Source organism: Novosphingobium sp. YAF33, from assembly GCF_052113265.1.
Taxonomy (GTDB): domain Bacteria; phylum Pseudomonadota; class Alphaproteobacteria; order Sphingomonadales; family Sphingomonadaceae; genus Novosphingobium.
The window spans coordinates 115344-169921 of record NZ_JBFRCW010000003.1 but is presented as its reverse complement, the minus strand read 5'-3'; the positions used below and the strand labels follow the sequence as shown (position 1 = coordinate 169921).

The following is a 54578-nucleotide window of genomic DNA, read 5'->3' as shown; positions in this document are numbered from 1 at the left end:
GCCAAAGTGGAAAGCGCGCAGTTGCCGGGCAACGCGCGCTCCACTTATGTCGGGCTGGCCAGTTGGGTCGATCTGGTGAGCCTGCCCGACAAGAGCGGCGGCTCGGACACCACTCATTGGCCGGCGAAGCTGATCTTGCACGATGCCCAGGAACGGGTCGCCTTCATGTCGGAAGGCGTGGTCACCTGCCACCGCTGATGGGAGCTTGGCCTCTGCCCGGCTTCGCCAGAGTGCCGCGGAAAGGCGCGTCGTTGCCGTCGCCGTCGGCTGCCGGGGGCAGCTTCAGGAGGTCGCGCAGGAGCGGCGCGATGTCGACATTGTCGAACGGGGCCAACTTGCCCTTCGGCCTGAAGGCCGGTCCGGCGGCGATGAAGAGCGCGGCCATCTCGGGCGCGGCATTGTCATAGCCATGGGTTCCGCCGGTCGACGCCTTCTCCGGCGGCTTGGCTGCGATCTGCCAGCCGATTTCCGCCAGGCAGAAATACGGCGCGATGCGGGGGTTGCTGCCGTAATGGAAGCGCGCCGGGATGTCCTGCTTGCGCCAGCATGACATGTGTTCGTGCGGCTTCAGCAGCGCGGCGGCCAGCTTCCGTTCGTTGCCTACGGTCGGTGTGATGCCCGCAAAGGGGCCGGTATCGCCCAGCGTGTAGAGCGAAGGGTCGGCAATCGCATCGAGGGCGATGGTCCGTTCGCTGGAAATGGCAGCCATGCCGTGATCGGCCACGACGATCAGGTTGGCGGGCTGCCCAAGCTCCCGAAGCCCCGCAAGAAGGAGGCCGATATCGCCGTCGACATCGGCGATGGCCGCGTCGGTCTGGCTGTCGCCGGGTCCGTAGCGATGGCCTGCCGTATCGACCTGGTCGAAGTAGAGGGTCACCAGCTTCGGGCGTTTCACTGCCGGACGGCGCAACCAGTCGATCACGGCATCGACGCGCTGGACCGGCGATACCGCGCCGTTGAATTGCTGCCAGTCGCTCGGCCGGGTTCCGCCGCTGATCGTCTTGTGCGGCTCGGTCACCAAAGTGCCGCCCCAGGCGACGTTCGATCCCGGCCAGAACATCGTTGCGGTTCGGATGCCGGACTTCTCGGCCGTCACCCAGATCGGTTCCGCCTCATCCCACCAGTAAGGTTCGTCGCTCGACATCGTGAACTTCTCGCCGGGATGAGCGGGATCCTCGAAGCCGTTGGCGATGATGCCGTTGCGGTCGGGCACTTTTCCCGTGGCGATGGCCCAGTGATTGGGGAAGGTCTTGCTCGGGAACGAGGGGCGCATGGCCGCGCTGATGCCGCTGGCCGCCAGCGCCGAGAGATGCGGTGTTATCCCGCGGTCGAGATAATCGGCCCTGAAACCGTCGATCGAGACGAGAATCACCACCGGCTCACGGACTTCCGCGGCGGGTTTGTCGGCAGGCCAAGTGCTGGCAGGTCGGGTGAGGGCAGGATCGGCGAGAACGGGGCCGGCCAGCAGGGCCAGCGCACCGAACAGGAGAACGAGTCTTTTCATGACGGCGCCACTAGCGCCGGGACCATGACAGGTCGATGTCGGCTCACGCCATCCCAGCCAGCATCCACAACGCCATGGCCACCATGAACAGGTTCTCCGTGAGCGAGACAAAGCCCAGCGGCACGGCACCCGAGCCGCCGACGCAGGCGCACTTCAATGCACGCTTCTGAATATAGACCGCGTAGAATACCGATGCGGCGCCGATGCCGCCGATCACGAGGCCGATCGGGATCGAGAGCCAGGGCAGGGCATGCGCCGTCATCAGTGCGCCTGCGGTCCATTCCAGCACGGGATAGCCGTAAGCGTAAGGCACTAAGCGCTTGGCCAACAGGTCATAACCCAGGAACATCGTCGAAAACTGCTCGACATCCTGAAGCTTGAGCATCGCCAGCAGCATCATCGTCATCGAAACGAACCATTCGGCGCCGCGCATGGTGAAAGGCGTGCCGAACGAAGCCCAACTCGCCGCCAGGGCGAGGCCGAGGCCGGTGGCGAAAACGGCCAGCACGGGGCGGTAGCTCTTTGCTTTCGGGTCGTGAACCTTCAGGCCGAAATGGGCGCGCAAATCGGTATAGCCGCCGATCCGGGCGCCCCCGATGAAGGTCTGCGGCGTGGTGGCAACACCGTGCCGCGCCTTGAAGGCATCGACCTGCTCGCGCGTGGTCAGCCAGTGATCCTCGACCTCATAGCCGAGCTTTTCCAGCAGGTATTTCGATTTGAGACCCCAGGGACAAGTGTGCTTGTCCATGACCATGCGGAAGAGCGCGGCGCTCTTGTCTGACTGGCGGGATGCGGGGCTTTCGAGGGTCTGGTCTTGCGTCATGCCGAGGCTTATACCTTCCGTACCATGGTACGGAGTCAAGCATGGCATTGACGATTTCGGAGCTGGCCCGTTCGAGCGGCGTCGGCGTGGAGACGGTTCGTTTCTACCAGCGCAAGGGCCTGCTCTTCGACCCGCGCCCGGCTGCGACCGGAGGCGCCAGGGGGCAGCGACATTATGGTGAGCCAGATGTGAAGCGCCTGCGCTTCATTCGCTCGGCCAAGGCGGCCGGCTTCATTCTCGACGAGATCGCCGAGCTGATCAGCCTCGACCATACCGGAGACCGGCCGCGCGCGCGGAAAATGGCGGAAATGCGATTGGCGGAACTGGATCGGGAGATCGCGCAACTGGAAGCCGCGCGGCAGTCGTTGCGGCGATTGGCCCGCGAATGCGCCGGCTCGGACGATGGCCCTTGCCCCATCCTCGAAGCGTTCGAGGAACCGGCGTCTTCCCGGACCTGAACCGGGAGTGAAGGAACTGCCGGCGGTCCCGGATCGAGCCGGTGACCGCCGGTATCTCCGGATCAGACGTTGAACTTGAAGTGCATGACGTCGCCGTCGTGCACCACGTATTCCTTGCCTTCCTGACGCAGCTTGCCGCCTTCCTTGGCGCCGGCTTCACCGTTCAGGGCGACATAGTCGTCGTAAGCGATGGTCTCGGCGCGGATGAAGCCGCGCTGCATGTCCGAGTGGATCTCGCCGGCGGCGTCGGGGGCCTTGGCGCCCTTGTGCACGGTCCAGGCGCGCGCTTCCTTGGGGCCGACGGTGAAGAAGGTCAGCAGGGAAAGCAGTTCGTAGCCGGCGCGAATGATGCGGGCGAGGCCGGTTTCGTGCAGGCCCATCTCCTCGAGGAAGACCATGCGCTCCTCGATATCCATGCCGACCAGCTCCGATTCGATGGCCGCCGAGACGATCACCGCAGTGGCGCCCTCGGCCTTGGCCTTCTCGAAGACGCGGGCGGAGAAGGCATTGCCTTCCGCTGCAGCTTCTTCCTCGACGTTGCAGACATAGAGGACCGGCTTGGCCGTCAGGAGCTGGGCCTGGCGGAACACGCGTTCCTCGTCTTCGTCCTTGGGCTGGGTGAGGCGCGCGGGCTTGCCTTCGCGCAGCAGCTCCAGCGCCTGGCCGAGCACCGAGGCGACGATCTTCGATTCCTTGTCGCCCTGGGTAGCTTTCTTCTGAGCGGCGGGAACGCGCTTTTCCAGGCTCTCCAGGTCGGAAAGAAGCAGCTCGGTCTCGACCGTCTCGGCATCGGCAATGGGGTCGACGCGCTCGTCGACGTGCTGGATGTCGTCGTTCTCGAAGCAGCGCAGGACGTGAACGATCGCGTCCACTTCGCGGATGTTGCCGAGGAACTGGTTGCCCAGGCCTTCACCCTTCGAGGCGCCGCGCACGAGCCCGGCGATGTCCACGAAGGACAGCTGCGTCGGGATGATCTTGGCCGAACCGGCGATTTCGGCCAGCTTGTCCAGGCGCGGATCGGGAACGCCGACCTGGCCGACATTGGGCTCGATCGTGCAGAAGGGATAGTTGGCCGCCTGCGCCGCCTGCGTCTCGGTGAGCGCATTGAACAAGGTCGACTTGCCAACATTGGGCAGGCCCACGATTCCGCAACGGAAACCCATGTGTAACTCCGGAAGAAATGTATGGGCCGCGCCTTAGCGCCAGTCTGCGCGCATTACCAGTTGCGCGACGGTTCTTTATGACCGGAGCCGGTGGAGAGGTGGGCTTCACGGAAATTTCAGGGCTTGTTCCTAGACGGGCGGGATGAAATCCATCGTTCGCCTCTCCCTTGTCGCCCTCGTGTCCGCGTCGCTTACTGCTTGCGGCGGCATTGGAACCGACAGCGGCGGGGGAGGGCTGGAAAAGGCCCGCGCCGATTTCGCCTCGCAAAGCTACCCTTCGGCCCGCACCACGCTCTTCGCCATGCTTGAGAAGGAACCTGACAACCTCCAGGTCCTGGCGCTTCTGGGCAGGACGCAGATCGCATTGGGCGATGCCGACGCGGCCGATCGCGTCCTTGCCCGATTGAAGAAGGCTGGCGGGAAGGGCGCGGAACTCCGCCGACTGGAAGCGGGTGTCAGCCTGCTGCGCGGCAAGCCGGCTGCGGCTCTGGCGCTGATTGTAAACGATTTCGACACCGATGCCTGGCGGCTGCGCGCTCAGGCCCAACTGGCGCTGGGCAAACAAACGGACGCCTTGGCATCCTTCGAAAAGGGGATGGCCGCGGGTGACGACCTGCCACTGAGCGTAGCCTATGCGCGGTTCGCGCTGGAAACCGGCGACCTTGCCCGCGCCGGGCAGATCCTGACGCGAATGAACCGCTTTGCGCCGGGCGCCTACAACACGCTCGTTCTCGCCGGCGACATCGCCGCCGCACGCGGCGAGACGGATGGCGCGATAGCCGCCTATGGCAAAGCGACAAGCGCCTATCCCGGCAAAGTCCCGCCCATGCTGGCGCTTGCCAATGCCCTCGACGAAAAAGGCGAGGTCGATGCGGCCATGCGCGTAGTCGAGAAGGCGGCGAAGCTCTCGTCCGGCGACCCGGCCCTCGAAGAGATGCGGATCCAGCTTCTGGCTGAGAAAGGCGAATGGAAAACGATCCGCCTGGCGCTGCAGGGGCGAGAGGGGCGCATCGATCCGGCATCGAGCCTGGGGCTGACGTATGGCGAGGCCCTGCTGCGTCTTGGTCACGCCGAGCAGGCCCGTGTGCTGTTCAGCCGGGCCTCGCTGCTGCTGCCGGGCAATCCGTTCGCGCGCATGATGCTCGGAGAAGCGCAACTGGCGAGCGGGGATGCGAGGGGCGCGTGGGAAACGCTGAAGCCCCTGGCTTCCGGCACGCTGGCCCAGCCGGAAATTCTCGGTTCAGCCGAACGCGCGGCCCGCGCGGCCGGTGCTCCCGAGGCGGATGTGCTGAAAGCACGGCTCGATCCCGTGCGTTTGAAAGCGACGATGGCGCTGGCGGACAAGGGGCAGGCCGCCCTGTCCGCGCAGGACTGGAAGCTGGCGCTGGCGACCTATCGCGAACTGCTTCAGCGGGGAGACGATCCCGAGGTTCTCAAGCGCATGGCACTGGCAGCGGCGGGGCTGGGGCAGGGAAGTGACGCCCTGGCTTATGCCGACCGGGCGCGCACACTGGCGCCGGACAATCCCGACTATCTTCACGTGGCCGGCCTCGTCCGCCTGGAACTCGGTCGCGACCTGTCCGGTGCCCGGCGCCTGCTGGAGGCTGCGGCCATCGCCGATCCGCGCGATCCCGACATCGCGCGCGATCTTGGAAAAGCGAAGGCCGCCGCCAGCTAAAGCCGGCGGCGGCCTGCCCGGCCGGAAACGGAAGCAACCCGGCCGAGAGGCGCCACCTCCCGCGATGGGCGCGGGCGCGGCGCCTTGGAAGCTACTGTCAGTCGCGCTTCTTGCGGCGGCGAGCATAGGCCAGGCCGAGCAGGCCGAGGCCCATCATGCCGAGCATGCCCGGTTCCGGCACGTCGGTGCTGCCGCCGCTGCTGGAACCGCCGGAGGTGCCACCGGAAGTCGTGGTGCCGCCCGAAGTGGTCGTGGTGCCACCCGAGGTGGTCGTGCCGCCGGAAGTGGACGTCGTCCCGCCCGAAGTCGAGGTGGTGCCGCCCGAAGTGGTCGTGGTGCCGCCAGACGAGCTGCTGGACCCGCACTGCTTCTTGCCGGCCGAATGGCCGCAGTTGCAAGTGTGCTTGTGGCCGCCGCTGCCGCCCCAGCCCCAGGTCGCCTGCGCAGGCGACGTGAATGCGATGGTGCTGCCGGCGGTGAGCGCCAGGGCGAGCATGGTCTTGCGGATCATTCGTATTCCCCTTGTTGCCCGAATGGGTTGCCAAGAGGAAAAGCAAGCGTCGTGCCAGATGAGGGTTTCTGCGGAGAACGTTGGTTAACGCATACCTCGAAGCGTTGCTTGTGTAAGCTAACCCGACGCTAATTGCGGCGAAAGACGGCTAACTCCAGGGGTTCAATCCTGCTGGCGGAGAGCGACGTCGTTCATGAACCTGGTATCGTCGCCGGCCGAAAGGCGATCGGCTTCCCCTGCAACGGCGCCCAGCATGTCGGCCAGCGGATCCATGTCGGCCTTGGCGTAATTGCCCAGGACATAGCCGGTCACGCGGTCCTTGTGGCCGGGATGGCCGATACCCAACCGCACGCGGCGGAATTCCGCGCCGAGGTGCTGGTCGATGGAGCGCAGCCCATTGTGGCCGGCATGACCACCGCCTTGTTTCACCTTGACCTTGAAAGGCGCCAGATCCAGCTCGTCGTGAAATACGGTGAGGTCCGCCAGCGCCAGCTTGTAGAAGCGCATGGCTTCGCCCACGGCGCGGCCGCTCTCGTTCATGAAAGTTGCCGGCTTCAGCAGCAGCACTTTCTCGGAGCCGATCCGCCCTTCCTGGAGCCAGCCCTGGAATTTCTTCTGGCTCGGACCGAAGTTGTGGACTTCGGCAATCGCATCGATCGCCATGAAGCCGACGTTGTGCCGGTTCAGCGAATATTGGGGACCGGGGTTACCGAGGCCGACCCAGAGCTGCATGACGAGAAATCCTGTACTGAAACGCGAAACGGCCCCTCCGCGCGCCGGACGAACCGGGGCTGGAGGGGCCGTTCCCTATCCGAAGATGGCCGGGCCCGAAAGGACCCGGAACCGAATTTACTCGGCTGCGATTACTCGCCTTCAGCTTCTTCCTTGGCCGTGTCGCCTTCGGAGCTCTTGAGAGCCGAAGGGGCAGCGATCGTCGCGATGGTGAAATCGCGGTCGGTGATCGCGTTCTCGACGCCCTTGGGGAGCTTGACGTGGCTGGAGTGGATCGATTCGCCCACGTCGAAGCCGGTCACGTCGATGACGATCTCATGCGGGATCTTCTCGGCGTCGCAGACCAGTTCCAGGTCGTGGCGAACGACGTTCAGCACGCCGCCGCGCTTCAGGCCCGGCGAAGCTTCTTCGTTGGCGAAGACGACCGGCACGTTGACGTGCACGGTCGCGCCCTTGACGACGCGCAGGAAGTCGGCGTGAAGCGGACGATCCGAAACGGGGTGGAAGGCAACGTCCTTGGGCTGCGTCCGGAACTTCTTGCCGCCGACTTCAACTTCGATGATCGAGTTGAAGAAGTGACCGGTTCCAAGCTGGCGGGCCAGCTCCTTTTCCTCGACGTGGATTGCGAGGGGTTCTTCGTTACCACCATAGATAACGGCGGGGACGCGGCCATCGCGACGCAGAGCACGGGAGGCTCCCTTGCCAGCCCGATCACGCGTCTCGGCCGGCAGGTTAAGCGTATCGCTCATGAGGACTTGCCTTTCGAAAACTGGATATATGTCGGATACAGGCCGCGTATCGGCCCGCTCCGTCCCGCCACGCCTCCAGGGATGACCATGACGGGAAGCGGGCGCCCTTAATGCGATTATCGCAGATTTGCAAGCACTGTCGGGACCGCCAGTGGCCCAGTCCCGATCAACCCGGATCGACCGCGTTCCAGCTATTCGACCCGGACGACGCGGTAGCCCTTCGCTGCCAGCATCGCCGGAATGCCCTCAGGCCCAGCCATGTGTGCCGCTCCGACGGCAACGAACGGACGTTTGCCTTCCCGCATGGCAGAGGCGATCTTTCCGGCCCAGTCCCGGTTGCGTCCCACGAAGAGCACCGCGCGCAGTTCCGGGTCGGCCAGCAGGCCCTTGCGCGTTTCGCGTTCGATCGCGGCCATGTCTCCCTGACGCCAGCGCTCGGCAAGATCGCCATCCGTGGTGGCGGCCTCGGTCACGACCGCGCCCAGCAGATCGCGCTGCTCGCGCTCCGGCAGACTGTCGAACAGGCCGAGCTGCTTTGCCGCACCCTCCAGTTCGACGACGGGCTTGTTTCCTGCCGCCGCGATGACGGCCCGGTCCACGCCATTGCGCGCCTCATCTTCCTTGGCCCCGGCCTGGGCCAGCGTGAGGGCCGCGGCCCAAGTGTCCATCGCCGCGAAATCGCCATCGGCATAGCCGCCTTTCGCCAGCAAGGCCGACAGGGCAGGGCGCCTGCGTGGATCGATCCGTTGGGACAACGGCGGCTGTCCCTCGTTCCTGGCGAGGCGGGCGAACGTGGCGGCGACTTCCTTCTCGTCGGCGAGATTGGCGACTTCGACCATCACCGAGTCCGAACCTTCCAGAGCGGTCTGAACTTTCGCGGTCTGCCATTGCAGCGGAGACTTGGCACTATGAATGGTTCCGAAGAGCCAGGCGGTCTGGCCGTTCGGTCCCTCGACACGCCAGATTGCGGGATCGGCGGGCTGGGGTTTCGGTCCGCAGGCAAAGAGGGCCAGGGCCGCCAGCAGGACGATGGTCTTGCGCATCGGCTACTGCACCCGCACTGCGCGAATGCCGTCGCGTGACAGCTGCTCCTGAACACTGCCCGCCCCGGCCAGATGCCCCGCGCCGACGGCCACGAAGACCACGCCAGGCTGAGCGAGCCGACCTTCAAGCCATTTCGCCCAGGCTTGGTTGCGGTCGGTGATGAGCACCTTGCGCATGGTCTCGTCCGATTCGTCGTCATTGAGCAGTTCGGCGAGTTCCTCGGCCCGGCCCCGTCTCCAGGCATTGACCAGCTTGGCCACGTCTTCCTTGAGGGTAGGCAGCTGCTCCAGCACTTCGGAAAGGTAGGCCCGCTGGCTCGCTTCCGGCAAGGCGGCGAAGAGACCGATCTGGTATTCAGCAGTTTCCAGCGGATGCCGCGCCACGCCGCTGGCCTTGGCCATCGCATCGATCTGGTTCTCGACGCCCTTGGCCTGATCGTATCCGGCGGCTTTCAGCGGGATCAGAGAGAGCAGCAACCCGGCGTACCAGGGCTCGAACTGATCGAATGAATTGACGGCAAGTCCAAGATTCGAAAGACTTTTATTCAGTATGCCGCGCTGCATGTCGTCCAGGCTCTCGCGCAATGTCCGGCCGTCCCGGCGGATCCCCTTCTCCGCGAAGATCGCCTGCAGGGTCTCTGGCGAATCGGTCATCGTTTCCGTGACGACCTGATCGGCCGACTGGAAAGCGCGCTTCACCGGCCCACGGAACCAGCCCAGTTCTTCGGGGAGAATGTGGATCGTGCCGAACAGGTAGATCGTCGTGTCCCGGTCGGAGATCTTCCAAAGCGCAGGTCTGGCCTCGGCAGCAGGCGCCCCCGAAGCCCTTGCCTTCTCCCGCGCCGTGACCGGCGGCGCGGCCAGGAATATGAACAAGGCGGAAGCCGCCGCGAGCAGGCGGATCTTGCGGGACGGTATCATGACGGTTTTCCGAGGGAGTACGAGAGAAACGGGCGCTTGACGGAGGTTCCGTAGCGCGGGGGATAGCCTCGCGGCGCCGGGCGCGGTAGCCATAACTGTTGTTCACGCGCGGCTTGTGCGGTTGATTTGGCCGGTTCGATCCGCCAAAGGCCGCGCAACCAAGAGATTTGACGGGATTTCGATGTCGACCGCTGACAGACAGCCGCTCAGCTTCCAGGACATGATCCTGACGCTCCACAACTTCTGGAGCGCGCAGGGCTGCCTCATCCTCCAGCCCTATGACATGCGCATGGGGGCAGGTACCTTCCATCCGGCCACGACGCTTCGCGCGCTCGGCCCGGAACCTTGGAAGGCGGCCTATGTCCAGCCTTCGCGCCGTCCGACCGATGGCCGCTATGGCGAAAACCCGAACCGGCTCCAGCATTACTATCAGTATCAGGTGATCCTGAAGCCGAACCCGGACAACCTGCAGGAACTCTATCTCGCCAGCCTCGCCGCCATCGGCGTCGATCCGCTCGCGCACGATATCCGCTTCGTCGAGGACGATTGGGAAAGCCCGACCCTGGGCGCCTGGGGCTTGGGCTGGGAAGTCTGGTGTGACGGCATGGAAGTGACGCAGTTCACGTACTTCCAGCAGGTCGGCGGGTTCGACTGCAAGCCGGTCGCGGGCGAGCTGACTTACGGTCTGGAGCGTCTGGCGATGTATATCCAGGGCGTCGACCGCGTCTACGACCTGCGCTTCAACAACGAGGGCGTCAGCTATGGCGACGTGTTCCTCGCCAATGAGCAGCAGATGTCGAAGTACAACTTCGAGATCGCCGATACCGAGGCACTTTTCGCCGGCTTCAAGGCCGCCGAGGCCGAATGCATGCGCTGCATCGAGGCGGAAATTCCGCTTGCCGCCTATGACCAGGCGATCGAGGCCAGCCATCTCTTCAACCTGCTTCAGGCGCGCGGCGTGATCTCCGTGCAGGAGCGGGCCAGCTACATCGGCCGTGTGCGCGATCTCGCCAAGGGATCGTGCGAGGCCTGGATCGACAAGAACAAGAGCGAATGGGAAGCCAAGTTCCCGGGATGGACCGTATGACCGACTTCCTTCTCGAACTGCGTTCGCAGGAAATTCCTGCTCGCATGCAGGCCGGCGCGCGCGCCGATCTGGAAAAGCTGTTCCGCAAGGAAATGGCCGCTGCCGGCGTTGCCGTGGGCGAAGTCACCGTCTGGTCCACGCCGCGCCGGCTCGCTCTGATCGCACGCGGCCTTCCGCTGGCGACCGAGGCCGTTCACGAGGAAACCAAGGGCCCTGCAACCAGCGCCCCGGAACAAGCGCTCGAAGGCTTCCTGCGCAAGACCGGCCTGACCAGGGACCAGCTCGAGGTGCGCGACCTCAAGGGCAAGGACACCTACTTCGCCGTCGTCGAAAAGCCGGGCCGCGCCGTGGCCGAGGTGCTTGCGGAGGTCGTCCCGGCCATCATCCGCAGCTTCCCCTGGCCCAAGTCGCAGCGCTGGGGCGCCGCCTCGATCTCCACGGAATCGCTCCGCTGGGTGCGTCCGCTCTCCGGGATCGTCGCGATCCTGGGCGAGGACCTCGTCGCCTGCGAAGTGGGCGGCATCGCTTCGGGATATGTTACGCTGGGCCACCGCTTCCATGCCCCCGGAGAAATCACCATCGGCGGCGCGCACGACTATGCCGACAAGCTGCACCTTGCCCATGTGCTCGTAAACCACGAGGAACGGCAGGATATCGTTCGCACCAAGGCGCGTGAGGCCGCCACCACGGCCGGGCTCGTGCTGGTCGAGGACGAGGGGCTGGTGATCGAGAATGCAGGTCTTACCGAATGGCCGGTGCCGCTGCTCGGCCGGTTCGAAGAGGACTTCCTTGAGGTTCCGCCCGAGACCATCCAGCTGACGGCCCGCGTCAACCAGAAGTACTTCGTCTGCGAAGACACTGCAGGTTCACTCGCCAACGCCTTCATTTGTACGGCAAATATTGTCGCCAACGATGGCGGGGCGGCTATCGTCGACGGCAATCGCAAGGTGCTGGCGGCGCGTCTATCAGATGCGCGCTTCTTCTGGCAGCAGGATCGCAAGACCTCGCTATCGGCCCAGGCTGCAAAGCTTGCCCGCATCACCTTCCATGAAAAGCTGGGCTCCGTTGCCGACAAGGTCGAGCGCGTCGCCAGACTGGCCGAATGGCTGGCAAGCGAAGGCATAGTGCCGAACTGCGATCCGGCGCTCGCGCGTCACGCTGCGGAACTCTCCAAGGCCGATCTCGTCACCGAGATGGTCGGAGAATTTCCAGAACTTCAAGGGCTTATGGGCGGATATTATGCCCGTGCCGAAGGTCTGCCCGATGCGGTCGCGGATGCCATCCGCGATCACTACAAGCCCGTCGGGCAAGGGGATGAAGTGCCGACGGCGCCCGTCACCGTGGCCGTGGCGCTGGCAGACAAACTCGATACGCTTCGCAGCTTCTTTGCGATCGACGAGAAGCCGACCGGGTCGAAGGATCCGTTCGCGCTGCGCCGTGCCGCTCTGGGTATCATCCGTCTCATCACCGACAATGCCTTGCGTTTCGGGGTTGCCGAGGGTGACCTGCTCGACTTCTTCGCAGACCGCCTCAAGGTCCAGCAGAAGGAAGCCGGCGTTCGTCACGACCTGATCGACGCGGTCTTCGCACTTGGCGGCGAGGACGACCTCGTTCGCCTGCTCGCCCGCGTGCATGCCCTCCAGGGCTTCGTCTCGACCGATGACGGTGCGAACCTGCTGGCGGGCTACAAGCGCGCTGCCAACATCCTCAAGAAGGAAGACTGGCACGGCGTCGAGGGCGAGATCGCGCGCACGGGCGAGGAAGATCCGCTGGCCGGTGTCGAGGATCCCGATCTGGCCGAAGTGATTGCCGCCAAGATGGCGCACCGTCACGCCAGCGAGCAGGCGCCGGCCTATGCGGCCGAGCCTGCCGAGCAGACCCTGATCGACGCCGTTGCCGCGGCGGAAACGGAAGTCTCGCGCGCGGTTTCCTCCGAGGACTTCGCTGCGGCCATGACCGCGCTGGCGTCGCTTCGCGCGCCGATCGATGCGTTCTTCGAGGACGTCACCGTCAACGATGCCGACCCGCTGAAGCGCCAGGCCCGCCTGGCCCTGCTGGACCGCTTCCGCGCCGCGGTTCACAAGGTCGCGGATTTCTCTCGCATCGAGGGCTGATCGCCGGATCAAGCTGCGGGGAGCGTCATTCGCCCCTGAAAACGAAAAGGCCGGGGTATTCCCCGGCCTTTTTCTTACTTTTTCCAGCCAGATAGAGTGAGAATTTCAAATCGCTCCACGGTCCTGCCATCGTCTCCGGCGGCGGCGAAGGCCTCACGGGCGCGCGCCAGCGCTTCCTTTCCCAAGGGTGGTGGCGCATCGGCCAGGACGCCGCCGATACCCTGGGCACGGATGTCGCCAACGAGCCGCTCCAGGCTGCGGAAACCGACCTGCAAGGAGCGCTGGTCGATCACCGGGTCCGCGAAAAGCGTGCGCTGGAGCAGTTGTCCGCCCGCGCGCACGTCGACCATGGGATGGACCCGAGCGGCCGGACGTTCGCCGTCGGCGGCCAGCATGACATCGCGCAAGGTCGGCAGGCTGCCCGCTGAAAGGAAGCTGGCGATCATCATCCCGCCCGGCGCCAGGGCCTTGCGGATGTGGACCAGGGCGCCCGGCAGGTCGTTGACCGTGTCCAGCGTGCCGAGACTGGCGATGAGGTCGAAACCTTCGAATGGGTAAGGGGCTTCTTCGTCGAAGCCTTCCGCCGGTTCCACTTGCGTCACGGCGACGCCCTGCGCGTTCAGGGCCTCAGCCAGTGCGCCGGTCCAATCGCCGATGACCAGCGCACGGGCGGGCTCGAAGCGTAGGAAGGAAAGGCGCTCGAGGACGTCTTCCACCATGTCTTCGTGAAGGTATTGCGGTGCGTCGTGCTGCTTTTGGAGCGCGAGCGCGCGGCGGCGGGCGGCGAGACGGCGGGCGGGCGAGAAGATGCGGGGGGGAGCTTTGCTGGCCATGGTCGCTCCCCTGCCGCTTTGCGCCGACCGGTGCAATCGCACTTCGTGCAATTACAGTTCGAGATGGCGGGTTAACGCCTTGTAGCTTGCAGAGGGAAATGCCGGGGCTAGCTTCGTCGCCGATGTCTCTCGTTCGCGCCTTCGATCCGCTTGTCGACCTGATTTTTCCGCCGCGATGTCCGCTGTGCGGAGCAGGGCTGAGCGCGCATGGGGGGCTTTGCGCTTCATGCTGGGGCAAACTGGCAATACCCGGGGAACCCTCATGCATCGCCTGCTCCCGGCCGTTCGGCGCCGGCATACCCGAAGGCGCGCTTTGTGCGCCTTGCCTGGGCGAGCCCCCGCGGCACGACGGCATCGCCGCGGGGACGCTCTACAACGATGCCTCGCGCAAACTCGTGCTCGCTCTGAAGCACGGCAATCGGATTTCGCACGCCCGGCTGATGGCGAGGCTGGTCAGCGCCAAGCTGGCTTTCGTGGACGAGACATGGCTGATCGTGCCCGTACCGCTCCATCCCTGGCGGATCTGGCGGCGTGGATATAACCAGGCCGCAGAGCTGGCCCGCGAGATCGCAAGGATCACCGGGGGCGTCCTTGCCGTCGATCTGCTGGATCGCCGCAAGGCGACGCCTTCGTTGGGCGGACTGGGCAAGGCTGCGCGGCGCAAGGTCCTGTCCGGCGCCATAGCGGCGCGGCCGTCTCGGAGAGCCATGTTGAAGGGCGCGAAAGTAATTCTGGTCGACGACGTGCTGACGAGCGGCGCGACGAGCGAGGCCTGCGTATCCAGCCTCAAGCGGGCCGGAGCGGCAAAAGTCGTAATCGCCTGCTTTGCACGGGTGCTGGACGAAGCATTGGAGCATGTGCGCCGATCGCCGAATCCGCCTGAGGCTTGAGATTTCGCCGGACAGGGCGACAACTACCGGGTCGCCACAAACGAAAACGCCCGGAACTTTGGGCTCCGGGCGTCCTCGTGACGAAACTGTTGGGCCCTGCAAAGCAGTTCGGCGGTCCCCCTGTCGGCCGCCTGGCCCGATCCCTCATTACCTGAAACCAGACCACCCGAAAGTATTCCGGCCTTGTTCCCTGAACCGTGGCGCTTGTATCAGCGACCTGTGGGTCAGCAGCAGCCCCCAGCTGCAGACAGACATTCCTACGAAATCCCGGGGTTGAAAAGAGGCACGGCGAAGCTACGAGGATTTTGGTCAACGGCTGTGGTTATCGTGCAACAACCGCGTCCAATGAATTCAAATCGGAGAAATTTCCGTCATGTCCGAAGCAAGCAAGGCCGAACGCGAACTGGGCACTACTTTCCTGCCGCGATTCGATGCGCAGGGTCTGCTCATCGCCATAGCCGTCGACTCGCAGACGCGGGACATCCTGATGGTGGCCTACATGAACCAGGAAGCGCTCGAAAAGACGCTCGAAACGGGACTCGCCCATTTCCACTCGCGCTCGCGCGGGACCTTGTGGCTGAAGGGAGAGACCTCGGGCCATTTCCTGCGTGTCGAGGACATTCGGGTGGATTGCGACCAGGATGCGCTGGAACTGCGGGTTCGGCCCGAAGGACCGGCCTGCCATACGGGGGCGCGAAGCTGCTTTTATAGGAAGTTGTCGGGCGATTCTTTGATTCGCGTTTCCGACTAAGCAGTTAGCAATCGATTGAGTAATTACAGTATAGGAAAAGCACCTCTTCCCTTAAGAACATGCACTTATCGGCCGATTTCAAAATTAACCAAAGAATCAGCATGTTCTACAGGTCACCATTGAGCGGACGGGGCGGACGGATCATCGCAATCGGCTCGCAAGACGTCTCTCGCCAATGAACTATCCCGGACGACAGGGTGCAAGGACCGTCTTCGGTCGTGCCCGTCCTACGAGAAAAATCGTTGATTGGCAGGGACTTTGGTCGGTGCTCCGTGCCCCATGCACCGGGTCGTGGCCCTGCCGGCTTCCGGGTCGCCGACTTTCGGAGGCGAACCGGGCGGAGATGGGTGGCCTTGTCAGGCGCCTGGGGCGCATGAATGGAAGGGAAGCATCAATGAAGCATAAAGCGTTGATTGCTGCCATGGTGGTGGGGCTCGTAGCAGCACCAACCGCCGCAATGGCAGATCAGAGGCCGAGCTCGTCCTCCAGCAACTTCCACACCTCGGACTCGTCCAAGAGTTCCAGCAAGAACTCCGGCTGGGGCCGGGGCGACAACTGGGGTCGCGGTAACGATCGCGGCAACGACCGTTGGGGCAAGCCCAGCTGGGGTTCGAACAAGCCCGGTTGGGGTTGGGGTAAGCCTGGTTCCGGTTGGGGCAAGCCCAACTGGGGTTGGGGCAAGCCCGGCTGGGGCTGGGGCCACGACAACGGTCACGGCCACGGACATGACAACGGTCATGGCCATGGTGGCTGGGGCGATGACGATGGCGGCAAGTCGCACGGCTGCTGAGCCGGTGATTTGACCACCGTGGCCGCCCTTGGGGGCGGCCACGGCTTTAAAGTAGTTATCCTAGAACTTCGTCGAACAGACTGAGCATCGCGGCCCAGCTCTGACGGTCGGCACTGGCATCGTAGCCGATGGCGGCCATGCCCCGTTCGTCGCTTCCCGGATCGGTGAAGCCATGGCGAACGCCGGAATAGGCATGGAAATGCCAATTCGCTTCGGCACGATCCATCTCATCCCAGAAACCGATGACCTGCTCGCGCGGGACGAGGGGATCGGCGTCTCCGTGGCAGACCAGGATACGCGCCTTGACCGCGCCCGGTTCTGCGGGTGCCGCGGTCGCAAGGGTGCCGTGGAAGCTCACGGCCGCGACCAGGTCCTGTCCGCCGCGCGCCGCTTCCAGAACGGCCTGTCCGCCCATGCAGTACCCGATGCCGAGCATCGGCAGCCCCGCCGTTTCGGGGAGGCTGCGCAGGGCCGTGATGGCGGCGTCGATACGGCCGCGGTAATGTGCATTGTCCGAACGCAGCTTCTCCGCCATCGGAAAGGACGCTTCGAAGCTGGCGACAGGCTCCCCGTAGAAGTCCGAAACCAGGGTGAGGTAGCCGAGGTCCGCGAGCATCTTCGCGCGCCGTTCCATCGCCGCGTTGAAGTTGGCGATCGTCGGGAACAAGACCACGGCCGCGCGAGGCGTGGCTTCGGGACGCGCCAGATGGCCGGTCAGATCCTGACCGGCGTGGCTGTAGGCAATCGTTTCGAGCATGATTACTCCGGAAGGAAGTCCGGCACCGAGAGATAGCGCTCGCCGGTGTCGTAGTTGAAGCCGAGCACGCGGCTGCCTGCGGGAAGCTCCTTCAGCTTCTGGGCGATGGCGGCCAGCGTCGCGCCCGAGCTGATACCTACCAGCATGCCTTCCTCGGTCGCGCAGCGGCGCGCCCAATCCTTGGCATCGGCCGGGTCTACCTGGAGCGCGCCGTCGATGGACTGGGTATGGAGATTGGCAGGGACGAAGCCGGCGCCGATCCCCTGGATCGGATGGGGGCCGGGCTGGCCGCCGGAAATCACCGGGGAGAGCGTGGGTTCGACGGCATAGGCCTTGAGCGAAGGCCAGCTCTGCTTGAGGGTTTCCGCGCAGCCGGTGAGGTGGCCGCCGGTGCCGACGCCGGTAATCAGCACGTCGATCGGGCTGTCGGCGAAATCGGCCAGGATTTCCTTCGCGGTGGTCGCGACATGAACCGCGACATTGGCCGGATTCTCGAACTGCTGCGGCATCCACGAGCCGGGGATCGTGTCGAGCAGCTCCTTGGCGCGCTCGATCGAGCCCTTCATGCCCTTTTCGCGCGGGGTGAGGTCGAAGCTGGCGCCATAGGCCAGCATCAGGCGGCGACGCTCGATCGACATCGATTCGGGCATGACGAGCACGAGTTTGTAGCCCTTGACCGCCGCGACCATGGCCAGGCCGATCCCGGTATTGCCCGAAGTCGGCTCGATGATGGTGCCGCCCGGCTTCAGTGTGCCATCGGCTTCGGCGGCTTCGACCATGGCGAGCGCGATGCGGTCCTTGATCGAACCGCCGGGGTTCGTGCGCTCTGCCTTTATCCAGACTTCATGGTCCGGGAACAGGCGCGAGAGGCGAATATGCGGCGTATTCCCGATCGTGGCGAGAATGCTGTCGGCCTTCATTGTTCATGCTCCCATCGTGGTGCGAAGGTGCGGGCACGGCGGATCTCGGGAAAGCTCCAGGCCCAGATTGCGGTAATGACTATGGCAGCGCCGCCACCGAAAACAACAGCCCCGGTCGCGCCCAGCAGGGCCGCGGCCACGCCGGACTGCATCTCGCCCAGCTCGTTCGAGGCGGATATGGCGAGGCCGGAAATGGCCGAGACCCTTCCGCGCTTGTCGTCCGGGGTGCGAAGCTGGACCAGGGAACTGCGGATGAAGACCGAGATCATGTCCGCCGCGCCGAGCAGCGCCAGGAAGCCCAGCGACACCGCGAAACTGCGCGAGAGGCCGAAGCCCACGGTCATGGCGCCGTAGGCCGCGACCGAGAGCAGCATCTTCACGCCCACGTTCTTGGCGAGGGGGCGGAACGAGAGCCAGACGGCGACGATAGCGGCACCGGCCGCCGTCGCGGCGCGCATCTGGCCCAGGCCCTCGGGCCCGACATGGAGGATATCGCGCGCGAATACCGGCATGAGCGCGGTCGCGCCGCCGAGCAGAACGGCGAAGAGGTCCAGCGTGATGCAGCCGAGCAGGAAGCGCTCGCGCCAGATGAAATGGAAACCGTCGACGATCTGGCGGACCGGATGGTCGCGGCGCGCGTCCTTGGGGACGGGCGGCAGGTTGCGGATGCTGGTGATGCTGAAGGCGGCCACGGCCATGAGCACGGCCGCGATCCAGTAGGGCATCGCGTGATGGCGCGCGAAGAGGAAGCCGAAGGCTGCCGGGCCGATGATGGTTCCGGCCTCGATGGCGATCGAGTTGAAAGCGATGGCGCGCGGGATCAGCGAAGTGGGCACGATGTTCGGCGCGATCGCCGTCATCGACGGGCTCACGAAGACGCGGGCGATGCCGTGGAGCGCGGCGAACAGATAGAGTACCGGCAGGCTGCGCAGATCGAGTTCGGTGATCAGGGCCAGGCCGATGGCGACCAGGATGTCCACCGACATGGCTATTCCCGCCACTTTGCGCCGGTCGAACCGGTCGGCGATGACGCCGGCTACCGGGGTCAGCAGGAAGATCGGCAGGAACTGCGCGAAGCCAAGCAGGCCGAGCTGGAACGAGGCTTCGGCAATCGACATGCCGTAAACGCTGCGGGCCACGTCGTAGAGCTGGTAGCCGATGATGACGACCATGCCGGTGGATGCGAACACCACGGCGAAGCGGGCTAGCCAGAACTTGCGGTAATCCGCAATGCGCAGCGGGGAGGTGGGCTCTGGCAGCACGGAAGGGCTGGAAGTGTCGATGGTACTCACGGCTTGCTGCATGGCAGCATGTCAAAGCATTGCCAAGACATGCCGCTCATTCGCAGCGATAGCTTATGTTTGGGATCAATAAGTAAACCGCGCGGTGATCCGCACGTCACGCCCGGCGATGGGTACGAAGTCGCGCGTTTCCGAAGCGGCCAGGCGTCCGGTCACGTCCAGAAGGTTGTCCGCCGCGAGGATGAGCGAGAGCGGGCCCTGCTCGCCGAAGGGCCGCCAGGTGGCGCTGGCGTTGACGAGCGTGAACGCGCTCGTGGGGTTTTCGTTCTCGGTCACGCGGGTCTGCCTGGCATTCCATTCCACTTCGCCGCGCAAGGTGAAGGCGGACGAATCGAATTCCACGCCGCCACGGGCGCGCAGGGGCGGGATCCGCGGCACAGGGCCCATGTCGACGAGGCGGGCATGGGTATAGTCCACGCCGCCATCGGCCTTGATCGCCTTGTCGCCGCCCCAGCGGGCGAATGTCACGCCGCCCTCGGCCTCGATGCCGCGGAAGCGGGCAGGGGCTTGGAGGTACTGATAGACCGGGAAATCCTCGATCACTTCGCCGGTCGGCACGGCGGTGATGAAGTTCGAGAAGTTCGTGCCGAACACCGTGACCGAACCGGCGATATCCCCGCCGTTGTAGCGCACGCCAGCCTCGATGCCGTCGCTCTGCTCCACCGTGAAGTTCGGATTGCCGCGCTCGTAGGACTGGGTGGCATCGTGCAGTCCGTCGACGAACAGCTCCTCAGCGGACGGGGCACGCTCGCCGTGCGAATAGTTCACCGAGAGCGTCACGGTATCGATGGGATGCCAGGCGAGGCCGGCCACGCCGGAATACTGGTCGAAATTGCGATGCTGGTCGGCCGGAACCGTGTCGATCCGGGTATTTTCGTAACGCAGTGCGCCTTCGATGTCGAACTGGCCCACTTCGAGACGCTGCAGCGTGAAGAGGGCAAGGCGGTCGGTGTTGTTGTTCGGCAGCAGCTTCTCGTCACCGGCGATGTCGAGTTGGGCCGACGAGTATTGCACGCCGGTCGAACCGCTCCAGATCCCGCGCTTGGCCTGGTCTGCCTGAAGGCGAACTTCGACGGCCTTGTTGTGGAACTGGGTGCCGATGTCGCCACCCTCGATTTCGGCATGCTCATAGTCGCCATAAGCGCCGCGCACTTCCAGCCGCTTGAGGAAGCCTTCGAGATTGAGGCCGGCGCGCAAGTCGACGCGGGTCTGGCGCAGCGAGATGCTGGTCGCGCTCGGATCGGTGGAGGGGCGCGGCGGGATGCCGTAGTCGTTGGCCAGGCGCTGGACGGAAACGCCGATGTCGCCGCCGTCGTCGATGAAGGCGAGGCCGCCGCCGAGGGTCCAGCCTTCTGTGCCGCTGTTGGCGATCTTGCCGCGGCGATTGGCCTGCTGGGTCAGCGTCGCCGCGCCGGTCAGGTCCCCGGCATCGGACAGGGTGCTTGCCTGCGCCAGGGTCTCCGCGCGCAGTTCGGGCGACAGGACATAGCCGCCGACGTGGAGGTCGTCGCTGTGATAGTAGGATGCATCGAAATGGGCGACGAGGCGGCTTGCCAGCCGGACGTCGGTGGTGATGCCGCCGTTGACCATGTTGGCGGCCGTGCCGAAGGATCCCAGTGCGTCCAGGGTGAAGGCCTTGTCCGGCACCTTGCGCGGAATACGCTTGTCCACGGCATTGACCGCGCCGCCCGAAGGGTCGCTGGCATAGAGCAGGACGCGCGGGCCGTGGAGCACTTCGATGCGCTCGACATTGAGGGTATCGAGCGAGACGGCGTGGTCGGCCGAGACCGACGAGGCATCGAGCGAACCGATGCCGTCGAGCATGACCTGGACGCGCGGACCGTCGAAGCCGCGCAGGACCGGCCGTGACACGCCCGGCGCGAAACCGCTGCTGGACACGCCCGGCAGGCTGGCAAGCATTTCGCCGATTTGCGGCTTGAGGTCGCGGGTCAGCGCTTCGCCTGAGAGAACGACCGGTGCGGCAATGGGATCGGCATTGCCGGAGATCAGGCGGCCGGTGACGATGATTTCCGGACCGGCTTCCTGGGGATGGCCATCGCCGTCGACAGGTGCGGTCGCTTGCGCCCCGACAGCCTGCGCGGAAGCAGGCATTGCCGCCAATATCGTGGAGAGGGCGCCGGCGGTGACCAGCAGTGCGATTCGGGCAGTTGGGAGCGTCATGGCCAACCGGCTAATTGCGAGGTTATAACATATCAATTCTGAAATGTTGCCTGGCGACGAAGTGAGCCATGATTGCGATGAAACGAATGTTCGGCCGAAGGCAGGCGGTCGGCCTTGCCGCCTCAGCGCCGGGGGCGCAAGCGAGGGTTCGGCTGAACGGTGTCCACCAGCTTCAGGAAGTCGTCGATGCGGATGATCCGTTCGAACTGGAAGCCCGCGCGTCCTTCATGCGCCCAGATCAGATGAGCCTCGATCCGGCCGATCACCGGCAGGCGCATCACCAGGCGTTCCCCGCGTTCGAGCGGCAGGTCGCCCTGGGACATGAAACCCTGGGCCGAGAGATTGACGATGTGCAGATGCAGGTCGCCCAATTGGCGGTGCTCCGCAATCACCGGGTAATCGACGGGGTGCCGCGCCGCGCGACGTTTGTCGGTTACAGTGAGCTGCGCTCCTGCAGTCATCTCTATTGCCCCTGTTGTGACCGTGAGCAAGGACAGTGCATCAAAATGGCAAAGAAACGGTAAATTCGTTCGCTTTTTGCCAGTCACAGGCGGCAAAATGTGCCGCTCTTGCGTTAAAGCGCCCCGGTTACGGGAACCGGAGCGCCTTAGTTCAATCATGTTAGCAAACGATTACGTAGTTATGCACCCCTGAGAATTGCGTGCTTCTTCTTGCCAAGACTAAGCTTACGCGTTTCACCGGAGCCGACTTCGATCAGGAACGCCGGATCGTCCATCAGCGCATCGTCGATTTTGACGGCGCCTTCTGCGATCTTGCGCTTGGCTTCGCCATTGGAAGCCGTGAAGCCGAGTTCGGTCAGCGCCGCGCCCAGGCGGATGCCTTCGCCGGTTACGGCCAGCGTCGGCAGGTCGTCTCCAAGCCCGCCGCCCGCGAAAGTGGTCTTCGCCGTCGCTTCCGCCGCCACTGCCGCATCCTCGCCGCGGCAGAGCCGGGTCACTTCGTTGGCCAGCACGACCTTGGCATCGTTGATCGCCGCCCCTTCGAGGGTTTCCAGGCGCGCGATCTCTTCCAGCGGCAGGTCGGTGAACAGGCGCAGGAACTTGCCGACATCGCGGTCGTCGCAGTTACGCCAGTATTGCCAGAAGTCGTAGGATGGCAGCATGTCCTCGTTCAGCCAGACCGCGCCGGAAGCGGACTTGCCCATCTTCGCGCCGTCGGCCGTGGTGAGCAGGGGCGTGGTGAGGCCGAAGACTTCCTGACCGTCCATGCGGCGGGAAAGCTCGATCCCGTTGACGATATTGCCCCACTGGTCGGAGCCGCCCATCTGCAGACGAACGCCTTCGTTCTGGGAAAGATGGCGGAAGTCGTAGCCTTGCAGGATCATGTAGTTGAATTCGAGGAAGGTCATCGGCTGCTCGCGCTCCAGGCGCAGGCGCACCGAGTCGAAGGACAGCATGCGGTTGACCGTGAAATGCGTGCCCACTTCCTGAAGCAGCTGGATGTAGCCGAGCTGCCCCAGCCAGTCGTGGTTGTTGACCATGACGGCATCGGTCGGCCCGTCGCCGAACTTCAGCAGGCGCGAGAAGATCGAGAAGATGCCTTCGATATTGGTGGCGATCGTCTCGTCCGAAAGCATCTTGCGGCTCTCGTCGCGGCCGGTGGGATCGCCGATGCGGGTGGTGCCGCCGCCCATGAGCACGATCGGCTTGTGGCCGGTCTGCTGCAGGCGGCGCAGCATCATGATCTGCACCAGGCTGCCGATGTGAAGCGACGCCGCCGTGGCGTCGAAGCCGATATATCCAGGCACGACCTGCTTGGCGGCAAGGGCGTCGAGGCCCTCGGCGTCCGTCATCTGGTGGATGTAGCCGCGCTCTTCGAGCGTGCGGAGCAGGGAGGAATTGTAGGTCATGATGGCCCAGTGCTTCTTGGCTTGGATGGATCGGAGCCCGCGCGCCTAGCACGCGCGAGGCGCAAGATGAAGCGGTTGGTCGCCTTGCGGCGCGTTCCGGCCGAATCCGCATTGCCAGCAGGCGCGCGTGCCCTCTAGGCATGCGCGCATGGCCGAACTGACCTGCCACCCGGCACATCCCTCGCTTCTCGTCCGCTCCATCGAAACCCGCGTGATCGGGTTCGACGCCAGCTGGCTGCGTGTCCGCTGGCGCATTCTGGGCGCGGGCAAAGTCGTGGTTCCGCCATTTGCGGGCAAAGGCAGGGCGGACGACCTCTGGCAGACGACCTGCTTCGAACTGTTCCTGCGCCAGCCGGAAAGCCGCGGCTATACCGAGTTCAACCTCTCGCCTTCCGAGCGCTGGAACGCCTACGATTTCTCCGGCCGACGCGAGGGCATGGTCGAGCGGCCCCTCCCGCGCGAGCCGGAATGCGCGATGCGCAAGGGCTCGGACATCGCGGTTTTCGACGCGGCCATTCCGGCAGCGGGCCTGCCGCAAGCCCCGCTTCGCTGCGGCTTCACGGCGGTGATCGAAGAGGAGGGGGGCGTGAAAAGCTACTGGTCGCTTACCCACAGCGCCGATGCGCCGGACTTCCACGATCCGGCTTGCTTCACGCTCGAGCTTGCGGCACCCACCGCCTCATGAAATTCGGTATCGATCGCCTCCTGGCAGACCCAGAACTGCGCGCGCCCCTCGAAGGCAAGCGCGTCGCGCTTGTCGCGCATCCCGCCTCCGTCACCGAGGACCTCGTCCATTCGCTCGACGCGCTGATCGCAGCGGGCATCAACGTGGCTTGCGCTTTCGGCCCGCAGCACGGACTGAAGGGCGACAAGCAGGACAACATGGTCGAGACGGCCAATGAGCTGGACCCGGTCTACGGCATTCCCGTCTACAGCCTCTACGGCGAAGTGCGCCGCCCCAGCCCGGAGATGATGGCGGGCGCCGATGTCTTCCTGTTCGACCTTCAGGACCTTGGCTGCCGCATCTACACGTTCGTGACCACGCTGCTCTACCTGCTCGAAGCTGCGGCCGAGCAGGGCAAAGCCGTATGGGTGCTGGACCGTCCCAACCCGGCGGGCCGCCCCGTGGAGGGAACGACCCTGCTGCCGGGGCAGGAAAGCTTCGTCGGCGCGGGACCGATGCCGATGCGGCACGGGCTGACCCTGGGCGAGATGGGGCTCTGGTTCGTGCGCCGCTTCGAACTCGACGTGGAATATCGCGTGATCGAGATGAGCGGATGGGAGCCGGACGGCGCCGGGTTCGGATGGCCGGAGAGCCGCATCTGGATCAATCCCAGCCCCAATGCCGCCAACCTCAACATGGCGCGTGCCTATGCGGGCACCGTCATGCTGGAAGGCGCGACGCTTTCGGAAGGACGCGGCACCACCCGTCCGCTGGAAGTACTGTTCGGAGCGCCCGATATCGACGCCAAGGCCGTCCTGTCAGCGATGCAGCGGATCGCGCCGGAATGGCTGGCCGGCTGCGCGGTTCGGGAATGCTGGTTCGAACCGACGTTCCACAAGCATGCCGGCACGCTGTGCAGCGGGCTGATGATCCATGCCGAGGGCAAGTTCTACGATCATCATGCCTTCCGGCCCTGGCGCCTCCAGGCGCTGGCATTCAAGGCCATTCGCCAACTCTATCCCGACTATCCGATCTGGCGGGACTTCCCCTACGAGTACGAATTCCAGCGCCTTGCCATCGATGTGATCAACGGCGGTCCGGCGCTGCGCGAATGGGTCGACGACCCTGCCGCGCTGCCTGGCGATCTCGACCTGATCGCCGGCCGGGACGAAGCCGCCTGGAAGGCCGAAATCGCCGATCTCCTGCTTTACTGAGCAGGCGCGAGGCGGGCGGGCGCGTCCGAATAAGCGGGCGGCGGGGTCATCCTGCCGTCCAGGCTGACGAGTACCGGGCAGCCCGCCACTCGTTTGTCGACGGCGTGGATCATTTCAGGCCGGATCACATCAGGCCGGATCAAGGCTGACTTTCCGGGCGGGGCAGCACGCGGCGGCCGGTGACCTGCTGCGGCGTTGGCTTGCTGGATCGTCCTATTGCAGGCGGCCTGCGCCGCATCGGCGGTTTCAGGAACCTTGGCCGGGCTGGCGGCCCCTGTCATCGCAGCGATCGTCGTAATCAGAACCAGCTTGTGCATAGTCACGAAGTCCTTCGTCCGTGAGCCCRCCGGCGATGTCCGCCGCTTCGATACGATGATCTGCCCGGCGCGGCGGACAGGCAAGCGCTTTCAACCCTTCTTGCGGGTGAGCTGCTTCATCGCCGCGTCCAGCCCGTCCAGCGTCAGGGGGAACATCGCCCCGCCCATCAGGTCGCGGATCATGCGCGTCGAACTCGAATAGTTCCACTGATGCTCCGGCGCCGGATTGAGCCACACCGTTGCAGGATAAGTCTGCGCGACGCGGCCGAGCCAGACGGCGCCCGCTTCCTCGTTCATGTGCTCCACCGAACCGCCGGGATGGCTGATCTCGTAGGGGCTCATCGCGGCGTCGCCGACGAAGATCACCTTGTAGTCGTGCCCGAACTTGTGAAGCAGGTCCCAGGTCGGCGTGCGCTGCGACCAGCGGCGGCGGTTGTCCTTCCACACCCCTTCGTAGAGGCAGTTGTGGAAATAGAAGAACTCCATGTTCTTGAATTCGGCGCTGGCGGCGCTGAACAGCTCTTCCATCAGTTCGATATAGGGATCCATCGATCCGCCGACGTCCAGGAAGAGCAGGACCTTGACGGCATTGTGCCGCTCGGGCCGCATGCGGATGTCCAGCCAACCCTGCTTCGCGGTGCCGTGGATCGTTTCCTCAAGGTCCAGTTCCTCGGCAGCGCCTTCGCGCGCGAAGCGGCGGAGACGGCGAAGGGCGACCTTGATGTTGCGGGTGCCGAGTTCACGCGTGTTATCGAGATTGGCGAATTCGCGCTTTTCCCAGACCTTTATGGCCCGGCCATGCCTGGCTTCGCCGCCGATGCGGATGCCCTCGGGATTGTAGCCCGAATGGCCGAATGGCGAAGTGCCGTTGGTACCGATCCACTTGTTGCCGCCGGAGTGACGTTTTTCCTGTTCCTCCAGACGCTTCTTGAGCGTCTCCATGATCTCGTCCCAGGAACCGAGCGCCTTGATCTGCTCCATCTCCTCGTCGGAGAAGTAGCGCTCGGCCACTTTGCGCAGCCAATCTTCCGGGATGGCGACAGGTGCTTGGCCATAGTCGCTGAGGGCACCTTTGAAGACCTTTTGGAACACCTGGTCGAAGCGGTCGAGCAGGCCTTCGTCCTTCACGAAAGTAGCGCGGCTGAGAAAGTAGAACGCCTCCGGGGTGCGTTCGATGACATCCCTTTCAAGCGCTTCCAGCAGCACGAGGTGCTCTTTGAGCGAGGCCGGAATGCCCGCCGCGCGCAGTTCCTCGATGAAGTTCAGCAGCATGTGCAACGCTCCCGAAGAGGCCGATCGCACCCGGGTGCTGCCAGGCGGTGGCGCTTACTCACGCGGAGGGGGATGACGGCGGGGGCGGGGGCGGTTGGCGCGGCCAGGTTTCGAGGGTCTCGTCGAAAGTGGCCCATTCCGGCGCGTCTTCGGTCCATATCACCGCTTCCGGCCGCAAGCCGTGACCGGCAGCAAGTGCGCCCAGGCGTATGGTCATCAGATGCGGGCGCGCCGAGCTTTGCGCGTAGATCTGGGTCCCGCATTTCGGGCAGAAGTGGAACGTGAGTGTATTGCCGCTTGCCGCAGTCCAGACGGAGGATCTGAGTTCTCCATCCAGCGACACGTCCTCTACCTTGAAGATCGCGTTGTTGGTCGGACCGCCTGCCGCAAGCTGCTGGCACTGGCGGCACCAGCACTGGCGCGTGGCGATGGGCTCGCCCGAAACCGTCAGCGAGACGGCAACGCAGGCACAACTGCCGAGATAGGGAGCGCTCATGGCCTGTCAGTTCCCGCGGCGCGCCATGAAGGCGAGCCTTTCGAACAGCATGACGTCCTGTTCGTTCTTCAGCAAGGCCCCATGCAGCGGTGGGATCGCCTTGGTTGCGTCCTGGTTCTGCAATATCTCCAGCGGCATGTCCTCGCTCAACAGGAGCTTGAGCCAGTCGAGCAGCTCGCTGGTGGAGGGCTTCTTCTTGAGGCCGGGCACTTCGCGCAGCTCGTAGAATACTTCCATCGCCTTGGTCACCAGGGTCTTCTGGATCCCGGGGAAATGCACGTCGACGATGGCCTGCATCGTCTCGCGATCGGGGAACTTGATGTAGTGGAAGAAGCAGCGGCGCAGGAAGGCGTCCGGCAGATCCTTCTCGTTGTTCGAGGTGATGACGACGACCGGCCGCTCGGCGGCGGCGACATGCTCGCCGGTTTCATAAACGTCGAACGCCATGCGGTCGAGCTCGGCCAGGAGGTCGTTGGGAAATTCGATGTCGGCCTTGTCGATCTCGTCGATCAGCAGCACGGGCAGGCGAGGCGAAGTGAACGCCTCCCAGAGCTTGCCCTTGCGGATGTAGTTGTTGATATCGTGGACCCGCGCGTCACCCAGCTGCCCGTCGCGCAGGCGGCCGACCGCGTCGTATTCGTAGAGGCCCTGGTGCGCCTTGGTGGTGGACTTCACGTTCCAGGTGATCAGCGGCGCATTCATCGAGGCGGCGATCTGCTCGGCGAGCACGGTCTTGCCGGTGCCGGGCTCTCCCTTCACCAGAAGCGGGCGGCGCAACAGGACGGCGGCGTTCACGGCGACTTTGAGATCGTCCGTGGCGACGTAGCTGCTGGTGCCTTCGAAACGCTGCATGTCCTGTCCCTTCGGCGAAATCCCGGGGCAATTCCTTAACCGCCCGGTTAATCTCTAAGTTTTGCGGCGCAACATGGCAAGCACCGAGGCGCCTACCCCCACCGCGCCATGGACTTAGCCGCCCGGGCGTTGCAGACAGGCGCGATGGGGGCTGAATTCCTGAAACGCATGGATTGGTTGAACGCGCCGCGCGTCGGCGCCTATCTGCGGCTGCTTGCCGTGATCAACCTGGTCATGATCGTCTGGCTGGTGGCCACTTCGCACAACGGGGTGGATGCCAACGGCTACTTGCTCGGCAGCGATTTCATCAGTTTCTGGACGACCGGGCACATGCTGGTGGCGCATGGCAATCCCTACGACGGCGCGGCCCATATCGCGGCGCAGCGCACCTATTTCTCGGCCGAAGGCGCTTATACCGCATTCTACTATCCCCCGTCGTTCCTGCCGTTCTGCTGGCCGCTCGGCTGGCTTGCCTATTTCCCCGCGCTGGCTCTCTGGGTGGCCGCGACCGGCGCCTTCTACCTTGCTGCCGTCCGTCGCTGGTGGGCCGGAGCCGGGACGGGTCTCCCGCTCTGGCTGCTGTTTGCGGCTTTTCCCGCCGTGCCCATCGTCGTCACTCACGGACAGACGGCCTTCCTCGTGGCAGGACTGCTCGGCCTTGGCGCATGGCTGGTTCCGACCCGGCCGCTGCTGGCCGGTGCATTGTTCGGTCTGGCGACGATCAAGCCGCAATTCGGGTTGCTGCTGCCTCTTGTCCTGCTGGCGACCGGGCAATGGCGGGTGATCGCCGCGGCCGGCGCGACGGCGATCGCGCTGGCGCTGCTGTCCGCCGGCGCGTTCGGCCCGCATGCCTGGGCGGACTGGGTGGGCGCAAGCGAGCGCGCCCAGACGGCCATGGCCTATGGCCAGATCGGCTATGGCAAGATGATGAGCCCCTTTGCGGCGCTGCGGCTGCTCGGTGCCCCCATGGCGCTGAGCTATACGGTGCAGGGCGCCGTGACGCTGGCTGCAGCGGTGCTCGTGCTCCAGGCGTCCTGGCGCCGGCAGTGGTCCGCGGGACTGGCGGCGCTGATGCTGGCGGGCGCGCCTCTCGCGACGCCCTACGTCCTCGATTACGATATGGTGATCCTGGCGTTCCCCATGCTCTGGCTTGCCGGAGAGGGCCTCCGCCGCGGTTTTCGCGACTGGGAACGCTGCGCCCTGTTCCTGGCCTTCGCCGGCCCGGCACTGGCCCGGCCGCTGGCGCTCAATCTCCATTTTCCGATCATGCCGCTGGTCCTGGCATTCTTCTTCGTCATAATCTGGCGCCGAGCCGCCCTCGCTTACGAGGCGCGCGCCGCTGTCCCGTCCTGAGGAAGGAACTGCCCCTTGCCCGAACCAAAGCCCCGCATCGGCCGTAATATCGCTTTGCTGATCGATGCCGATAACGCCTCCCCCGCCAACCTCGACGCGGCGCTGACCATCCTGGGCGATCTCGGCACCGTCAATGTCCGGCGGATCTACGGCAACTGGAGCAAGCCTGCGCTCAAGGGCTGGTCGAAATTGGTCCATCGCCATGCGCTGGAACCGCAGCAACAATTCGACCTGACCAAGGGCAAGAATGCCACCGACATGAAAATGACGATCGACGCCATGGACCTGCTCTATGGCGGGCAAGTGGACGGGTTCGGCATCATGTCGAGCGACAGCGATTTCATGCCGCTTTCGATCCGCATCCGCCAGAACGGCACGCCGGTCTATGGCTTTGGTTCTTCCCGCACGCCCGAAGCCTTTCGCGAGGCTTGCACGCGCTTCATCGATCTCGACGCCTTGCCGGACAGCGACGCCGTGGAAACGGCAAACGAAACCCCCAAGCCCGCGATAGACGAAGAACTGGTCAAATTGCTCGGCGAGGCCTGGAAGGCGAGCAAACGAGACGAGCAGGGCTTCGCCAGCCTCTCCGAAGTCGGCCAGCGCGTGGCCAATCGCTCCAGCTTCGATGCCCGCAGTTACGGTTTTTCCCGATTGTCCGAACTGGTGCAGACACTCCCCAACTTCGCCACGGAAAAACGCGAGAGCGGATTGTTCCTCAAGCGCGTGCGGTGAGGGGGATTGTGGATCTTTCTCAAATTGACTTCCTCGCGGCCACGAATTTAGGCTCCGCTTGAGGGCATTTTTGCCTCTCAGGGGGACTATCGATGAAATCGAAGTATTTGGCAGGCTTTTGCCTGCTGATGGGGGCCGCGTGCGCAAGTCATGCACAATCCACACCGTCCACGGACGCCGCGCCTCTCGCAGCGCCGCAGCACGTGGCGATCGCACTCGCGCCGGTATCGGACAATGTTCTTCGTGCGGGGATGGAAGTGCCGCTGATCACGCGCGAGGAACTGACGACCAAGAAAAAGGCTCTTCGCGTGGGGCAGCGCGTGCAGATGGAAGTGGCCGCGAATATCGAGCGGAACGGCGTTGTCGTGATACCGGCGGGAACCCCTGCCGTCGCTGAGATCACCGAAGTGCGCAACAAGGGCATGTGGGGCAAGTCCGGGTACATCGGTGCCCGGGTTCTTTCGCTCCGGCTCAATGACCGAAACATCAGGCTGTCCGGCACTTTCGACGATAAAGGCGTTACCGGGACCGGGGGCGTAGTCGCTGCTGTCGCCCTCGTGCCGATCGCCGGATTCCTGACCACCGGGACCAGCGCCTTCATCGCCTCGGGATCGGCGGTCAAAGGCTTCCTTGACGAAGACGTCGCTTATGCGACCGTGGCGAAGGTGATCGARCCGGTTGCGGTTCCCGTTCCTGCCGAACCGGCCCTGTTGGCGGCGACGCCGGTAGCGGCCAAGTAAGTCGCGATGGATCGGACTGATCGGCGCCTCAGGCGTCGATCAGTTCCGGGTCGATTTCGCCCGCGCGGTTCTGGATGAACATGAAGCGGTGTTCGGGATTGCGGCCCATCAGGCGGTCGACCAGATCCTTCACCGCGGCGCGGCCCTCGTACTCGGGCGGCAGGGTAATGCGGATCAGCGAGCGACTTTCCGGCGCCATGGTGGTTTCACGCAGCTGACCGGGGTTCATCTCGCCAAGGCCCTTGAACCGGCCGACTTCCACTTTCTTGTTCTTGAAAACGGTCGCTTCCAGTTCGGCGCGGTGGGCATCGTCGCGGGCATAGGCCGAAGTCGAACCGGCAGTGAGGCGGTAAAGCGGCGGCTGCGCGAGGTAGAGGTGGCCGCGCTTCACGATGTCCGGCATCTCCTGGAAGAAGAAGGTCATCAGCAGCGTGGCGATATGTGCGCCGTCCACGTCGGCGTCGGTCATGATGATCACGCGGTCGTAGCGCAAGTTGTCGGCGTTGCAGTCCTTGCGGGTACCGCAGCCGAGCGCGAGGCCGAGATCGGCGATTTCCGAATTGCCGCGGATCTTGTCGGCCGTGGCGGATGCGACGTTGAGGATCTTGCCGCGGATCGGCAGGATCGCCTGGGTCTTGCGATTGCGCGCCTGCTTGGCCGAGCCGCCAGCAGAATCGCCTTCGACGATGAAGAGTTCGGTTTCGCCCGGGCCTTCGCCCGAACAGTCCGTCAACTTGCCGGGCAGGCGCAGCTTACGGGCATTGGTGGCCGTCTTGCGCTTGACCTCGCGCTCCGCCTTGCGGCGCAGGCGATCGTCCATACGCTCCATCACCGCGCCGAGCAGGGCCTTGCCGCGTTCGAGATTGTCGGTGAGGAAATGGTCGAAGTGATCGCGGATCGCCGCTTCCACGAGGCGCGCGGCTTCGGGGCTGGTCAGGCGGTCCTTGGTCTGGCTCTGGAACTGGGGGTCGCGGATGAAGACCGAGAGCATGACTTCGCTGCCGGTCACCACGTCGTCCGGCGTGATGTCCTTGGCCTTCTTGGCCTGGCCCACCAGGTCCGCGAAGGCGCGGATGCCCTTGGTCAGCGCGGCGCGCAGACCCTGTTCGTGCGTGCCGCCATCGGGCGTCGGGATGGTGTTGCAGTACCAGGAATAGGAACCGTCGGAATAGAGCGGCCAGGCGATCGCCCATTCGACGCGGCCCTGTTCGGAGCCGTCATCGCCGCGCGGGAAATCCTGCGTGCCCGAGAAGGCCTGCGTGGTCACGCATTCGCGCGTGCCGATCTGCTCGGCCAGGTGATCGGCCAGGCCGCCGGGGAACTGGAACGTCGCTTCTGCCGGAACGTCGTCCGAAGCCAGCGAGGGCGCGCATTTCCAGCGGATTTCCACGCCGGCAAAGAGGTAGGCCTTGGAGCGAACCAGCTTGAACAGGCGCGCGGGCTTGAACTGCTGGTCGCCGAAAATCTCGGTGTCCGGCGTGAAGCTGACGGCGGTGCCGCGGCGATTGGGCGCCGCGCCCACCTTCTGGAGCGGGCCAAGCGTCTGGCCGCGCGAGAACTCCTGCGCGAAAAGCTCCTTGTTACGGGCCACTTCGACGCGCGTGAGGCTGGAAAGGGCGTTGACCACTGAAATGCCCACGCCGTGCAAGCCGCCCGAAGTGGCATAGGCCTTGCCCGAGAACTTGCCGCCCGAGTGCAAGGTGGAAAGAATGACCTCCAGCGCCGATTTGCCGGGGAACTTGGGATGCTCGTCCACCGGGATGCCGCGGCCGTTGTCGGTGATGGTCAGGCTGTTGCCTTCGTCCAGCGTCACCTCGATGCGGTTGGCATGTCCGGCGACGGCTTCGTCCATCGCATTGTCAAGCACTTCGGCCGCGAGATGGTGAAGCGCGCGCTCGTCGGTGCCGCCGATGTACATGCCGGGACGGCGCCGGACAGGTTCCAGCCCCTCCAGCACTTCGATCGCGGAACCATCGTAGGATTCCCCGCCCGAAGACGGGAGCTTGTCGAACAGGTCATCGGACATGAGCGGGACTATAGGGCGCCTAAACCCGCGATCAAGCACGGGTTTAGGCTTATCCGCAAAGAGATGTTCGCTGTCTGATCCATTCCGCCGGAAAGGGGCGGAATTACTTGGCGAAACCGCTGGGCGCGGCGCTGATGACCTTGACGGCGCCGCCTTCGACCGCCCGCACTTCCAGTGCGCGTTCGATCAGGCCGGTGCGGCCGAAGCGGAATGGTCCGTCCACACCCAGGAAGCCGCCGGGATCGAGCATTTCGGTCGTCGGAAAGGCCTTGCCCGGCACCCAGTCGCGCGCGACCCGCAGGGTCAGCAGCACGGAATCGTATCCCAGTGTCGCGATACGGAACGGTGCGGCGCCGAAGCGGCTGCGATAGCTCTTGGCGAACTGCGCGAAGCGGACGTCGGACACGGTGGAGAACCACGCTCCGTTGAGGGCCGGGCTGGTCGCCAGTTCGCGTTCGCCGCCCCAGAGTTCGGTGCCGAGCAGGCGCACACCGGCGCCGCCACCGGCCGCGCGGTAGGACACGGCGGCCTTGGCCGACAGGCTGCCGCTGTCGGCGATGAGCAGCGCGCCATAGCCGGTCTTGGCCTTGATCCGTCCCGCCGCAGCGCTGATCGAGGCCGCCGAGCGATCGTAAGTCTCCATGGCGACGACGGAGCCGCCGCCATCGCGCACCGATGCGAGCAGGGAGCTGCTCACGCGTTCGCCATAGTCACCCTTGGGAACGAGCGCGGCGAAAGTGGAGATGCCCTTGCCGCGGGCATACGTCACGGTGCGGGCGATCGACTGGCCGGGCAGGTTGCCGATGATGAAGACGTCCCTGGTGGCGGCTTTCTCGTCGTTGGAGAACGAGATCAGCGGCACCTTGGCTGGCTTGGCGACAGCCGCGACCGAGGCGATGTCGTCGGAAAGCAGCGGGCCGAGAATCAGCTTGTTGCCGTCGGCAATGGCGCGGCGCGCGGCCTCGCCGGGATTGGTGCCGGTGTCGTAAGTCGTGATGCGCAGGTTCTTGGCGCCCGTGTCGAGCAGCGCCATGTTCGCCGCATTGGCCAGCGACTGGCCAACGCCGGCATTCGGGCCGGTGGTCGGCACCAGCAGGGCAACGCGGTGACGCTCGGTATCGGTGGGAATTTCGCTTTCGGAAGGCGTCGGAGCAGGCGCGGGAGCCGGCGCGGGGGCCTTGGGTACCACGGCACAGCCCGCCAGAGCTGCCATCGCTGCCGCCGCGAAAAGAGTGCGCCGGTTCAGGCGATCATAGAACATTGCTTGCCGCTCCCATAGTGCTTGGGCCATGAGTCCCTGCGATGGAACACATTCTCACCTCAGGCCTCTACATAGTGGCAACCCCGATTGGCAACCTTGGGGACATTACCTTCCGCGCCGTGGAGATTCTCAAGGGCGTGAGCGCGGTTGCCTGCGAGGATACCCGCATCACCGGAAAGCTGCTGCACCACCTGGGCATCAAGCAGAAGATGATCCGCTACGACGACCACGCGGGCGAGGGCGACCGTGAGCGTCTGCTGGCACTGATGGAAAGCGAGCCGGTTGCGCTCGTCAGCGACGCCGGCACGCCGCTGATCTCCGATCCGGGCTATCGGCTCGTCAAGATCGCGCGGGAGCGGGGCATCCCCGTCACCAGCCTGCCGGGGGCCAATGCCGCGGTCATGGCGATGACGCTCTCGGGCTTGCCGAACGACCGTTTCCTCTTCGCCGGGTTCCTGCCCAACAAGGCCAAGGCGCGCGAGACGGTGCTGTCCGACCTTGCGAAAGTCCCGGCCACGCTGATCTTCTACGAGACGGCGCCGCGCCTGGACGATGCGCTGGCAGCGATCGGCGCAGTGCTTCCCGGACGCGAAGTGGCGGTGGCGCGCGAACTGACCAAGAAGTTCGAGGAATGCCGCAGCGGCACGCCCGACGAACTCATCGCCCATTATGCAGCCCACCCGCCCAAGGGCGAGATCGTGCTTCTGGTGGCGCCGCCGGGCGACGAGCCGATCGGTGAAGTCGACGTGGACGCGATGCTGCGTGCGGAGCTGGCCATCGCCAAGCCGTCGCAGGCGGCGGCCAGCGTGTCCAAGGCCACCGGGCTCGACCGCAAGACGCTTTACGCCCGGGCCATGGAACTCAAGTGAGCCAGGGCCGCGGCAAGTCGCGCGCAGAGGCGGAGCGGCAAGGGCGCCGGGGAGAGGCGCTGGCCGCATGGTACTTGCGGATGACGGGCTGGAGCATCCGGGCGAGGCGCGTGAAGACCGCGCGCGGCGAAGTGGATATCGTGGCGCGCCGCGGACGGACGCTCTGTTTCGTCGAAGTGAAATGGCGCGCGCGGCGCGCCGATCTCGACACTGCCATCGATCATTACCGCCTGCGCCGCGTGGCGGCCGCCGCCGAGGCCGTTGCGCATCGATACCAGAAGCCGGGCGACAGCTTGCGGATCGACGTATTGCTGCTGGCACCGCGCTGCTGGCCGCGCCGCATCGTCAATGCGTGGCAGCCGGGCGCCTGAATTCCGCCGCAGGGTTTCGGTCCGTCGGCAAAGATGCAGGACTGGCTCGAAACCATTCGCACCCGCCGCCGAATTTGATTAAGCCGCCTTTCCGAAAGATACCGCTCGGTACATATCCGCGAGGACCAGACTTTTCATGACCTTACGCATCGCCGTTCAGATGGACCCGCTGGAATCGATCAAGATCGCGGGCGATTCCTCGTTCGCGCTCATGCTCTCGGCGCAGGCGCGCGGGCACGAACTGTTCCATTACGATGTGCGCACGCTGGCTTATGACGCCTCCTCGGGTGCCGCCGGGCGGCTGACCTGCTGGGGCGCGCCGATCACGGTGCAGCGCGTGGAAGGTGCCCATTTCACGCGCGGCGAGTATCGCCTGATCGACCTCGTCGCCGATATCGATGTGGTGCTGATGCGGCAGGATCCGCCTTTCGACCTCGGTTACATCACCGCCACCCATCTGCTGGAACGGCTTGCCGGGCAGACCCTGGTGATCAACGACCCCGTCTCGGTCCGCAATGCGCCCGAGAAGGTCTTCGTGCTCGACTATGCGCGGTTCATGCCGCCGACCTTCATTGCGCGCCGCATCGAGGATGTGCGCCTGTTCCAGCAGCGCAATGTCGAGGCGGGCTTCGGCGGTGACCTCGTGATCAAGCCGCTTCACGGCAATGGCGGCAAGGCGGTGTTCCGCGTGCCCGCCGATGGCAGCAATCTGGGCGCGCTGATCGAGATGTTCGAAAATGCCTGGGTCGAGCCGTTCATGGTCCAGCCTTTCCTCCCCGACGTGGCGGAGGGCGACAAGCGGATCGTCCTGGTCGACGGCGAATTCGCGGGCGCCATCAACCGCAAGCCCGGAGCCGGCGAGTTTCGCTCCAACCTCGCGGTGGGCGGATCGGCGGAAGCCGCCGGCCTCACTTCGGCGGAAGAGGAAATCTGCGCAGCGCTCGGCTCGGAACTCAAGGCACGAGGCCTTGTTTTCGTGGGTATCGACGTGATTGGCGGAAAATGGCTGACCGAAATCAATGTGACCTCGCCGACGGGAATCGTCGCCATCGATCGCTTCAACGGTACCGACACCGGGGCAAAGATCTGGGATGCGATCGAGGCCCGCCACGCGGCGATGTAAGCCTGATTTCGCGGGTCGTCCGCAATGATGAATGCAGGCGAACATGAATGAATGGGTCATCTCGCTGATCGAAGGAGGAGGGTACTGGGGTATCCTCCTGCTGATGATGCTCGAGAACATCGTGCCGCCGATCCCCTCGGAGCTTATCATGGGCGTCGCGGGGATCGCCATCGCACATGGGCGCATGGATTTCCTGTCCGTGCTGCTGGCCGGCACTGTCGGCTCGACCTTGGGCAACTACGTGCTCTTCCTCGGCGCCAACCGCCTGGGCTACGAGCGCCTGAAACCCTTCATCGAGCGCTGGGGCCGCTGGCTGACCCTGGAATGGCACGAGGTGGAGCGCGCCGGCACCTTCTTCCGCAAGCACGGGCACTGGGTGGTCTTCCTCCTGCGCTTCATGCCGATGTTCCGGACGATGGTATCGGTCCCTGCGGGCCTTGCGCATATGCGGCATGGCACCTTCCTGCTCTATACCGCTGCCGGCGTGGCGATCTGGAACACGTTGCTGATCCTGGCGGGCCGGTGGCTGGGCCAGCGTTTTGCCCAGGCAGAGGCCTGGATCGGTTGGGCTACACTGGTTCTCGCCGCAGGTGGCGCCGTCTGGTACTTGTGGCGGATCCTCTCCTGGAAGCCTTCTGCCGAGCGCCGATCCAAGTAGACCAGAGCTAACTATTAGTCAGTTTTGTACAAGAGCCAGAGTATCGCACCTAGGTGTTATACCGTAGTCTCTGCTCGCAACCATTTGGGAGCAGGGGTTATGTCCAAGCGATTGGCAGCGGAGTTCTTCGGTACATTCTGGCTCGTCTTCGGCGGCTGCGGTTCGGCGGTGCTGGCAGCGGCCTTTCCCGAACTCGGGATCGGCTTCGCGGGCGTAGCCCTGGCATTCGGCCTGACGGTGCTGACCATGGCTTATGCGGTCGGCTCCATTTCCGGCGGGCATTTCAACCCGGCGGTCTCGCTGGGCATGGCCGTTGGCGGCCGGCTCGACTGGAAGGACCTCGTTCCCTACTGGATCGCCCAGGTGCTGGGCGCTATCTTGGCCGCGGCGGCGCTCTACGCCATCGCCTCGGGCAAGGCCGACTGGACTCCGGGAGGCTTCGCCACCAACGGCTACGGTGCACTTTCGCCCGGCGGCTATGCGCTGTCTTCGGCACTGATGATCGAAACGATCCTGACGGCCGGTTTCATCATCGTCATCCTCGGCTCGACCTCGAAGATCGCCCCTGCCGGTTTCGGACCGCTGGCGATCGGCCTGTGCCTGACGCTGATCCACCTGATCTCGATCCCGGTCACCAATACATCGGTCAATCCGGCGCGGTCGACCGGCGTGGCGCTCTTTGCAGAAACGGCCGCCCTCGGGCAGCTATGGGTGTTCTGGGTGGCGCCGCTGGTCGGCGCGGCGATCGGCGCCCTGATCTGGCGCGGTCTGCTGGCGCCGCATGAGGGCGCGCTCTAGCACGCGCTTCGGCCAGGCATGCTCCTGACATCCGTGGGGGCGGGGCTGAAAAAGCCCCGTCCCCCGCTGCGTTTCAGCCCTGTTCGCGCGGATGGGCGTTACGATAGACGTCCAGCAGAGTCGCGGCATCGACCTTGGTATATATCTGCGTCGAACCCAGGCTTACATGGCCCAGCAGTTCCTGCAGGCTCCTCAGGTCGGCGCCCGCGCCCAGCAAATGCGTGGCGAAGCTGTGGCGCAAGGCGTGCGGCGTGGCGCTGTCCGGCAGCCCGAGCACGATCCGGGCGCGCGCGACCGCCTTCTGCACCATGCCTTGCGACAGGGCTCCGCCTTTGGCGCCTCGGAAGATCGGCTCGTCCGCCTTCACCGGCCAGGGGCATTTGTCGAGATAATCGGCCACGCCCTCACGCACGATGGGCAGGAGCGGAACCATGCGCTGCTTGCCGCCCTTGCCGGTAACCACCAGAGTCTCGCCCAGCGGCAGCGCGGCTCCGGCGATGGACAGGGCTTCCGCGATGCGCATGCCGGCGCCGTAGAGAAGGAGCAGAACGGCACGATCGCGCGCGCCGATCCACGGCTCGCGGGCATCTTCCTCGACCATGGCGGCCAGGTTGACCGCTTCGTCCGGCGTGACCGGGCGTGGCAGTCCCTTCTTGACGCGCGGTCCGCGAAGGCGCGGCGCGGCGGCATGGGCAACGCCGGCCTGCTCGCGCGCAAAGGACAGGAAACTCTTGAGCGCCGAGAGTTCGCGAGCGGCCGAACTGTTGCCGATTCCGTCCTCACGCCGGGCGGCGAGGTGAACGCGCAAGTCGGCCGCCTCAAGGCGGGCCAGCGAGGCCCAGTCGCAGGCCTTGGCACCGTCGATCAACCGGGCGGCCGTGGCGATATAGGCGCGCACAGTGTGGGGGCTGCGGCGGCGTCCATTGCCGAGATGGTTGCCCCAGGCTTCGAGCAGGTCCGCTTTGGTCGTGCCCGTTGGCGGGTTCACGGCTCGACGAGGTCCACGGGCACAATCTCACCCAGCAAGCCATCCAGCAGCGGCATGCCGTCCTCGGTGACGTGGAGACGCGTGCCCGCGCGGCGGACCAGGCCCTGCTTCTCGTAGAAAGCGGCCTTGCCGGGATCGCAGAGCTGCGCGGCAGCCAGTCCGAATCGGGCCGCAAGCGCATCGAGGTCCACGCCTTCGCGCAGGCGCAGGCCCATGAGCATGGCTTCGCTCGCCTGTTCGCGGCGTCCGAGATCGCGGACTTCGTTGATCCCCTGGGCGTGCAGATCGATGGCTTCGAGCCAGTTTTCGGGCTTGCGGTGGCGCGTCGTGGCCACACCGCCGCGCCGGCCGTGAGCGCCGGGGCCGATGCCGCAATAGTCCTGATAGCGCCAATAAGTCAGGTTATGGCGGCTTTCCTCGCCGGGCCGGGCATGATTGCTGATTTCGTAGGCAGGCAGTCCCGCCGCGGCCGTCATCTCGCGCGTCAGCGCGAACATGTCGGCACAGGCGTCTTCGTCCAGCGGGGCGAATTCCTGCTGGCGCACCATCGTGGCGAACTTCGTGCCGGGTTCGATGGTGAGCTGGTAGAGCGAGAGGTGGCCCGTGCCGTAAGAGAGGGCGTGGGCGAGTTCTGCCTGCCACTGTTCGAGGCCCTGGCCGGGCCGCGCGTAGATCAGGTCGAAGCTGACGCGCGAGAAGTTCTGCTGCGCCACTTCAAGCGCTTTCAGCCCTTCCTGCGCATCGTGCAGCCGGCCCAGGAACCGCAAGGTCTGGTTGTCGAGCGCCTGGAGACCCAGCGACACACGGTTCACCCCCGCCGCCGCGAGAGCCGCATAATTGCCGGCTTCCACCGAGGAGGGATTGCCCTCCAGAGTGATCTCGATCCCTTGCGAAAAGCCCCATAGCTTCTCGGCCTCGTCCAGCAGCCGCGCGACGAGGGCAGGGGGCATCAACGAAGGCGTGCCGCCGCCGAAGAAGATGGAATCGAGCCGCTCGCCGCCCGCAACCGCGTGTTCGTGGCGCATGTCGGCGAGCAGGCCCGCTTCCCAGCGTTCGATCTCCACCCGCTCGCGGACATGGCTGTTGAAGTCGCAATAGGGGCACTTTGCGAGGCAGAACGGCCAGTGAATATAGAGCGCGCGGGCCATCGTGACAGATTAGCCCGGGAACTGCTCCGCGACCAGCTTGGCGAAAGCATCGGCGCGGTGGCTGATCTCGTGCTTCTTCTCTGGCGCGATCTCGGCGAAAGTCTGGTCGAGGCCGTCGGGCACGAAGCAGGGATCGTAGCCGAAGCCCAGCTTGCCACGCGGCGGCCAGGTGAAGGTGCCGTTGGAGCGACCTTCGTAAACGGCCTCTGCCCCATCGGGCCAGGCGATCGCGAGCACGCAGGAAAACCAGCAGGAACGGTCGACATCCTGGCCTTGCTCGCAGAGCAGACCCTCGACCTTGCCCATCGCCATGAACCAGTCGCGGCCTTCCCAGGCCTTGCCCGGCTCGCCCTCGAACCACTGCCGCTCGGCCCAGTCGGCGGTGTAGACGCCGGGCCTTCCGCCCAGCGCCGTCACCGACATGCCGCTATCGTCCGCCAGCGCGGGAAGCTGCGCTGCCTTGGCGGCCGCGTGGGCCTTGAGCAGCGCATTCTCCACGAACGTCGTGCCCGTCTCTTCCGGCTCGGGCAGGCCGAGTTCGCCGGCGGAAACGCACTCGATCCCGAACGGCGCGAGCAGGGCGCCGATTTCCCGGAGCTTGCCCGCATTGTGCGTGGCAATCACGAGACGTTCGCCCTGGAGGCGGCGATTGCTCACCGGCCGACGGCCTTGGCCTGGGCGGCGAAGATCCGGTCGCAGCCGATGCGGGCCAGGCGCAGGAGGCGCAGCAGGCCTTCCTCGTCATAAGTCGCGCCTTCGGCGGTTGCCTGGGCCTCGGCGATCATGCCGCCTTCGATCAGCACGAAGTTGGCATCGGCATCGGCCGAGCTGTCTTCGATATAGTCGAGGTCGAGCACCGGCGTACCCTCGCAGATTCCGCAGGAGATCGCGGCGACGCGGGCGTTGATCGGATCTTCCTTGATCTTGCCTTCGGCCATCAGCTTGTCGACGGCCAGGCGCAGCGCGACCCAGGCGCCCGAGATGGAGGCGGTGCGGGTGCCGCCATCGGCCTGGAGCACGTCGCAGTCGAGCACGATCTGGCGCTCGCCGAGCTTCTTCATGTCGACCACGGCGCGCAAGCTGCGGCCGATCAGGCGCTGGATTTCCTGCGTGCGGCCCGACTGCTTGCCCTTGGCGGCTTCGCGGCTGCCACGGGTGTGAGTGGCGCGGGGCAGCATCGAGTATTCGGCCGTGACCCAGCCTTCGCCCTTGCCGCGAAGGAACGGCGGAACCTTTTCCTCGACCGAAGCGGTGACGAGCACACGAGTATCACCGAAGGAAATCAACACCGAGCCTTCGGCGTGCTTGGTGAAACCGGTCTGGATGTCGATAGCGCGCATCTCGTCGGGCGTACGGCCGGAAGGTCGCATGGAGGTTCCTTTGGTCTAAAATTGCCTGCGCCCCCTAGAGCATTTTCCGCCCCGGTGGAAACACCTGAGCGCGTGGAAAATGCGACAATCGAGTGTGTCCAAGGGAAAAAGCGCGATAGTCGCCCCGACATCGCGCCATGGGACTTGAGGCCTTGGCGGCAATCCCTAAGTTGAGGACGAATGCCGACACCACCCATCCTGGAACTGACCGACCGCGCGCGCGAGATTTTCCGCCTCGTCGTGGAGGGCTATATCGCCACCGGAAGCCCGGTCGGCTCGAAAGTCCTGGCCGGGCCGGGCGGCGTGAAATTGTCCTCGGCATCGATCCGCTCGGTCCTGGCCGATCTCGAATCGCTGGGACTGCTGGCTGCACCCCACATAAGCGCGGCACGCCTGCCGACCGAGGCCGGGCTGCGCCTGTTCGTGGACGGCATCATGCAAGTGGCGGAACCGACCGCCGAGGAACGGCTCGCCATCGAGAGCCGGATTGCCGCGCCGGGGCCGATCGAGGCCGCGCTCGAGGCGACCAGCGCCTTGCTGTCGAACCTCACGTCGGGCGCCGGCGTAGTCATGGTGCCGCGCCGCGAGCCGCGTCTGATGCACTTGCAGATCGTTCCGCTCGGCCCCGGCCGGGCGCTGGCGGTGCTCGTGGGCGAAGAAGGCGCGGTGGAGAACCGGATCATCGAACTGCCCGCCAGTCTGCCGCCCGGCGCGCTGGAGGAAGCCTCGAACTACATCACCGCCCATCTCGCCGGCCGCACCCTGGGCGAGGCGGCCCGGGCGATGCGGTCCGACATCGCCACCGGCAAGTCGGCGCTCGATACGGCCAGCCGCGACCTCGTGGAGCGCGGCCTTGCCGTGTGGAGCGAGGATGCGACCGCCCGGCCTGTGCTGATCGTGCGCGGGCAGGCCAATCTCCTCGACGAATCGGCGCTTTCCGATCTCGAACGCGTCCGCTCGCTGCTGGACGACCTGGAAAACAAGCAGTCCGTCGCCGAGTTGCTGGAGACGGCGCGCGAGGCGGATTCGACCAGGATATTCATCGGATCGGAAAACCGGCTTTTCGCGCTTTCCGGCTCCTCGGTCATCGCTTCGCCCTATCGGGATCGCGAGGGCAGGGTCGTCGGCGTAGTGGGGGTAATCGGCCCGACTCGGTTGAATTATGCGCGCGTCGTCCCCATGGTGGACTTCACTGCCCAGAGCCTGGGCAAGCTCATCGGATAGTTGGAACCTTACAATAATGACTGACGACAAGACCCAGCCGCCAGAGGGTCAGACTGTAGATCCCGCCATCGCGGAAGAACTGAAGGGCGTGCCCGAAGACATGATCGACAGCGATAAGGACGGCGGTGAAATCGCCAAGCTCCGCGAGGAACTGGAAATCGCCAAGCAGGACGTGCTTTACGCCCGTGCCGAGACCCAGAACGTGCGCCGCCGCCTTGAAAAGGACGTGGCCGACACCCGCGCCTATGCCGCGACCGGCTTCGCCCGCGACATTCTCTCGGTGGCGGACAACCTGTCCCGCGCGCTTTCTTCGATCCCGGGCGAACTGCGCGAGGACGAGAAGCTGAAGGGCATCGTCGCCGGCATCGAAGCGACTGGCCGCGAGATCGAGAAGGTGTTCACCAACCACGGCATCACCCGCATCGCCGCGATGGGCATGCCGCTCGACCCGAACCAGCACCAGGCGATGATCGAGGTTCCCTCGGCCGATGTCGAGCCGGGCACGGTCGTCCAGGAACTCCAGGCCGGTTATATGATCAAGGACCGCCTGCTGCGTCCTGCCATGGTGGCCGTGGCGAAGAAGCCGGACTGATCCGGCTTCCCTGACCCCTGTTACCCGCCGTGCCCCCTGTTGGTCTTCAAGGTTCGTCAAGGCCTTGAGAGACGAACGGGGGCACGGTGTCGTTCGTTTGCAGGGCCTTATGGAACCCCTCCGCATCGGGGCCGTTGATCAGTCAGGCAACTGATTTTCAGCGGAGAGATCCCATGCGAATGCTCATTCTTCCTATCTTGGCCGCCGGCGCCCTGGGCGTGGCTGGCTGTGCAAGCAACTACGGCGGCGAAGGCGCCCTGGCCGGCGGCGCGCTGGGCGCGGGCGTTGGTGCGCTGGCGGGTGACGTCGGCGCCGGTGCCGCCGTCGGCGCTGCTGCCGGTGCGGCTGTCGGCTCGACCCAGAAGAAGCACAATGGCTGCTATCGTTACGATCGCCGCGGCGACCGCTACTGGGACCGCGACTGCTGATCGCGCCGGCCTGACGGGCCTGCTTACACACAAAAAAGGGGCGCGGGGAAACTCGCGCCCCTTTCTTAATGCGGTTGGGAGCCTAGTCTGAAATCCGGCCGAATGGCAGGATGCCGTCATAGCTGGCGAGCGGCGGTGCACCCGGGACTCGCCATCCCCGATCGAGCAAGAAAGCGTGGCGCACGATTTCGGCCTGCTGCTCGATCCCGTAGCGACCGAGCGTCCAGCCCGGCCGCAAGGCATAATCGTAGCGGCAGAGCGGATGGCGCATGAGCGGGAGATACCAGCGGCCTTTGCGCTGGGTCTGCCAGACATGCGTCATTTCATGGATGAACAACCCCTGGAGCCCGATCGGCGCTCCGGCGAAATCGTCCTGATAAAGCGCTGAGCCGCGGTGAAAGTGAAGGTGTCCGCAAGGCGCCATGACGACATTGGCAGGCTGGAAGGGAAACCATTTGCGCCGCCGGATGCGAACGGGCGCGCAGTCCACCGCGTCGCCGAAAACCGATTGGACCAGCGCGATCTCACCCGGTGTCAGCGGCCGCTCGGCCCCCGGCAGGCAGGGCGGGGGCGCGAGTTCTTCTGGCAGGGGTTCCCCGGACAAGTGCGTGGTCAGTGGTCCATTCCGGGCATGTCGCTGCCGCCGCCCATATCCCCGCCCATGGTTTCGACCCGAAGCGGCATCGAGAGCTTGTCGCCGTCGGAGAAGGTCAGGGTTAATTCGGCCGTCTCGCTGGCCTTTACCGTCTCGCCGATGTCGAACACCATGACGTGCATGCCGCCCTGCTTGAAATCGACCTGGGCGCCGGGCGCGAGATCGAGCGAATCGACGGCGGCCATGCTGCCGCCCTCCGTCTTGTGCATCTGGGCGCTACCGGCGCCGCCGACATGGACGCCGACGAGCTTCACCGGCACCGAACCGTCATTGCGCACGGTGAAGTAGACCGCGCCGGGGCGGCCGGCCACGACCGGAAGAATGAGGTGGCCGTCGCTGGCGCTGATGCCGGGCTTCGCGGTCGGCCCGGCGTCAAGCGAGGCGCTTTCCTGCGGCGCCGGCGCCTCGCTCTGCTTGCAGGCGGCAAGCGAGACGAGCAGGGCGGAGGCACTGGTAAAGGCAAGCAGGGAAAAGGGCTTCACGGCGGATGGATCCTCTCGGGCAGGCCCCTGATCGCGAAGAGTTTCGGGGCGCTGAAAATTTCCCCCGCGTAATGCCATCGCGACAGACTTGTTCCAAGCGAAACCACACCTATATGCGGCTCCGACGACTTTGAACGTCATCGAGCTGTGCAAGCCGCCTTGCCTTATGGAGGGAGGCGATCCGCATGGTGTCATCCACTGACGTGAGGAATGGGGATAATGGCAAAAGTAATTGGTATCGACCTCGGCACCACCAACAGCTGCGTCGCCGTGATGGACGGCGGCAAGCCCAAGGTTATCGAGAACTCCGAAGGCGCGCGCACCACGCCCTCGATCGTCGCTTTCACCAAGGATGGTGAACGCCTGATCGGGCAGCCCGCAAAGCGCCAGGCCGTGACCAACGGCGACAACACGATTTTCGCGGTGAAGCGCCTGATCGGCCGCCGCTTCGATGACCCGGTGACCAAGAAGGACACCGAGCTGGTTCCGTACCACATCGTCAAGGGCAAGAACGGCGACGCCTGGGTCCAGGCCGGCGGCGAAGAGTACAGCCCCTCGCAGATCTCGGCCTTCACTCTGCAGAAGATGAAGGAAACCGCCGAATCGTACCTCGGCGAGACCGTGACGCAGGCCGTCATCACCGTGCCCGCCTACTTCAACGACGCGCAGCGCCAGGCGACCAAGGACGCCGGCCAGATCGCCGGTCTTGAAGTGCTGCGCATCATCAACGAACCGACCGCGGCCGCACTAGCCTATGGCCTCGACAAGCAGGACGGCAAGACCATCGCCGTTTATGACCTTGGCGGCGGCACCTTCGACGTYTCGATCCTCGAGATCGGCGAAGGCGTSTTCGAAGTGAAGTCGACCAACGGCGACACGTTCCTGGGCGGTGAAGACTTCGACACCAAGCTGGTCGAATGGCTGGCCGACAAGTTCAAGGCCAAGGAAGGCATGGACCTGCGCAGCGACAAGCTCGCCCTGCAGCGTCTGAAGGAAGCGGCCGAGAAGGCGAAGATCGAGCTGTCGTCCACCGCGACGACCGAGGTCAACCTGCCCTTCATCACCGCACGCATGGAAGGCGGCGCCACCACCCCGCTGCACCTCGTCGAAACCGTCACCCGTGCCGACCTCGAAAAGATGGTTGCGGACCTGATCCAGCGCACGCTGGAACCCTGCCGCAAGGCGATCGCCGATGCCGGTCTTTCGGCCAAGGACATCGACGACGTCGTGCTCGTGGGCGGCATGACCCGCATGCCCAAGGTGCGCGAAGTCGTGAAGGACTTCTTCGGCAAGGACCCGCACACCGGCGTGAACCCTGACGAAGTGGTTGCCATGGGCGCCGCGATCCAGGCCGGCGTGCTTCAGGGCGACGTCAAGGACGTGCTCCTGCTCGACGTCACCCCGCTGTCGCTGGGTATCGAGACGCTGGGCGGCATCATGACCAAGATGATCGACCGCAACACGACGATCCCGACCAAGAAGAGCCAGGTCTACTCGACCGCCGAGGACAACCAGCAGGCGGTAACCATCCGCGTGTTCCAGGGCGAGCGCGAGATGGCGCAGGACAACAAGATGCTCGGCCAGTTCGACCTGGTCGGCATTCCGGCCGCGCGCCGGGGCGTGCCGCAGATCGAAGTCACGTTCGACATCGACGCCAACGGCATCGTCAACGTCTCCGCCAAGGACAAGGGCACCGGCAAGGAGCAGCAGATCCGCATCCAGGCTTCGGGCGGTCTGTCGGACAACGACATCGACCAGATGGTCAAGGATGCCGAGAAGTTCGCCGAAGAGGACAAGAAGCGTCGTGAGGCCGCAGAGGCCAAGAACAACGCCGACAGCCTCGTCCACGCGACCGAGCAGCAGATCGCCGAACATGGCGACAAGATCGATGCCGCGCTGAAGGCCGAAGTCGAGGCGGCCATTGCCGAGACCAAGACGGCGATCGAAGGCGGCGAACCCGCAGAGATCACCGCCAAGTCGCAGGCGCTGACCGAAGTCGCGATGAAGATGGGCCAGGCCATCTACGAGAAGGAACAGGCCTCGGGCGCTTCGCCGGAAGCCGCTCCGGCCGGTGCCGATGACGATGTCGTCGACGCCGAGTTCTCGGAAGTCGACGAAAACAACAAGGGCTGACGAGTCCTCATGAAAACCGCGATCGCCACCGGTGCACGACGTGCCGGTGGCGACCGGGTCGTACGCGGGGAAGTATAAGACGTGTCAGCGACTGAAATCGATTATTACGAACTGCTGGAAGTAGAGCGCAGCGCCGACGACAAGACCATCAAGTCGTCCTACCGCCGCCTCGCCATGCGGCATCATCCGGACAAGAACCCGGGCTGCGGCGATTCCGAAGCGCGTTTCAAGCAGATCAGCGAGGCTTACGACTGCCTCAAGGACCCCCAGAAACGGGCGGCCTACGATCGTTACGGCCATGCCGCATTCCAGCAGGGAATGGGCGGCGGCGGTCATCCCGGCGGCGCCGAGTTCGGCGATATCGGGGACATCTTCGAATCCATCTTCGGCAGCGCCTTCGGTGGAGGCGGTCGTCAGCAGGCGCGTCGCGGTGCCGACTTGCGTTACGACATGGAAGTCAGTCTGGACGAAGCCTTCCACGGCAAGCAGACCGAGATCACCATCGAAGTCTCGCAGGGCTGCGAGCCTTGCGGCGGTTCGGGCGCCGAGCCGGGAACCGGCAAGCGCGGCTGCAACATGTGCGGCGGCCATGGCAAGGTCCGAGCGCAGCAGGGCTTCTTCGTTGTGGAACGCACTTGCCCCACCTGCCACGGCCGGGGCGAAGTGATCGAGAAACCATGCCGCTCCTGCGGCGGCGAGGGCCGGGTCGACAAGCCGCAGACCTTGCAGGTGGACATCCCGCCGGGCGTCGATTCCGGCACCCGCATCCGCCTTTCCGGCAAGGGTGAGGCCGGTCCCTTTGGCGCGCCTCCGGGCGACCTCTATATCTTCCTGCATGTCAAACGGCACCGGGTGTTCGAACGCGACGGCACGACGCTGATCACGCGCGTTCCGATCACGTTCACCACGGCGGCGCTGGGCGGCTCGATCGAGATTCCCGGCATGGATGGCGAGGGCCTTTCGGTCGACATTCCGGCGGGCATCCAGTCGGGCAAGCAGCTGCGCAAGCGCGGCGCGGGCATGCCGGTCCTGCAGGGGCGCGGCCGCGGCGATCTCGTCATCGAGATCAGCGTGGAAACGCCGACCAAGCTTTCCGCCCGCCAGAAGGAAATCCTGCGCGAGCTGCAGTCGACGGAAACCGGCGACGAATGCCCGCAGTCCAAGGGCTTCTTCGACCGCATCAAGGAAGCCTGGAACGATCTGACGGAATAGTCCCGTCCGGCCGAACGACCGAACAAAAACGTCGTCCCGGACCTGATCCGGGGCGACGTTGTTTTTTTGGCCGACGTTTTTTGGCCGAACGTCAGCCGCCTCTCAGCACTTCTTCCCGCACGTTCCGCACCAGCGTGGGATCGGCCGTGAGGCGATCCTTTTCCTCTTCGAGCACGGCCAGGAAAGCCTCCCGCTTGAAGGTCCAGAGTTCGCCTTCCAGCAGGGCATGTTCGCCCTCGGCGGTTGAGGAAATCAGGTCGATCATCCGCTCGGCGCCGTGCAATCGGCCCCAGAGGTAGTCGTTCTCGCGATAGGCGCGGCTGAAGAAGGCACCGAAGTTGAAGAACTCGGTGCCGCGAAGCACCGGACCTTGCCGGATCATGTGGCAATCCTCAGGCGAAATGCGGTCGACGCGAATCGGATCGAACTCCGTCAGGCCCTCGCCGCGCAGCAGCGGCAGGGTCACCGTGTCGTAGAAAGGGAAGCCGAGGTAGGCGAGCAGCACCCGGCGCCGCAGCGCCTGCGGCATCGCGGCCAGGGCTTCCGCCAGGAGGGTATCGACCCGGGCATCGATCGCCACCAGGTCGCGAACCTTTTCGATGTGATCGATCACCGCGCCAGGATCGGTGAACACTGCTGCGGCGAGCGCGGCGAAAGTCTCCCCCATCGCAGCGACCGGCTCGCGGTCGAGATAGAGCGCAAGCGCGGCGTAGATCGCCTCCCTTGCCTTGTCCCGCTCTACTTCCGTGACGCTTTCTTCCTGCTGCCACTCCTGCGTGACGCGCCGTGCCAGCAGGCGAAGCCGCCGAATTCGGAACGCCAGGTCATGCGTGCGGAAAAAGCCGATCATCCCCGGCGAACCGTCGCCTTTCAGGCCCTTGATCCGGTCCAGCCCGACGCTGGCGAAATGATCGTGAAGCCGCAGCGCGATCGGCTCGCTGGAGGAGAGGCCCAGCTCCGGCGCGCCTTCGTAGATGAGCCGGGCCAGCTTGGCGACGATCCCGGAAAACTTGACCTGGACGTATCCGTGATAGGCGAAACCCGCCTGTTCCAGCGCCGCGCGCTGTGCCTTGTCGCGCCAGGCGGAAAGGCGCTTGGGGGTCGGCCGGTCGAGGAAGAAGGTGTTGCCGAACAGGCGGTCCACCGTCTCCTCGATCTCCGGCCGCAATGCCAGCACGATGGCCCGCAGCGTCGCCACTTCCTGCGAATCGCGCTCCAGCGCCTCCAGGTTGTCGCGAATCGGCTGCTCGCGCGGGATCGAGGACAGTGAGCCGAATATCGTCGAAAAGAAGCCCGGCGCCCGGCGTTCCTGGCGCATCGAGGCGCCGATACGATCCGGCGTGGGGTCGATGTAGACGAAACGGCGATCGACTTCGCGCGTCGCCGGCCGGTCGCGCAGCACGCCCATGGCATCGGCGAAGGGCGCGTTGTTGAGCACCGAGCCGTCGATGAGCGCAACGTTGTCGAGGTCTCCGCGCTGGCTGTGCTCGGGCATGACGCGGCGGAAGAACGCCTCGCGCTCCGGCCAGGCGAGCCCTAGTTCCGCAATCACCCCATCGATTTCCTCGATCTGGAGCGGCGGGAAGGCACCCGGGAAGCTCGCCGTGGCGCGGGCGGCCAGCAGGAGTTCCGGCATGGCGGCAATGGAAGGGGTGCCGGACCGCGACTCGAAGCCGATGCTGAGGCGATGCTCGCTTTCCAGCACGAGTTCCGGCGAGTGCAGGCGCAAGGTTTCAAGGTGTCCCTTGAAGTCCGTTGCCGTCACGAAGAGGTTTATCGGATGGCCATGGGGAAGGAGCGGCGGCCCGGCCTCGGTCTCGGCCATCGCCGTGAAAGCTCCGGCCAGCAGGCGCGAGAGACCGACCCCGCTGAAAGGCGGTTCGAACCAGCGCGAGCGGATCAGCCGCGAGAGTTTCTGCCGCACTTCCTCGCGGGTTTCCGGCGCCACGCTGGTCGTCACGGCATTGCCGGGCCGATGCAGCAGGTAGGAGACGAGCGGCCGGGCCCAGAACTTGGTCACCTGGCTGCGCGCTCTTGCTTCCGGATCGAGCAGGACGTCGACGTCGGCGTTTTCCAGCCAAAGCTCGGTCAGCGGCTCCAGCGAGTGTCCCGAATGGATCGCCTGCGAGAGGAATACGCTGTTTATCCCGCCCGCGCTGGCACCGGCGACAATGTCGGTCAGTATGCGCAGCCGCAGGTTGCTGCCGGCCTCCAGTCGCTTGAGCAGCTTGTGATAGACTCGCGCCGTCCCCGGCGGCGGTTCCGCATCGCCCTCCGCCCAGAACGCCTGGCTGGCCTGAAGCGCCTTCCAGAGTTCCTTGGTGACCCCGTGCATGTAAACGGCAAGGCTGATACCGCCGTAGCAGACCAGCGCGATCCGCAATTCCTTTTGCCGCATTGCTCCATGTTGGCGCTATCGTTCGGGAAAGGCAATTGCGTTCTCATTCCGTTCCCGATAATCGGGCGACATGGCAAAGCCCAAGCGTCGATATGTCTGTCAGGCCTGCGGAGGAGTCTCCTCCCGCTGGCAAGGTCAATGTCCCGATTGCGGGGAGTGGAACACGCTGGCGGAAGATGCGCCGCAGACGGTGTTTTCCTCCAAGCACGATCTCTCGTCCGGGGGGCGGCCGATCCTGTTCACGCCTCTCGACGCGCCAGGCGAATTGCCGAAGCGGCGCGCGAGTGGATTTGCGGAGTTCGACCGTGCGCTGGGCGGAGGACTGGTTCCCGGCTCCGCGATCCTGATGGGCGGCGATCCCGGCATCGGCAAATCGACGCTCCTGCTTCAGGCTTCGGCGCATATCGCCCTGGCCGGCGGCAGCGTAGTCTATGTCAGCGGCGAGGAAGCCGCCGGGCAAGTGCGGCTGCGCGCGGAGCGACTGGGGCTGTCGAAGGCGCCGATCCTGCTGGCCTCCGCCACATCCGTGCGGGACATCCTGACCACGCTTGGCATGATGGACGCGCCGACCCTGCTGGTCATCGATTCGATCCAGACCATGCATTCCGACACGATCGAGGGCGCGCCGGGCACGGTCAGCCAGGTCCGCGGCTGCGCCTTCGAGCTGATCCGCTATGCCAAGGAGAACGATGTCACTCTCGTGCTCGTCGGCCACGTCACCAAGGACGGCACGATCGCCGGTCCGCGCGTATTGGAACATATGGTCGACGTGGTCATGGCGTTCGAAGGCGAACGCAGCCACCAGTACCGTATCCTGCGCAGCCTGAAGAACCGCTTCGGGCCGGTGGACGAAATCGGTGTCTTCGCCATGGAAGGGGCAGGATTGGCCGAAGTCGGCAATCCCTCGATGCTGTTCCTGTCCGGCCGCGATCAGGAAATGGCCGGAAGCGCCGTGTTTGCCGCCATGGAGGGGACCCGGCCCGTGCTTGTGGAAATCCAGGCGCTGATCGTCCGGCTCCAGAGCGGGGCAACGCCGCGCCGCGCCGTGGTCGGTTGGGATTCGGGCCGCATGGCCATGTTGCTGGCGGTTCTGGAGGCACGCTGCGGGCTCAATTTCTCCAGCGCGGAAGTCTACCTGAACGTCGCGGGCGGCTACCGCCTGGCAGATCCCGCAGCGGACCTTGCCGTGGCCGCCGCGCTGATTTCGGCGCTGGGAGACAGGCCGCTTCCGAAGAATGCGGTCTGGTTCGGGGAAGTCTCGCTCGCAGGGGAGATCCGCCCGGTTTCGCATTCATCGATCCGTCAGCGGGAATCGGCGAAACTCGGCTTTGGGCGCGCGATCGGGCCGGCAGGCGGGGCCAATGCCGAAGGTACGGCAAAGGGCATCGACTTTACCGGCTTGGCCATGTTGCCCAATCTCGTTGACCGTATCCTGACGGATGCCTAGTTCGGGGCCTTATGACCGGTTTCGATATTGCTGTTCTGGTGTTTGTGGGCGTGGGTGCCGCCACCGGATTTCTGAGAGGTTTCGTGCAGGAGATTCTCGCTTTGGGAGCGTGGATCTTCGCCGTGTTCGCCATCCGGGCGCTGCATACGCCGCTGTCGGCCTGGCTGGTTCCCTATAGCGGCGACGGAACGGCCACGCCGGTGATCGCTTTTGCGGTGCTGCTGCTGGTGCCTTTCATCGTCGTAAGGCTGATCGCGAGCTGGGCGGGCAAGCGAAGCCGCGCCTCGGTAYTGGGTCCGATCGATCGTGTGCTCGGGTTCGGCTTTGGCGCGGTGAAGGGCGTTATCGTCGTGATCCTGGGATTCTCCGTCCTGGTGCTGGGCTATGACACGGTCTGGGGCATCGGCGGCCGACCAGCCTGGATGAAGGAAGCGCGGACTTATCCCTTCGTCAACGCCAGCAGCGAGGCACTGGTGAAGATGATTTCCGAGCGCCGCCGGGAGGCGCTGCGGGCTGAGGCGGCGGGAACCTGATGTCGGCAACCGTTCTCTATACCCCGGAAGTCCTGGGCCTGACGATCAGGCTGGCGCATTATCCCTGGAGCGAGGCGCTGCCGCTGCAGGGCGAGGCACGGTCCCAGAGCTGTGGCAGCACGATCGCGCTTGGCCTTTCGCTCGGCGAACGGGGAACCGTGGAGAGCATCGGCATCCGCAGCCAGGCCTGCGCCATCGGCCAGGCCGCCGCGGCTATCTTCGCCGATGCGGTTATCGGTCGCGGTCCCGAAGAAGTCTGCGTGACGGGCGAAACGATGGCGCGCTGGCTATCCGGCGAAGGCCCGATGCCCGAATGGCCCGGCCTGGCGAAGATTGCGGCCGCACGGGACTATCCCGGTCGGCACGGCGCCGTCCTGCTTCCTTGGCGCGCCGCCATCCAGGCATTCTCGAAAGACGAATGACGCGCGGCGGGCCGGACCGCTTTCCGGCATGATAGAGATGCAATCGTTGCAAGGCTGCCGGGTACTTTGGCGGTTTTCTTCGCTTCAATTCCGTCTACATGAGGGCGCTAGCAACGCCGTTTCCTTCCGAACGCCCGTCCGCGCAATGTGGTGAAGATGTTTTCCGAGTTTCCTGCCTCCGCCCTCCGTCTCGCTTTCGACCGTGATGCCTTGCGCTCCAACTGGCTGGCGCTGGACCGCCTGTCCGTATCCGCGCGAGCGGGCGCCGCGGTCAAGGCCAACGGCTATGGCCTTGGCGCGAAGCAGGTGGTGCCGGTGCTGCACGCGGCAGGCTGCCATGACTTCTTCGTCGCGCATTGGAGGGAGGCATTGGACCTGCTCGATTGCGTGAGCCCCTCGGCGCTTTCCGTGCTGCACGGCCCCTTGACGCCGCAGGATGCCGCGTTTGCGCGCGAAAGCGGTATTACACCGGTGATCAATTCGCTCGCCCAGGCCAGGCGCTGGACCGAAGCGGGCGGCGGCCGCTGCCATCTCATGGTCGATACCGGCATGAACCGTCTCGGCATTCGCATGGAAGAACTGGGTGACGAAGCGATAGCCACGCTCGATATCGACCTGTTGCTTTCGCACCTGGCCTCGGCCGAGGAAGAGACCGATCTCAACGCCGCGCAGTGCACCCGGTGGCAGGAAGCGCGCCGGCAAGTGCCCCACATTCGCGCCAGTCTGGCCAACAGCGCCGGCATTGCGCTGGGCAGCGACTATCATGGCGACCTGACGCGACCGGGCATCGCGCTCTACGGCGGCATTCCGCGGGCCGGTATGGAGCAGGATTTGCAGCAGGTCGTCCGTCCCGAGGCGGCGATCCTCCAGGTTCGCGACGTGCCTGCCGGAGAGACGATCGGCTACAACGCCACATATACCGCAAGTGCGCCCATGCGGGTCGGCGCCATCGCGCTCGGCTATGCCGACGGCTATCTGCGCTGCTGGTCGGGCAAAGGCCTGTTCCGCGCCAAGGGACATGAATTGCCGGTGCTCGGCCGTGTCAGCATGGACCTCACCGTCGTCGACCTGACTCACGCGCCGGACGTGGGCGAGGGGGACTGGATCACGGCAGATTACGCGCTTCCGCAAGCCGCAGCGGCATCCGGGCTTTCGCAATATGAATTGCTGACCCTGCTGGGCCGGCGTTTCGGGCGCTGATCGAATCTGCCCCGACAAGGCCCTGGCCTTTCGTCGGCGGCAAAGCCCAGTGAAAACCACCCAGGGCAAAATAGGCAAGGCACAGTCCGGTTTTGCTGCGCAGCAATTTGTGTTGCGTTGCGACAAGGGTGGGTGGTAACCTCTTGTCATACTGGCCGGGAATTAGGCAGACTGGGGATTGGCAAATGGCTGAAACGGCGTCTCAGGACGACAACACGGTAATCATAAAAAAATACGCTAACCGTCGTCTCTACAATACGCGCTCGTCGAGCTACATTACGCTCGATCATCTTGCCAAGATGACCCGCGAAGGGGTCGATTACAAAGTGCTCGATGCCAAAAGCGGCACGGACATCACGCATACGATCCTGACGCAGATCATCATGGAAGAAGAATCGAACGGTGAGCAGATGCTCCCGGTCAACTTCCTGCGCGAACTCATCAGCATGTACGGCAATTCGATGCAGTCGCTGGTTCCGCATTATCTCGAAGCGTCGATGGACAATTTCCGGGCCAATCAGTCG

56 protein-coding genes and 1 pseudogene (2 of these 57 cut by a window edge) are annotated in these 54578 nt (G+C 65.0%); 29 read left to right on the top strand and 28 right to left on the bottom strand.

Annotated elements, in window-relative coordinates; genetic code table 11:
• Window positions 1-198, top strand: the 3' end of a protein-coding gene (locus AB4Z00_RS07965; RefSeq protein WP_442045565.1) for a hypothetical protein. Its footprint begins 294 nt before the window's first position; the window shows 198 of its 492 coding nt (coding positions 295-492); its start codon lies off the left edge, out of view; the stop codon is at window positions 196-198.
• Here AB4Z00_RS07965 and AB4Z00_RS07960 read toward each other — a convergent pair.
• Together AB4Z00_RS07960 and AB4Z00_RS07955 are read right to left on the bottom strand one after the other, a co-directional pair.
• Window positions 182-1504, bottom strand: coding sequence for an alkaline phosphatase family protein (locus AB4Z00_RS07960; RefSeq protein ID WP_442045564.1), 1323 nt, complete (start codon window positions 1502-1504; stop codon window positions 182-184). The genes AB4Z00_RS07965 and AB4Z00_RS07960 overlap by 17 nt on opposite strands.
• Before the next feature lie 43 nt (window positions 1505-1547).
• The gene (locus tag AB4Z00_RS07955) at window positions 1548-2327 is read right to left on the bottom strand and encodes a MauE/DoxX family redox-associated membrane protein (RefSeq protein WP_442045563.1); all 780 of its coding nucleotides are present in this window, start codon (window positions 2325-2327) and stop codon (window positions 1548-1550) included.
• A gap of 41 nt (window positions 2328-2368) precedes the next feature.
• Here AB4Z00_RS07955 and AB4Z00_RS07950 point away from each other — a divergent pair, with 41 nt between their 5' ends.
• The gene (locus AB4Z00_RS07950; protein ID WP_431566630.1) at window positions 2369-2785 is read left to right on the top strand and encodes a MerR family transcriptional regulator; all 417 of its coding nucleotides are present in this window, start codon (window positions 2369-2371) and stop codon (window positions 2783-2785) included.
• 62 nt (window positions 2786-2847) lie between these two features.
• On the opposite strand, the gene ychF is transcribed toward AB4Z00_RS07950, so the two are convergent.
• A complete protein-coding gene (gene ychF / locus AB4Z00_RS07945) occupies window positions 2848-3948 on the bottom strand; it encodes a redox-regulated ATPase YchF (protein ID WP_132262659.1) in 1101 nt (366 codons plus the stop codon).
• Window positions 3949-4090: 142 nt separating this feature from the next.
• Between ychF and AB4Z00_RS07940 the strand changes: the two genes are divergently transcribed.
• Complete coding sequence (locus tag AB4Z00_RS07940; protein ID WP_442045562.1) at window positions 4091-5626, top strand: tetratricopeptide repeat protein; 1536 nt, start codon at window positions 4091-4093, stop codon at window positions 5624-5626.
• Between the two features lie 97 nt (window positions 5627-5723).
• On the opposite strand, the gene AB4Z00_RS07935 is transcribed toward AB4Z00_RS07940, so the two are convergent.
• From AB4Z00_RS07935 to AB4Z00_RS07915, 5 genes are all read right to left on the bottom strand, one after another.
• On the bottom strand, window positions 5724-6137 hold the full coding sequence (locus AB4Z00_RS07935) for a PEP-CTERM sorting domain-containing protein (RefSeq protein WP_314465176.1): 414 nt from the start codon (window positions 6135-6137) through the stop codon (window positions 5724-5726).
• Window positions 6138-6299: 162 nt separating this feature from the next.
• Window positions 6300-6869, bottom strand: a complete 570-nt coding sequence (gene pth, locus AB4Z00_RS07930; RefSeq protein ID WP_132262665.1) for an aminoacyl-tRNA hydrolase — start codon at window positions 6867-6869, stop codon at window positions 6300-6302.
• Between the two features lie 131 nt (window positions 6870-7000).
• Window positions 7001-7618, bottom strand: coding sequence for a 50S ribosomal protein L25/general stress protein Ctc (locus tag AB4Z00_RS07925; RefSeq protein WP_132262667.1), 618 nt, complete (start codon window positions 7616-7618; stop codon window positions 7001-7003).
• Window positions 7619-7809: 191 nt separating this feature from the next.
• Entirely contained in the window at window positions 7810-8661 is an 852-nt protein-coding gene (locus AB4Z00_RS07920) for a TraB/GumN family protein (RefSeq protein ID WP_442045561.1), read from the bottom strand.
• 3 nt (window positions 8662-8664) lie between these two features.
• Window positions 8665-9582, bottom strand: a complete 918-nt coding sequence (locus AB4Z00_RS07915; RefSeq protein WP_442045560.1) for a TraB/GumN family protein — start codon at window positions 9580-9582, stop codon at window positions 8665-8667.
• A gap of 181 nt (window positions 9583-9763) precedes the next feature.
• Between AB4Z00_RS07915 and AB4Z00_RS07910 the strand changes: the two genes are divergently transcribed.
• The gene (locus tag AB4Z00_RS07910; RefSeq protein WP_314465183.1) at window positions 9764-10669 is read left to right on the top strand and encodes a glycine--tRNA ligase subunit alpha; all 906 of its coding nucleotides are present in this window, start codon (window positions 9764-9766) and stop codon (window positions 10667-10669) included.
• Window positions 10666-12783 (top strand): glycine--tRNA ligase subunit beta, encoded by a 2118-nt coding sequence (glyS, locus tag AB4Z00_RS07905; protein ID WP_442045559.1) that lies wholly within the window; start codon window positions 10666-10668, stop codon window positions 12781-12783. Before AB4Z00_RS07910 ends, glyS begins: the two co-directional genes overlap by 4 nt.
• Before the next feature lie 74 nt (window positions 12784-12857).
• On the opposite strand, the gene AB4Z00_RS07900 is transcribed toward glyS, so the two are convergent.
• Complete coding sequence (locus AB4Z00_RS07900; RefSeq protein ID WP_442045558.1) at window positions 12858-13616, bottom strand: methyltransferase domain-containing protein; 759 nt, start codon at window positions 13614-13616, stop codon at window positions 12858-12860.
• 98 nt (window positions 13617-13714) lie between these two features.
• Here AB4Z00_RS07900 and AB4Z00_RS07895 point away from each other — a divergent pair.
• From AB4Z00_RS07895 to AB4Z00_RS07880, 4 genes and pseudogenes are all read left to right on the top strand, one after another.
• Window positions 13715-13933 (top strand): annotated as a pseudogene (locus tag AB4Z00_RS07895) (double zinc ribbon domain-containing protein); the annotation flags it as partial.
• A gap of 78 nt (window positions 13934-14011) precedes the next feature.
• Entirely contained in the window at window positions 14012-14506 is a 495-nt protein-coding gene (locus tag AB4Z00_RS07890; RefSeq protein ID WP_442045723.1) for a ComF family protein, read from the top strand.
• Between the two features lie 373 nt (window positions 14507-14879).
• The gene (hisI, locus tag AB4Z00_RS07885; protein ID WP_132262681.1) at window positions 14880-15257 is read left to right on the top strand and encodes a phosphoribosyl-AMP cyclohydrolase; all 378 of its coding nucleotides are present in this window, start codon (window positions 14880-14882) and stop codon (window positions 15255-15257) included.
• 457 nt (window positions 15258-15714) lie between these two features.
• The gene (locus AB4Z00_RS07880; protein WP_166675157.1) at window positions 15715-16047 is read left to right on the top strand and encodes a hypothetical protein; all 333 of its coding nucleotides are present in this window, start codon (window positions 15715-15717) and stop codon (window positions 16045-16047) included.
• Between the two features lie 55 nt (window positions 16048-16102).
• On the opposite strand, the gene AB4Z00_RS07875 is transcribed toward AB4Z00_RS07880, so the two are convergent.
• From AB4Z00_RS07875 to tyrS, 6 genes are all read right to left on the bottom strand, one after another.
• The gene (locus tag AB4Z00_RS07875; RefSeq protein WP_134092871.1) at window positions 16103-16804 is read right to left on the bottom strand and encodes a dienelactone hydrolase family protein; all 702 of its coding nucleotides are present in this window, start codon (window positions 16802-16804) and stop codon (window positions 16103-16105) included.
• A 2-nt stretch (window positions 16805-16806) separates the two neighbouring features.
• Window positions 16807-17724 carry a cysteine synthase A gene (gene cysK, locus AB4Z00_RS07870; protein WP_442045557.1) on the bottom strand — a complete coding sequence of 306 codons (918 nt, stop codon included), beginning with the start codon at window positions 17722-17724 and terminating at the stop codon, window positions 16807-16809.
• Entirely contained in the window at window positions 17721-19028 is a 1308-nt protein-coding gene (locus AB4Z00_RS07865; protein WP_132262687.1) for an MFS transporter, read from the bottom strand. Before AB4Z00_RS07865 ends, cysK begins: the two co-directional genes overlap by 4 nt.
• A 63-nt stretch (window positions 19029-19091) precedes the next feature.
• On the bottom strand, window positions 19092-21206 hold the full coding sequence (locus tag AB4Z00_RS07860; protein ID WP_442045556.1) for a TonB-dependent receptor: 2115 nt from the start codon (window positions 21204-21206) through the stop codon (window positions 19092-19094).
• 122 nt (window positions 21207-21328) lie between these two features.
• Window positions 21329-21667 (bottom strand): PilZ domain-containing protein, encoded by a 339-nt coding sequence (locus AB4Z00_RS07855; protein ID WP_132264087.1) that lies wholly within the window; start codon window positions 21665-21667, stop codon window positions 21329-21331.
• A 179-nt stretch (window positions 21668-21846) separates the two neighbouring features.
• A complete protein-coding gene (tyrS, locus tag AB4Z00_RS07850) occupies window positions 21847-23076 on the bottom strand; it encodes a tyrosine--tRNA ligase (protein ID WP_442045555.1) in 1230 nt (409 codons plus the stop codon).
• Between the two features lie 148 nt (window positions 23077-23224).
• On the opposite strand from tyrS, the gene AB4Z00_RS07845 reads away from it, so the two are divergent.
• Both AB4Z00_RS07845 and AB4Z00_RS07840 read left to right on the top strand, forming a co-directional pair.
• Complete coding sequence (locus tag AB4Z00_RS07845) at window positions 23225-23761, top strand: DOMON-like domain-containing protein (RefSeq protein ID WP_442045554.1); 537 nt, start codon at window positions 23225-23227, stop codon at window positions 23759-23761.
• Window positions 23758-24954 (top strand): exo-beta-N-acetylmuramidase NamZ family protein, encoded by a 1197-nt coding sequence (locus AB4Z00_RS07840; protein WP_442045553.1) that lies wholly within the window; start codon window positions 23758-23760, stop codon window positions 24952-24954. The genes AB4Z00_RS07845 and AB4Z00_RS07840 overlap by 4 nt, the downstream gene beginning before the upstream one ends.
• Here the strand turns inward: AB4Z00_RS07840 and AB4Z00_RS07835 are convergent.
• The 4 genes from AB4Z00_RS07835 to AB4Z00_RS07820 form a co-directional block, all read right to left on the bottom strand.
• On the bottom strand, window positions 24948-25271 hold the full coding sequence (locus AB4Z00_RS07835; RefSeq protein WP_442045552.1) for a hypothetical protein: 324 nt from the start codon (window positions 25269-25271) through the stop codon (window positions 24948-24950). The genes AB4Z00_RS07840 and AB4Z00_RS07835 overlap by 7 nt on opposite strands.
• Window positions 25272-25361: 90 nt before the next feature.
• Window positions 25362-26543 carry a vWA domain-containing protein gene (locus tag AB4Z00_RS07830; RefSeq protein ID WP_314465210.1) on the bottom strand — a complete coding sequence of 394 codons (1182 nt, stop codon included), beginning with the start codon at window positions 26541-26543 and terminating at the stop codon, window positions 25362-25364.
• Window positions 26544-26601: 58 nt separating this feature from the next.
• Window positions 26602-27039, bottom strand: coding sequence for a GFA family protein (locus tag AB4Z00_RS07825; protein WP_442045551.1), 438 nt, complete (start codon window positions 27037-27039; stop codon window positions 26602-26604).
• A gap of 6 nt (window positions 27040-27045) precedes the next feature.
• Complete coding sequence (locus tag AB4Z00_RS07820) at window positions 27046-27891, bottom strand: AAA family ATPase (protein WP_134092877.1); 846 nt, start codon at window positions 27889-27891, stop codon at window positions 27046-27048.
• A 168-nt stretch (window positions 27892-28059) separates the two neighbouring features.
• On the opposite strand from AB4Z00_RS07820, the gene AB4Z00_RS07815 reads away from it, so the two are divergent.
• The 3 genes from AB4Z00_RS07815 (at window position 28060) to AB4Z00_RS07805 (ending at window position 30716) form a co-directional block, all read left to right on the top strand.
• Entirely contained in the window at window positions 28060-29244 is a 1185-nt protein-coding gene (locus AB4Z00_RS07815; protein WP_442045550.1) for a glycosyltransferase family 87 protein, read from the top strand.
• Window positions 29245-29259: 15 nt separating this feature from the next.
• Complete coding sequence (locus AB4Z00_RS07810; protein ID WP_134092879.1) at window positions 29260-29976, top strand: NYN domain-containing protein; 717 nt, start codon at window positions 29260-29262, stop codon at window positions 29974-29976.
• Window positions 29977-30179: 203 nt separating this feature from the next.
• Window positions 30180-30716 (top strand): hypothetical protein, encoded by a 537-nt coding sequence (locus tag AB4Z00_RS07805; protein WP_442045549.1) that lies wholly within the window; start codon window positions 30180-30182, stop codon window positions 30714-30716.
• Window positions 30717-30744: 28 nt separating this feature from the next.
• On the opposite strand, the gene parE is transcribed toward AB4Z00_RS07805, so the two are convergent.
• Both parE and AB4Z00_RS07795 read right to left on the bottom strand, forming a co-directional pair.
• Window positions 30745-32742: a DNA topoisomerase IV subunit B gene (gene parE / locus AB4Z00_RS07800; RefSeq protein ID WP_132262711.1), complete on the bottom strand. Its 1998-nt coding sequence runs from the start codon at window positions 32740-32742 to the stop codon at window positions 30745-30747.
• A gap of 103 nt (window positions 32743-32845) precedes the next feature.
• Window positions 32846-34003, bottom strand: a complete 1158-nt coding sequence (locus AB4Z00_RS07795) for a penicillin-binding protein activator (protein ID WP_132262713.1) — start codon at window positions 34001-34003, stop codon at window positions 32846-32848.
• A 41-nt stretch (window positions 34004-34044) separates the two neighbouring features.
• On the opposite strand from AB4Z00_RS07795, the gene rsmI reads away from it, so the two are divergent.
• The 5 genes from rsmI to aqpZ all read left to right on the top strand — a co-directional run bounded on the left by rsmI (window position 34045) and on the right by aqpZ (window position 37822).
• Window positions 34045-34872, top strand: a complete 828-nt coding sequence (gene rsmI / locus AB4Z00_RS07790; protein ID WP_134092881.1) for a 16S rRNA (cytidine(1402)-2'-O)-methyltransferase — start codon at window positions 34045-34047, stop codon at window positions 34870-34872.
• Window positions 34869-35243 carry a YraN family protein gene (locus tag AB4Z00_RS07785; RefSeq protein ID WP_442045548.1) on the top strand — a complete coding sequence of 125 codons (375 nt, stop codon included), beginning with the start codon at window positions 34869-34871 and terminating at the stop codon, window positions 35241-35243. The genes rsmI and AB4Z00_RS07785 overlap by 4 nt, the downstream gene beginning before the upstream one ends.
• Before the next feature lie 136 nt (window positions 35244-35379).
• On the top strand, window positions 35380-36366 hold the full coding sequence (gene gshB / locus AB4Z00_RS07780) for a glutathione synthase (protein ID WP_442045547.1): 987 nt from the start codon (window positions 35380-35382) through the stop codon (window positions 36364-36366).
• A 43-nt stretch (window positions 36367-36409) separates the two neighbouring features.
• A complete protein-coding gene (locus tag AB4Z00_RS07775; protein ID WP_442045546.1) occupies window positions 36410-37024 on the top strand; it encodes a DedA family protein in 615 nt (204 codons plus the stop codon).
• Window positions 37025-37123: 99 nt separating this feature from the next.
• Complete coding sequence (gene aqpZ, locus AB4Z00_RS07770; protein ID WP_132262723.1) at window positions 37124-37822, top strand: aquaporin Z; 699 nt, start codon at window positions 37124-37126, stop codon at window positions 37820-37822.
• Window positions 37823-37895: 73 nt separating this feature from the next.
• Here aqpZ and AB4Z00_RS07765 read toward each other — a convergent pair whose 3' ends face one another.
• Genes AB4Z00_RS07765 through rph form a run of 4 tightly spaced genes read right to left on the bottom strand, consistent with a single transcriptional unit; the run spans window position 37896 to window position 41328 of the window.
• Window positions 37896-38810 carry a tyrosine recombinase XerC gene (locus AB4Z00_RS07765; protein WP_442045545.1) on the bottom strand — a complete coding sequence of 305 codons (915 nt, stop codon included), beginning with the start codon at window positions 38808-38810 and terminating at the stop codon, window positions 37896-37898.
• Window positions 38807-39958: a radical SAM family heme chaperone HemW gene (gene hemW, locus AB4Z00_RS07760; protein ID WP_442045544.1), complete on the bottom strand. Its 1152-nt coding sequence runs from the start codon at window positions 39956-39958 to the stop codon at window positions 38807-38809. The genes AB4Z00_RS07765 and hemW overlap by 4 nt, the downstream gene beginning before the upstream one ends.
• A 9-nt stretch (window positions 39959-39967) precedes the next feature.
• Complete coding sequence (gene rdgB / locus AB4Z00_RS07755; RefSeq protein ID WP_132262729.1) at window positions 39968-40615, bottom strand: RdgB/HAM1 family non-canonical purine NTP pyrophosphatase; 648 nt, start codon at window positions 40613-40615, stop codon at window positions 39968-39970.
• Window positions 40612-41328, bottom strand: a complete 717-nt coding sequence (rph, locus tag AB4Z00_RS07750) for a ribonuclease PH (RefSeq protein ID WP_132262731.1) — start codon at window positions 41326-41328, stop codon at window positions 40612-40614. The genes rdgB and rph overlap by 4 nt, the downstream gene beginning before the upstream one ends.
• Before the next feature lie 180 nt (window positions 41329-41508).
• Here rph and hrcA point away from each other — a divergent pair, with 180 nt between their 5' ends.
• The 3 genes from hrcA (at window position 41509) to AB4Z00_RS07735 (ending at window position 43572) form a co-directional block, all read left to right on the top strand.
• Window positions 41509-42552: a heat-inducible transcriptional repressor HrcA gene (gene hrcA, locus AB4Z00_RS07745; protein WP_132262733.1), complete on the top strand. Its 1044-nt coding sequence runs from the start codon at window positions 41509-41511 to the stop codon at window positions 42550-42552.
• A gap of 16 nt (window positions 42553-42568) precedes the next feature.
• Window positions 42569-43144 carry a nucleotide exchange factor GrpE gene (grpE, locus tag AB4Z00_RS07740; RefSeq protein WP_132262735.1) on the top strand — a complete coding sequence of 192 codons (576 nt, stop codon included), beginning with the start codon at window positions 42569-42571 and terminating at the stop codon, window positions 43142-43144.
• Window positions 43145-43323: 179 nt separating this feature from the next.
• A complete protein-coding gene (locus AB4Z00_RS07735) occupies window positions 43324-43572 on the top strand; it encodes a YgdI/YgdR family lipoprotein (protein WP_243654057.1) in 249 nt (82 codons plus the stop codon).
• Between the two features lie 82 nt (window positions 43573-43654).
• Here the strand turns inward: AB4Z00_RS07735 and AB4Z00_RS07730 are convergent, their stop codons facing one another.
• Entirely contained in the window at window positions 43655-44176 is a 522-nt protein-coding gene (locus tag AB4Z00_RS07730; RefSeq protein WP_442045543.1) for a vgr related protein, read from the bottom strand.
• Between the two features lie 8 nt (window positions 44177-44184).
• Complete coding sequence (locus AB4Z00_RS07725) at window positions 44185-44709, bottom strand: copper chaperone PCu(A)C (protein ID WP_243840831.1); 525 nt, start codon at window positions 44707-44709, stop codon at window positions 44185-44187.
• Window positions 44710-44928: 219 nt separating this feature from the next.
• Between AB4Z00_RS07725 and dnaK the strand changes: the two genes are divergently transcribed.
• Both dnaK and dnaJ read left to right on the top strand, forming a co-directional pair.
• Window positions 44929-46842 carry a molecular chaperone DnaK gene (dnaK, locus tag AB4Z00_RS07720; protein ID WP_442045542.1) on the top strand — a complete coding sequence of 638 codons (1914 nt, stop codon included), beginning with the start codon at window positions 44929-44931 and terminating at the stop codon, window positions 46840-46842.
• 81 nt (window positions 46843-46923) lie between these two features.
• Window positions 46924-48054, top strand: coding sequence for a molecular chaperone DnaJ (dnaJ, locus tag AB4Z00_RS07715; RefSeq protein ID WP_132262743.1), 1131 nt, complete (start codon window positions 46924-46926; stop codon window positions 48052-48054).
• A 91-nt stretch (window positions 48055-48145) separates the two neighbouring features.
• Here the strand turns inward: dnaJ and AB4Z00_RS07710 are convergent, their stop codons facing one another.
• Window positions 48146-50452, bottom strand: a complete 2307-nt coding sequence (locus AB4Z00_RS07710) for a patatin-like protein (protein ID WP_442045541.1) — start codon at window positions 50450-50452, stop codon at window positions 48146-48148.
• A gap of 70 nt (window positions 50453-50522) precedes the next feature.
• Between AB4Z00_RS07710 and radA the strand changes: the two genes are divergently transcribed.
• From radA to phaR, 5 genes are all read left to right on the top strand, one after another.
• A complete protein-coding gene (radA, locus tag AB4Z00_RS07705) occupies window positions 50523-51899 on the top strand; it encodes a DNA repair protein RadA (protein WP_132262747.1) in 1377 nt (458 codons plus the stop codon).
• A gap of 11 nt (window positions 51900-51910) precedes the next feature.
• Entirely contained in the window at window positions 51911-52432 is a 522-nt protein-coding gene (locus tag AB4Z00_RS07700) for a CvpA family protein (protein ID WP_132262749.1), read from the top strand.
• Entirely contained in the window at window positions 52432-52854 is a 423-nt protein-coding gene (locus AB4Z00_RS07695) for an iron-sulfur cluster assembly scaffold protein (protein WP_442045540.1), read from the top strand. Before AB4Z00_RS07700 ends, AB4Z00_RS07695 begins: the two co-directional genes overlap by 1 nt.
• Window positions 52855-53010: 156 nt before the next feature.
• A complete protein-coding gene (gene alr / locus AB4Z00_RS07690; protein ID WP_442045722.1) occupies window positions 53011-54054 on the top strand; it encodes an alanine racemase in 1044 nt (347 codons plus the stop codon).
• 185 nt (window positions 54055-54239) lie between these two features.
• Window positions 54240-54578, top strand: the 5' portion of a protein-coding gene (gene phaR / locus AB4Z00_RS07685) for a polyhydroxyalkanoate synthesis repressor PhaR (RefSeq protein WP_132264093.1). The gene runs 219 nt beyond the window's last position; only the first 339 of its 558 coding nucleotides appear in the window; it begins with the start codon at window positions 54240-54242; its stop codon lies off the right edge, out of view.

Excerpts from the sequence above, each read along its gene's own strand:
- AB4Z00_RS07960 (WP_442045564.1), bottom strand. The coding sequence starts at position 1,504 with ATGAAAAGACTCGTTCTCCTGTTCGGTGCGCTGGCCCTGCTGGCCGGC.
- AB4Z00_RS07955 (WP_442045563.1), bottom strand. The coding sequence starts at position 2,327 with ATGACGCAAGACCAGACCCTCGAAAGCCCCGCATCCCGCCAGTCAGAC.
- AB4Z00_RS07950 (WP_431566630.1), top strand. The coding sequence starts at position 2,369 with ATGGCATTGACGATTTCGGAGCTGGCCCGTTCGAGCGGCGTCGGCGTG.
- ychF (WP_132262659.1), bottom strand. The coding sequence starts at position 3,948 with ATGGGTTTCCGTTGCGGAATCGTGGGCCTGCCCAATGTTGGCAAGTCG.
- AB4Z00_RS07940 (WP_442045562.1), top strand. The coding sequence starts at position 4,091 with ATGAAATCCATCGTTCGCCTCTCCCTTGTCGCCCTCGTGTCCGCGTCG.
- AB4Z00_RS07935 (WP_314465176.1), bottom strand. The coding sequence starts at position 6,137 with ATGATCCGCAAGACCATGCTCGCCCTGGCGCTCACCGCCGGCAGCACC.
- pth (WP_132262665.1), bottom strand. The coding sequence starts at position 6,869 with ATGCAGCTCTGGGTCGGCCTCGGTAACCCCGGTCCCCAATATTCGCTG.
- AB4Z00_RS07925 (WP_132262667.1), bottom strand. The coding sequence starts at position 7,618 with ATGAGCGATACGCTTAACCTGCCGGCCGAGACGCGTGATCGGGCTGGC.
- AB4Z00_RS07920 (WP_442045561.1), bottom strand. The coding sequence starts at position 8,661 with ATGCGCAAGACCATCGTCCTGCTGGCGGCCCTGGCCCTCTTTGCCTGC.
- AB4Z00_RS07915 (WP_442045560.1), bottom strand. The coding sequence starts at position 9,582 with ATGATACCGTCCCGCAAGATCCGCCTGCTCGCGGCGGCTTCCGCCTTG.
- AB4Z00_RS07910 (WP_314465183.1), top strand. The coding sequence starts at position 9,764 with ATGTCGACCGCTGACAGACAGCCGCTCAGCTTCCAGGACATGATCCTG.
- glyS (WP_442045559.1), top strand. The coding sequence starts at position 10,666 with ATGACCGACTTCCTTCTCGAACTGCGTTCGCAGGAAATTCCTGCTCGC.
- AB4Z00_RS07900 (WP_442045558.1), bottom strand. The coding sequence starts at position 13,616 with ATGGCCAGCAAAGCTCCCCCCCGCATCTTCTCGCCCGCCCGCCGTCTC.
- hisI (WP_132262681.1), top strand. The coding sequence starts at position 14,880 with ATGTCCGAAGCAAGCAAGGCCGAACGCGAACTGGGCACTACTTTCCTG.
- AB4Z00_RS07880 (WP_166675157.1), top strand. The coding sequence starts at position 15,715 with ATGGCAGATCAGAGGCCGAGCTCGTCCTCCAGCAACTTCCACACCTCG.
- AB4Z00_RS07875 (WP_134092871.1), bottom strand. The coding sequence starts at position 16,804 with ATGCTCGAAACGATTGCCTACAGCCACGCCGGTCAGGATCTGACCGGC.
- cysK (WP_442045557.1), bottom strand. The coding sequence starts at position 17,724 with ATGAAGGCCGACAGCATTCTCGCCACGATCGGGAATACGCCGCATATT.
- AB4Z00_RS07865 (WP_132262687.1), bottom strand. The coding sequence starts at position 19,028 with ATGCAGCAAGCCGTGAGTACCATCGACACTTCCAGCCCTTCCGTGCTG.
- AB4Z00_RS07860 (WP_442045556.1), bottom strand. The coding sequence starts at position 21,206 with ATGACGCTCCCAACTGCCCGAATCGCACTGCTGGTCACCGCCGGCGCC.
- AB4Z00_RS07855 (WP_132264087.1), bottom strand. The coding sequence starts at position 21,667 with ATGACTGCAGGAGCGCAGCTCACTGTAACCGACAAACGTCGCGCGGCG.
- tyrS (WP_442045555.1), bottom strand. The coding sequence starts at position 23,076 with ATGACCTACAATTCCTCCCTGCTCCGCACGCTCGAAGAGCGCGGCTAC.
- AB4Z00_RS07845 (WP_442045554.1), top strand. The coding sequence starts at position 23,225 with ATGGCCGAACTGACCTGCCACCCGGCACATCCCTCGCTTCTCGTCCGC.
- AB4Z00_RS07840 (WP_442045553.1), top strand. The coding sequence starts at position 23,758 with ATGAAATTCGGTATCGATCGCCTCCTGGCAGACCCAGAACTGCGCGCG.
- AB4Z00_RS07835 (WP_442045552.1), bottom strand. The coding sequence starts at position 25,271 with ATGCACAAGCTGGTTCTGATTACGACGATCGCTGCGATGACAGGGGCC.
- AB4Z00_RS07830 (WP_314465210.1), bottom strand. The coding sequence starts at position 26,543 with ATGCTGCTGAACTTCATCGAGGAACTGCGCGCGGCGGGCATTCCGGCC.
- AB4Z00_RS07825 (WP_442045551.1), bottom strand. The coding sequence starts at position 27,039 with ATGAGCGCTCCCTATCTCGGCAGTTGTGCCTGCGTTGCCGTCTCGCTG.
- AB4Z00_RS07820 (WP_134092877.1), bottom strand. The coding sequence starts at position 27,891 with ATGCAGCGTTTCGAAGGCACCAGCAGCTACGTCGCCACGGACGATCTC.
- AB4Z00_RS07815 (WP_442045550.1), top strand. The coding sequence starts at position 28,060 with ATGGATTGGTTGAACGCGCCGCGCGTCGGCGCCTATCTGCGGCTGCTT.
- parE (WP_132262711.1), bottom strand. The coding sequence starts at position 32,742 with ATGTCCGATGACCTGTTCGACAAGCTCCCGTCTTCGGGCGGGGAATCC.
- AB4Z00_RS07795 (WP_132262713.1), bottom strand. The coding sequence starts at position 34,003 with ATGTTCTATGATCGCCTGAACCGGCGCACTCTTTTCGCGGCGGCAGCG.
- rsmI (WP_134092881.1), top strand. The coding sequence starts at position 34,045 with ATGGAACACATTCTCACCTCAGGCCTCTACATAGTGGCAACCCCGATT.
- gshB (WP_442045547.1), top strand. The coding sequence starts at position 35,380 with ATGACCTTACGCATCGCCGTTCAGATGGACCCGCTGGAATCGATCAAG.
- AB4Z00_RS07775 (WP_442045546.1), top strand. The coding sequence starts at position 36,410 with ATGAATGAATGGGTCATCTCGCTGATCGAAGGAGGAGGGTACTGGGGT.
- aqpZ (WP_132262723.1), top strand. The coding sequence starts at position 37,124 with ATGTCCAAGCGATTGGCAGCGGAGTTCTTCGGTACATTCTGGCTCGTC.
- hemW (WP_442045544.1), bottom strand. The coding sequence starts at position 39,958 with ATGGCCCGCGCGCTCTATATTCACTGGCCGTTCTGCCTCGCAAAGTGC.
- rph (WP_132262731.1), bottom strand. The coding sequence starts at position 41,328 with ATGCGACCTTCCGGCCGTACGCCCGACGAGATGCGCGCTATCGACATC.
- hrcA (WP_132262733.1), top strand. The coding sequence starts at position 41,509 with ATGCCGACACCACCCATCCTGGAACTGACCGACCGCGCGCGCGAGATT.
- grpE (WP_132262735.1), top strand. The coding sequence starts at position 42,569 with ATGACTGACGACAAGACCCAGCCGCCAGAGGGTCAGACTGTAGATCCC.
- AB4Z00_RS07735 (WP_243654057.1), top strand. The coding sequence starts at position 43,324 with ATGCTCATTCTTCCTATCTTGGCCGCCGGCGCCCTGGGCGTGGCTGGC.
- AB4Z00_RS07710 (WP_442045541.1), bottom strand. The coding sequence starts at position 50,452 with ATGCGGCAAAAGGAATTGCGGATCGCGCTGGTCTGCTACGGCGGTATC.
- radA (WP_132262747.1), top strand. The coding sequence starts at position 50,523 with ATGGCAAAGCCCAAGCGTCGATATGTCTGTCAGGCCTGCGGAGGAGTC.
- AB4Z00_RS07695 (WP_442045540.1), top strand. The coding sequence starts at position 52,432 with ATGTCGGCAACCGTTCTCTATACCCCGGAAGTCCTGGGCCTGACGATC.
- alr (WP_442045722.1), top strand. The coding sequence starts at position 53,011 with ATGTTTTCCGAGTTTCCTGCCTCCGCCCTCCGTCTCGCTTTCGACCGT.